Annotated in this window: 50 protein-coding genes (1 of these 50 only partly in view); 27 read left to right on the top strand and 23 right to left on the bottom strand. The window is 30.4% G+C overall.

Going from position 1 to position 57,671, the window contains the following annotated elements; genetic code table 11:
- Positions 1-103: 103 nt before the first annotated feature.
- The 8 genes from sucD to B0A57_RS03405 all read right to left on the bottom strand — a co-directional run bounded on the left by sucD (position 104) and on the right by B0A57_RS03405 (position 7,597).
- On the bottom strand, positions 104-976 hold the full coding sequence (gene sucD / locus B0A57_RS03370) for a succinate--CoA ligase subunit alpha (protein WP_011963119.1): 873 nt from the start codon (positions 974-976) through the stop codon (positions 104-106).
- A gap of 83 nt (positions 977-1,059) precedes the next feature.
- A complete protein-coding gene (locus tag B0A57_RS03375) occupies positions 1,060-1,422 on the bottom strand; it encodes a hypothetical protein (protein WP_011963120.1) in 363 nt (120 codons plus the stop codon).
- Positions 1,423-1,424: 2 nt separating this feature from the next.
- Positions 1,425-2,354, bottom strand: a complete 930-nt coding sequence (locus tag B0A57_RS03380) for a UDP-3-O-(3-hydroxymyristoyl)glucosamine N-acyltransferase (RefSeq protein ID WP_011963121.1) — start codon at positions 2,352-2,354, stop codon at positions 1,425-1,427.
- A 6-nt stretch (positions 2,355-2,360) separates the two neighbouring features.
- Complete coding sequence (gene efp, locus B0A57_RS03385; protein ID WP_011963122.1) at positions 2,361-2,924, bottom strand: elongation factor P; 564 nt, start codon at positions 2,922-2,924, stop codon at positions 2,361-2,363.
- A 67-nt stretch (positions 2,925-2,991) separates the two neighbouring features.
- Positions 2,992-3,774 carry an acyl-ACP--UDP-N-acetylglucosamine O-acyltransferase gene (gene lpxA / locus B0A57_RS03390; protein ID WP_011963123.1) on the bottom strand — a complete coding sequence of 261 codons (783 nt, stop codon included), beginning with the start codon at positions 3,772-3,774 and terminating at the stop codon, positions 2,992-2,994.
- Between the two features lie 54 nt (positions 3,775-3,828).
- Positions 3,829-5,217, bottom strand: coding sequence for a bifunctional UDP-3-O-[3-hydroxymyristoyl] N-acetylglucosamine deacetylase/3-hydroxyacyl-ACP dehydratase (locus tag B0A57_RS03395; RefSeq protein WP_034098211.1), 1,389 nt, complete (start codon positions 5,215-5,217; stop codon positions 3,829-3,831).
- Positions 5,218-5,219: 2 nt separating this feature from the next.
- Positions 5,220-6,239 carry a UDP-3-O-(3-hydroxymyristoyl)glucosamine N-acyltransferase gene (gene lpxD / locus B0A57_RS03400; protein ID WP_011963125.1) on the bottom strand — a complete coding sequence of 340 codons (1,020 nt, stop codon included), beginning with the start codon at positions 6,237-6,239 and terminating at the stop codon, positions 5,220-5,222.
- A gap of 122 nt (positions 6,240-6,361) precedes the next feature.
- The gene (locus B0A57_RS03405) at positions 6,362-7,597 is read right to left on the bottom strand and encodes an HD domain-containing protein (RefSeq protein ID WP_034098209.1); all 1,236 of its coding nucleotides are present in this window, start codon (positions 7,595-7,597) and stop codon (positions 6,362-6,364) included.
- A gap of 138 nt (positions 7,598-7,735) precedes the next feature.
- Between B0A57_RS03405 and B0A57_RS03410 the strand changes: the two genes are divergently transcribed.
- Positions 7,736-8,446: a potassium channel family protein gene (locus tag B0A57_RS03410; RefSeq protein ID WP_011963127.1), complete on the top strand. Its 711-nt coding sequence runs from the start codon at positions 7,736-7,738 to the stop codon at positions 8,444-8,446.
- 2 nt (positions 8,447-8,448) lie between these two features.
- Here B0A57_RS03410 and kdsB read toward each other — a convergent pair whose 3' ends face one another.
- The 4 genes from kdsB to B0A57_RS03430 all read right to left on the bottom strand — a co-directional run bounded on the left by kdsB (position 8,449) and on the right by B0A57_RS03430 (position 14,692).
- Positions 8,449-9,174: a 3-deoxy-manno-octulosonate cytidylyltransferase gene (gene kdsB / locus B0A57_RS03415; protein ID WP_011963128.1), complete on the bottom strand. Its 726-nt coding sequence runs from the start codon at positions 9,172-9,174 to the stop codon at positions 8,449-8,451.
- A gap of 205 nt (positions 9,175-9,379) precedes the next feature.
- Positions 9,380-10,804, bottom strand: a complete 1,425-nt coding sequence (locus B0A57_RS03420) for an ATP-dependent DNA helicase (protein WP_011963129.1) — start codon at positions 10,802-10,804, stop codon at positions 9,380-9,382.
- A 340-nt stretch (positions 10,805-11,144) separates the two neighbouring features.
- A complete protein-coding gene (locus tag B0A57_RS03425) occupies positions 11,145-13,568 on the bottom strand; it encodes an outer membrane beta-barrel protein (protein ID WP_034098206.1) in 2,424 nt (807 codons plus the stop codon).
- Between the two features lie 89 nt (positions 13,569-13,657).
- Entirely contained in the window at positions 13,658-14,692 is a 1,035-nt protein-coding gene (locus B0A57_RS03430; RefSeq protein ID WP_038466951.1) for a helix-turn-helix domain-containing protein, read from the bottom strand.
- Between the two features lie 324 nt (positions 14,693-15,016).
- On the opposite strand from B0A57_RS03430, the gene B0A57_RS03435 reads away from it, so the two are divergent.
- Positions 15,017-15,841, top strand: a complete 825-nt coding sequence (locus tag B0A57_RS03435; RefSeq protein ID WP_011963132.1) for a DUF3822 family protein — start codon at positions 15,017-15,019, stop codon at positions 15,839-15,841.
- A complete protein-coding gene (gene rsmD / locus B0A57_RS03440) occupies positions 15,832-16,419 on the top strand; it encodes a 16S rRNA (guanine(966)-N(2))-methyltransferase RsmD (RefSeq protein WP_038466955.1) in 588 nt (195 codons plus the stop codon). The genes B0A57_RS03435 and rsmD overlap by 10 nt, the downstream gene beginning before the upstream one ends.
- Before the next feature lie 106 nt (positions 16,420-16,525).
- Here rsmD and B0A57_RS03445 read toward each other — a convergent pair whose 3' ends face one another.
- Both B0A57_RS03445 and B0A57_RS03450 read right to left on the bottom strand, forming a co-directional pair.
- Entirely contained in the window at positions 16,526-18,622 is a 2,097-nt protein-coding gene (locus B0A57_RS03445) for an outer membrane beta-barrel family protein (RefSeq protein WP_038466958.1), read from the bottom strand.
- Positions 18,623-18,687: 65 nt separating this feature from the next.
- The gene (locus tag B0A57_RS03450) at positions 18,688-19,665 is read right to left on the bottom strand and encodes a dienelactone hydrolase family protein (RefSeq protein ID WP_052079126.1); all 978 of its coding nucleotides are present in this window, start codon (positions 19,663-19,665) and stop codon (positions 18,688-18,690) included.
- Positions 19,666-19,781: 116 nt separating this feature from the next.
- Here B0A57_RS03450 and B0A57_RS03455 point away from each other — a divergent pair, with 116 nt between their 5' ends.
- Positions 19,782-21,140, top strand: coding sequence for a sensor histidine kinase (locus B0A57_RS03455; protein ID WP_038466961.1), 1,359 nt, complete (start codon positions 19,782-19,784; stop codon positions 21,138-21,140).
- Between the two features lie 38 nt (positions 21,141-21,178).
- Here B0A57_RS03455 and B0A57_RS03460 read toward each other — a convergent pair whose 3' ends face one another.
- From B0A57_RS03460 to B0A57_RS03470, 3 genes are all read right to left on the bottom strand, one after another.
- Positions 21,179-21,739: a DUF6642 family protein gene (locus B0A57_RS03460; RefSeq protein WP_011963138.1), complete on the bottom strand. Its 561-nt coding sequence runs from the start codon at positions 21,737-21,739 to the stop codon at positions 21,179-21,181.
- A 208-nt stretch (positions 21,740-21,947) separates the two neighbouring features.
- Positions 21,948-22,526 (bottom strand): TetR/AcrR family transcriptional regulator, encoded by a 579-nt coding sequence (locus B0A57_RS03465; protein WP_034098193.1) that lies wholly within the window; start codon positions 22,524-22,526, stop codon positions 21,948-21,950.
- Position 22,527: 1 nt separating this feature from the next.
- Positions 22,528-22,917 carry a DoxX family protein gene (locus B0A57_RS03470; RefSeq protein WP_038466964.1) on the bottom strand — a complete coding sequence of 130 codons (390 nt, stop codon included), beginning with the start codon at positions 22,915-22,917 and terminating at the stop codon, positions 22,528-22,530.
- Positions 22,918-23,099: 182 nt separating this feature from the next.
- Between B0A57_RS03470 and B0A57_RS03475 the strand changes: the two genes are divergently transcribed.
- The 5 genes from B0A57_RS03475 (at position 23,100) to B0A57_RS03495 (ending at position 29,446) form a co-directional block, all read left to right on the top strand.
- Positions 23,100-23,966 carry a helix-turn-helix domain-containing protein gene (locus tag B0A57_RS03475; protein WP_011963141.1) on the top strand — a complete coding sequence of 289 codons (867 nt, stop codon included), beginning with the start codon at positions 23,100-23,102 and terminating at the stop codon, positions 23,964-23,966.
- A gap of 361 nt (positions 23,967-24,327) precedes the next feature.
- The gene (locus tag B0A57_RS03480) at positions 24,328-26,262 is read left to right on the top strand and encodes an oleate hydratase (RefSeq protein WP_034098180.1); all 1,935 of its coding nucleotides are present in this window, start codon (positions 24,328-24,330) and stop codon (positions 26,260-26,262) included.
- A gap of 115 nt (positions 26,263-26,377) precedes the next feature.
- Positions 26,378-27,274 carry a 3-hydroxyacyl-CoA dehydrogenase gene (locus B0A57_RS03485; RefSeq protein ID WP_034098178.1) on the top strand — a complete coding sequence of 299 codons (897 nt, stop codon included), beginning with the start codon at positions 26,378-26,380 and terminating at the stop codon, positions 27,272-27,274.
- Positions 27,275-27,313: 39 nt separating this feature from the next.
- Positions 27,314-28,900: an oleate hydratase gene (locus B0A57_RS03490; RefSeq protein WP_034098176.1), complete on the top strand. Its 1,587-nt coding sequence runs from the start codon at positions 27,314-27,316 to the stop codon at positions 28,898-28,900.
- Positions 28,901-28,918: 18 nt separating this feature from the next.
- Positions 28,919-29,446, top strand: a complete 528-nt coding sequence (locus B0A57_RS03495; RefSeq protein WP_011963144.1) for a DUF4833 domain-containing protein — start codon at positions 28,919-28,921, stop codon at positions 29,444-29,446.
- A 106-nt stretch (positions 29,447-29,552) separates the two neighbouring features.
- On the opposite strand, the gene B0A57_RS03500 is transcribed toward B0A57_RS03495, so the two are convergent.
- Positions 29,553-30,995, bottom strand: coding sequence for an inorganic phosphate transporter (locus tag B0A57_RS03500; protein WP_011963145.1), 1,443 nt, complete (start codon positions 30,993-30,995; stop codon positions 29,553-29,555).
- 24 nt (positions 30,996-31,019) lie between these two features.
- Positions 31,020-31,673 carry a DUF47 domain-containing protein gene (locus tag B0A57_RS03505; protein ID WP_011963146.1) on the bottom strand — a complete coding sequence of 218 codons (654 nt, stop codon included), beginning with the start codon at positions 31,671-31,673 and terminating at the stop codon, positions 31,020-31,022.
- Positions 31,674-31,843: 170 nt separating this feature from the next.
- Between B0A57_RS03505 and B0A57_RS03510 the strand changes: the two genes are divergently transcribed.
- The 6 genes from B0A57_RS03510 to B0A57_RS03535 all read left to right on the top strand — a co-directional run bounded on the left by B0A57_RS03510 (position 31,844) and on the right by B0A57_RS03535 (position 38,519).
- Positions 31,844-33,472: an acyl-CoA carboxylase subunit beta gene (locus B0A57_RS03510; RefSeq protein ID WP_011963147.1), complete on the top strand. Its 1,629-nt coding sequence runs from the start codon at positions 31,844-31,846 to the stop codon at positions 33,470-33,472.
- A gap of 44 nt (positions 33,473-33,516) precedes the next feature.
- Positions 33,517-35,094, top strand: coding sequence for a S41 family peptidase (locus B0A57_RS03515; protein ID WP_038466967.1), 1,578 nt, complete (start codon positions 33,517-33,519; stop codon positions 35,092-35,094).
- A 6-nt stretch (positions 35,095-35,100) separates the two neighbouring features.
- Positions 35,101-36,732: a M1 family metallopeptidase gene (locus tag B0A57_RS03520; RefSeq protein ID WP_034098174.1), complete on the top strand. Its 1,632-nt coding sequence runs from the start codon at positions 35,101-35,103 to the stop codon at positions 36,730-36,732.
- Positions 36,733-36,810: 78 nt separating this feature from the next.
- The gene (locus B0A57_RS03525) at positions 36,811-37,653 is read left to right on the top strand and encodes a helix-turn-helix domain-containing protein (protein WP_011963150.1); all 843 of its coding nucleotides are present in this window, start codon (positions 36,811-36,813) and stop codon (positions 37,651-37,653) included.
- A gap of 85 nt (positions 37,654-37,738) precedes the next feature.
- Positions 37,739-38,278: a YbhB/YbcL family Raf kinase inhibitor-like protein gene (locus tag B0A57_RS03530; RefSeq protein WP_011963151.1), complete on the top strand. Its 540-nt coding sequence runs from the start codon at positions 37,739-37,741 to the stop codon at positions 38,276-38,278.
- Positions 38,259-38,519, top strand: a complete 261-nt coding sequence (locus B0A57_RS03535; RefSeq protein ID WP_228463460.1) for a hexameric tyrosine-coordinated heme protein — start codon at positions 38,259-38,261, stop codon at positions 38,517-38,519. The genes B0A57_RS03530 and B0A57_RS03535 overlap by 20 nt, the downstream gene beginning before the upstream one ends.
- 163 nt (positions 38,520-38,682) lie before the next feature.
- Here B0A57_RS03535 and B0A57_RS03540 read toward each other — a convergent pair whose 3' ends face one another.
- On the bottom strand, positions 38,683-40,749 hold the full coding sequence (locus B0A57_RS03540; RefSeq protein ID WP_034098172.1) for a M1 family metallopeptidase: 2,067 nt from the start codon (positions 40,747-40,749) through the stop codon (positions 38,683-38,685).
- A gap of 74 nt (positions 40,750-40,823) precedes the next feature.
- On the opposite strand from B0A57_RS03540, the gene B0A57_RS03545 reads away from it, so the two are divergent.
- A complete protein-coding gene (locus B0A57_RS03545; protein ID WP_034098170.1) occupies positions 40,824-41,558 on the top strand; it encodes a Dph6-related ATP pyrophosphatase in 735 nt (244 codons plus the stop codon).
- 80 nt (positions 41,559-41,638) lie between these two features.
- Complete coding sequence (recG, locus tag B0A57_RS03550) at positions 41,639-43,744, top strand: ATP-dependent DNA helicase RecG (protein WP_034098169.1); 2,106 nt, start codon at positions 41,639-41,641, stop codon at positions 43,742-43,744.
- Between the two features lie 58 nt (positions 43,745-43,802).
- Here the strand turns inward: recG and B0A57_RS03555 are convergent, their stop codons facing one another.
- Positions 43,803-44,648, bottom strand: coding sequence for a DUF2911 domain-containing protein (locus B0A57_RS03555; protein WP_011963156.1), 846 nt, complete (start codon positions 44,646-44,648; stop codon positions 43,803-43,805).
- A 138-nt stretch (positions 44,649-44,786) separates the two neighbouring features.
- On the opposite strand from B0A57_RS03555, the gene B0A57_RS03560 reads away from it, so the two are divergent.
- From B0A57_RS03560 to B0A57_RS03605, 10 genes are all read left to right on the top strand, one after another.
- Positions 44,787-45,257, top strand: a complete 471-nt coding sequence (locus B0A57_RS03560; RefSeq protein ID WP_011963157.1) for an SRPBCC family protein — start codon at positions 44,787-44,789, stop codon at positions 45,255-45,257.
- Between the two features lie 2 nt (positions 45,258-45,259).
- Positions 45,260-45,958, top strand: coding sequence for an SDR family NAD(P)-dependent oxidoreductase (locus tag B0A57_RS03565; RefSeq protein ID WP_074460264.1), 699 nt, complete (start codon positions 45,260-45,262; stop codon positions 45,956-45,958).
- 162 nt (positions 45,959-46,120) lie between these two features.
- A complete protein-coding gene (locus B0A57_RS03570) occupies positions 46,121-47,407 on the top strand; it encodes a cryptochrome/photolyase family protein (protein WP_034098167.1) in 1,287 nt (428 codons plus the stop codon).
- 214 nt (positions 47,408-47,621) lie between these two features.
- Complete coding sequence (locus B0A57_RS03575; RefSeq protein WP_011963160.1) at positions 47,622-48,035, top strand: response regulator; 414 nt, start codon at positions 47,622-47,624, stop codon at positions 48,033-48,035.
- Between the two features lie 7 nt (positions 48,036-48,042).
- Positions 48,043-48,585, top strand: a complete 543-nt coding sequence (locus B0A57_RS03580; RefSeq protein WP_011963161.1) for a heme NO-binding domain-containing protein — start codon at positions 48,043-48,045, stop codon at positions 48,583-48,585.
- Between the two features lies 1 nt (position 48,586).
- Complete coding sequence (locus B0A57_RS03585; RefSeq protein WP_034098165.1) at positions 48,587-51,199, top strand: PAS domain S-box protein; 2,613 nt, start codon at positions 48,587-48,589, stop codon at positions 51,197-51,199.
- 2 nt (positions 51,200-51,201) lie between these two features.
- Positions 51,202-52,338 (top strand): FIST signal transduction protein, encoded by a 1,137-nt coding sequence (locus B0A57_RS03590; RefSeq protein WP_011963163.1) that lies wholly within the window; start codon positions 51,202-51,204, stop codon positions 52,336-52,338.
- On the top strand, positions 52,338-53,363 hold the full coding sequence (locus B0A57_RS03595; protein WP_034098164.1) for a sensor histidine kinase: 1,026 nt from the start codon (positions 52,338-52,340) through the stop codon (positions 53,361-53,363). The genes B0A57_RS03590 and B0A57_RS03595 overlap by 1 nt, the downstream gene beginning before the upstream one ends.
- On the top strand, positions 53,363-53,680 hold the full coding sequence (locus tag B0A57_RS03600) for an Hpt domain-containing protein (protein WP_011963165.1): 318 nt from the start codon (positions 53,363-53,365) through the stop codon (positions 53,678-53,680). The genes B0A57_RS03595 and B0A57_RS03600 overlap by 1 nt, the downstream gene beginning before the upstream one ends.
- Positions 53,681-53,692: 12 nt before the next feature.
- Entirely contained in the window at positions 53,693-54,418 is a 726-nt protein-coding gene (locus B0A57_RS03605; protein WP_011963166.1) for a LytR/AlgR family response regulator transcription factor, read from the top strand.
- Positions 54,419-54,458: 40 nt separating this feature from the next.
- Here B0A57_RS03605 and B0A57_RS03610 read toward each other — a convergent pair whose 3' ends face one another.
- Both B0A57_RS03610 and B0A57_RS03615 read right to left on the bottom strand, forming a co-directional pair.
- Positions 54,459-56,516 carry a tetratricopeptide repeat protein gene (locus B0A57_RS03610; protein ID WP_034098161.1) on the bottom strand — a complete coding sequence of 686 codons (2,058 nt, stop codon included), beginning with the start codon at positions 56,514-56,516 and terminating at the stop codon, positions 54,459-54,461.
- Between the two features lie 328 nt (positions 56,517-56,844).
- A protein-coding gene (locus B0A57_RS03615) for a PKD domain-containing protein (protein WP_034098159.1) crosses the window boundary here: on the bottom strand, positions 56,845-57,671 show its 3' end. It continues 2,830 nt past the right edge of the window; 827 of the gene's 3,657 nt are visible here — the last part of the coding sequence; its start codon lies off the right edge, out of view — the gene reads right to left on this strand; it ends in the stop codon at positions 56,845-56,847.

Consider the following 57,671-nt stretch of genomic DNA (forward strand, 5'->3'; position numbering starts at 1 on the left):
TTTATATTTATAAATGGTATAAAATTATATCATGACTTTTTATTTTTTTACAAAAAAAACTCCTCTAAATAGAGGAGTTTTATAATATATGTTTATGAGGAAATTATCCTAAAACTTCTTTTACTTTTTTACCAATTTCTGCTGGAGAATCTACTACATGAATTCCGTTTTCACGTAAAATGCGTTTTTTAGCTTCTGCGGTATCGTCTTCACCACCCACAATTGCACCTGCGTGCCCCATTGTTCTTCCTGCTGGAGCGGTAACTCCTGCAATAAAGCCAACTACTGGTTTGCGGTTTCCGTCTGCACGTACCCATTTAGCGGCATCAGCTTCTAGTTGTCCTCCAATTTCACCAATCATTACGATGCAATGAGTTTCTGGATCATTCATTAATAATTCAACGGCTTCTTTTGTTGTAGTTCCAATAATTGGATCTCCTCCAATTCCGATTGCGGTAGTTATTCCTAGACCTTGTTTTACTACTTGGTCAGCAGCTTCGTAGGTTAATGTTCCTGATTTAGAAACAATTCCTACATTTCCTTTTTTGAAGACAAAACCTGGCATGATACCAACTTTAGCTTCACCTGGGGTTATAATACCCGGACAGTTTGGTCCTATTAGTCGGCAGTTTTTGCCTTTGATATAATCATTTGCTTTTATCATATCTGCAACAGGAATACCTTCTGTAATTGCAATAATTACTTTGATACCTGCATCGGCAGCTTCCATAATAGCATCAGCAGCAAAAGCTGGTGGTACAAAAATAATGGTTGTATCTGCTCCTGCTTTTTCTACTGCATCTTTTACAGTATTAAAAACGGGACGGTCTAAGTGCATTGTTCCTCCTTTTCCTGGAGTTACGCCTCCTACAACGTTTGTACCGTATTCGATCATTTGCTCAGCATGGAAAGTTCCTTCGCTTCCCGTAAATCCTTGAACTATTATTTTTGAATCTTTATTAACTAAAACACTCATGATATATTTTTTATGTTATTTTTTTATTGTGTTACAAAAGTAATGTTTTGAAATATACTTTTTAATAATTTTATTAAAATAATTTAACTCAATTGACTCATTTGAAATCCGCGATATAATTTTTCGTCTTTTATTTCCCAAATAACCATAAAATTGGCTAAAATCATTTCTTCCCTTGGGTTCTCGATTGTTTTAACATAATGGTTATATCTTACTGTAATTTTATTATTATCTTCTAACAAATGGGTAATATAAATTCTTGACGAATGATATGCTTTGCTCATTTGGTCGATAATTTTTACCATTTCTTCTTTATTCATTTGAATAAAACCTTTGCTACTATTCCAATCTAGCGAAACATCAGCGTGCATATAAATATCTAACAATTTGCTGTCTAAGAAAGCATTCGATTTATAAAAATCTTTAACTAATTCTTTTGCGGTCATCTTTATTTTAGTTTATTTATGATTTCAGGGATTCGTTTTATATTGGCTAATTGTTTTAGCTTTTCGCGAGATTCTTGTACTGGAGTACCAAAATATGATTTTCCTCCTTCAATAGATTTTGTTACGCCTGTTTGTCCCATAACTACAGCTTTTGTACCAATGGTAATACCGCTAGTGGTACCTACTTGTCCCCAAAGTGTCACGTCGTCTTCAATTATGACACAGCCTGCAATTCCTGTTTGTGAAGCAATTAAACATTTTTTACCTATTATTGTGTCGTGTCCTACATGAACTTGATTATCAATTTTGGTTCCTTGACCAATAGTTGTGTCGCCTGTAACACCTTTATCGATAGTACAAAGTGCTCCAATTCCTACATTATCATGTATAACAACTCTGCCGCCAGAAATTAATTGGTCGAAACCATCGGGTCTTTTTTTATAATAAAAAGCATCAGCTCCTAAAATTGTTCCTGCATGAATGATAACATTGTTTCCAATAATGGTATTGTCATAAATGGAAACGTTAGAATGAATAAGACAATTTTCGCCAATTATCACATTGTTTCCTATGAAGGTATTGGGCTGAATTATAGTTCCTTTTCCTATTTTTGCAGAAGCCGAAATTGCTACATTTGATTTTTGAAATGGTCTGAAATGATTGGTTAATTTATTGAAATCTCGAAACGGATCATCTGAAATGAGTAGTGCTTTTCCTTGTGGGCAATGTACATTTTTATTTATTAAAACTATCGTTGCTGCCGATTGTAATGCTTTATCATAATATTTAGGATGATCTACAAACACAATATCTCCTGCCTCTACTACATGAATTTCATTCATACCCAAAACAGGAAAATTAGCATCTCCTACATACTGGCAGTTGATGATATTTGCAATTTCTTCAAGGGTTTGTGTTTGTATAAATTTCATAAAAAATTATTTTACACGTTCCATATAAGAACCTGAAGCAGTATCAATTTTTATTTTATCCCCTTCATTAATAAATAAAGGTACATTTATGGAGGCACCAGTTTCTACCGTTGCAGATTTTGTTGCGTTTGTAGCAGTATTTCCTTTTACACCTGGCTCAGCATACGTAACTTCTAATATTATTGAAGCTGGCATATCTACAGAAAGAGGCAAATCGGTTTCGGTATTTACTTGTACCATTACGTTTGTTCCTTCTTTAAGTAATCCTGGATTATCAAGGATTTTTTTGTCTAAAGTAATTTGTTCGAAAGATTCGATATTCATAAAATGAAATTGATCGCCTTCGGCGTATAAATACTGATAAGTATGTGTTTCTACACGAACTTCGTCTATTTTATGTCCTGCCGAAAAGGTATTGTCTAATACTTTTCCGTTAGATAAGCTTCGTAATTTTGTACGTACGAATGCTGGTCCTTTACCTGGTTTTACGTGAAGAAATTCGATTATTTTATAAATATCGTGGTTAAATTTGATACACAATCCGTTTCTTATATCTGATGTAGATGCCATTTTTTTGTATTTATTCGATTATTTGGTTATTCTCTATTTTTTTTATTTGTTAATCTGAAATCTAAAATTATACTCCCGTGTATCCTTTCATAATTCCTCTTGAAGAATTTCTTATAAAATCTAGGATTTCATCTCTTTCTGGAGTTGCTTCCATTTCTGCTTCAATGATTGCTAATGCTTGTGAGGTATTATAATTTTTTTGGTACAAGGTTCTATATATGCTTTGTATTTCGCTAATTTTTTCGGTGGTAAAACCTCTTCTTCTTAGTCCTACAGAATTTATGCCTACATAAGATAATGGTTCTTTTGCTGCTTTTGTAAAAGGAGGCACATCTTTTCTTAATAAAGATCCTCCAGAAATCATGGCATGATCTCCAACGCTTATAAATTGGTGTACTGCCGATAGCCCTCCTATTATTGCATATTTTCCTATTGTTACGTGTCCGCCTAAAAGTACGCCGTTTACAATAATTGCGTTATCGCCTACATGACAATCGTGTGCAACGTGTGCCGTTGCCATGATTAAACAGTTATTGCCTATTACGGTTTGTCCTGATGCTATTGTACCTCGATTGATGGTAACACATTCTCTTATCGTAGTATTGTCACCTATTATTACTAAAGAATCTTCACCGCCAAATTTTAAATCTTGTGGTACCGCAGAGATTACTGCGCCTGGAAAAATATTACAGTTTTTACCTATTCGTGCACCTTCCATAATGGTTACGTTAGAACCTATCCAAGTTCCGTCGCCAATAATTACATTATTATGTATGGTTGTAAATGGCTCTATAACAACATTTTTGGCAATCTTTGCTCCTGGATGAACGTATGCTAATGGTTGATTCATATATTATTTTTAATCGTTCTGTTGTTTAATTGATTTGATCAAATTAAGAAAAAGTTATTGTTTTTTGGCAATTTGCGCCATCAATTCGGCTTCAGCAACCAGTTTGCCATTTGCGTAAGCGTGAGCTTGCATGTGGCAAATACCTCTTCTTATAGGGGTTATTAAATCGCATTTGAATATTAGTGTATCACCTGGTAGTACTTTTTGTTTAAATTTAACATTATCTATTTTCATAAAAAAGGTTAAATAATTTTCTGGATCAGGGACTGAACTTAGAATTAAAATTCCTCCTGTTTGCGCCATGGCTTCTACAATAATGACCCCAGGCATAACTGGTGCGCCTGGAAAATGTCCTACAAAGAATGTTTCGTTCATTGTTACATTTTTTAATCCAACTACAGAGCAGTCTGTCATTTCGATAATTCTATCTACAAATAAAAATGGCGGACGGTGTGGCAAAATACTCATAATTTTGTGAATATCCATCAATGGTTCTTTGTTTAAATCATAAACTGGAACAAAATTTCTTTGCTCATTTTTTATTAATTTAGACATTTTTTTTGCAAATTGAGTATTTACAAAATGACCTGGTTTATTTGCTATTACTTTTCCTTTTATTCTTGTTCCTATTAAGGATAAATCGCCTATTACATCGAGTAATTTGTGTCTTGCTGCTTCGTTGGGATAGTGCAGGGTAAGATTGTCTAAAACACCATTTGGTGTAACCGAAATTTTATCTTTCCCGAAAGCTATTTTTAGCCTGTTCATGGTTTCTGCAGAAATTTCTTTATCTACATAAACAATGGCATTGTTTAAATCGCCTCCTTTTATTAATCCGTTTTCTAACAAAGTTTCTAGTTCGTGTAAAAAACTAAAGGTACGACAATCTGCTATTTCGTCTTTAAATTGGCTAATATTTTTGAGGCTTGCATTTTGAGTTCCTAATACTTTAGTACCAAAATCGACCATAGCGGTTACTTGATAATCATCGCAGGGCATTACAATTATTTCGCTTCCTGTAGATTCATCTAAATAGGAAATAACTTCTTTGACGACATACACATTTCTTTCGGCTTCTTGTTCTGCGATGCCTGCTTTTTCTATAGCTTGCACAAAATATTTTGAGGAACCGTCCATAATTGGGAGTTCAGAAGCATTCAATTCGATAATAACATTGTCTAAATCGCAACCTACTAAGGCGGCTAAGACATGTTCTGGTGTCTGAATTTTTACGCCTAATTTTTCTAGATTTGTGCCTCGTTGCGTGTTTACAACATAATTTACATCGGCTTCAATTATAGGCGAACCTTCTAAATCTACTCTAACAAAAGAAAAACCATTATTTATGGGGGCTGGTTTAAATGTTATTCTTACTTCATTTCCTGTATGAAGTCCAACTCCTGTAAGGGAAATTTCGTTATTGATGGTTTTTTGTTTGACCATAATTATTTTATTATTTTTTTTAATTCTTCTATTTCGGTAACAATTTTTGGAAGATTTTTAAAATGAACATATGATTTACTATATTCAGAATAGCCAAATGATGGACTTCCTTGCAAGGTTTCTTTGTCTTTTATATTTTTTCCCACTCCAGATTGTGCTTGTATTTTTACATTATTACCTATGGTTAAGTGTCCTGCAATACCTACTTGTCCGCCAATCATGCAATTTTTGCCAATTTTTGTAGAACCAGCAATTCCTGTTTGGGCTGCTATTACAGTATTTTCGCCAATTTCTACATTGTGAGCAATTTGAATTTGATTGTCTAATTTTACTCCTTTTCTAATAATTGTAGATCCTAATGTTGCTCTGTCTATTGTGGTACAAGCGCCAATATCTACATTGTCTTCGATCACTACATTTCCTATTTGGGGAATTTTACTAAAAGTTCCGTCGGGATTTGGTGCAAAACCAAAACCATCTGCTCCAATTGTAGTTCCAGAATATATGTTGCAATTATTGCCTATTACTGTTTCTGAAAGAATTTTAGCTCCTGCAAAAATAATGGTGTTGTTACCTATTTGTACATTATCGCCAATAAAACTATTGGGATATATTTTTACATGATCGCCAATAATTACGTTTTCGCCAATGTAGCTAAAACTTCCTAAATAAAAATCTGTTCCATACTTTGCGGATTGTGCTATCACACAAGGTGCTTCAATTCCTGTTTTATTATTTTTTACTTGATTGTAAAATTCTAATAGTTTCGCAAAAGATTTATAAGCATCTTCTACTTTTATTAATGTGGTTGAAATCTCATTATCAGGTACAAATGTTCTATTGACAATAACTATTGATGCTTTTGTGTCGTATATATAATTTGTATATTTAGAGTTTGCTAAAAATGTTAAGCATCCTTCTGTTCCTTCTTCAATTTTAGACAACTTAAAAACGGTAGCTTTCGGATTTCCGAAAATTTCTCCTTCTAATATTTCGGCTATTTGTTCGGCTGTAAATTTCATTTTATCTGATTATATTTTCTGCATAAAATAATGAACTTTATAAATTATTATTTATTTAAGTTGAAAATTTTTAGTTTTCTTAATTTTACGACGACAAAAATATAAAAATTTAAAAAGAATCTTTAGTTTTTATTGAGTTGTTTTGGAAAACAAAGAAAATATTTTGTAACTTGTTTAGATAATGCTTTTAATGACAATTGGTCTGACAATAATGCTACGTCTTCTATAGAGCCGTCTTTTTTGAGGATTCGTATAGGTTCTGCAGATTTGCTATAGGCCTGATTTCTTATTTTTCCTTTGAAAACAAAATATTTTGCTTCTTGTATTGCGATATTATTTGCTTTCGAAAATTGTTCTATTAATTCTTGTATTTCTTCTTTAGAAAAATTTTCTTCATTCATTTTAATTTTCAGCAAATCTCGATTTATTATCATTTTGCTTAATGAACTTAAGGTAAAATCTTGATGGTTTTGCCAATGTTTTATGGCACCAACAATGTCTGTATCATCTAATTGTGCAAATTTATTTAGAATTTGATCGTTAAAATCGGTTAAACTTATTTTGTTTTCTATAAAGAAAAGTAAATTTTCGCTGCAAGTAATTGCAATTCCTTTTTGGTACAATTCTTTGGCTCTTTTTAGTGTGTTTGTTAAGGTAAGTTCTGCAACTAAACTGGTTTTGTGTAAATATACTTGCCAATACATGAGTCTTCTTGCCATTAAGAATTTTTCGACCGAATAAATTCCTTTTTCTTCAATGACTAATACATCATCAACTACATTCATCATTTGGATTAATCTGTCGGAGTTTATTTTTCCTTCTTCTACTCCAGAATAAAAACTATCTCGTTTGAGATAATCCATCCTATCCATATCTAATTGGCTAGAAATAAGTTGTAGCATAAATTTTCTAGGATATTCTCCTTTGAAAATTTGAATGGCTAGGTTTAATTGTCCGTCGAATTCGATATTCAATTTATTCATAAATAACAAAGAAATTTCTTCGTGGTGCACTGCTTCTACAATACTGTGTTCCATAGCATGAGAAAACGGACCATGACCAATATCGTGTAATAAAATGGCAATATATAAGGCATTTTCTTCTTCGGCAGAAATGATAGTATTTTTAAATCGAAGGACTTGAATGGCTTTTTGCATTATGTGCAAGCAGCCCAAAGCGTGATGAAATCTGGTATGATTAGCGCCTGGATATACTAAAGATGATAGCCCCATTTGAGAAATTCTTCGCAATCGCTGAAAATACGGATGCTGTATTAAATCGTAAATTAACGGATTAGGAATCGTAATGAAACCATATATAGGATCGTTAAATATCTTTAGTTTATTAGTATTACTCACTTTTTTCGATTTTATACAAATATAGAAACGAATTTAAGAATTAATTGTACAATTTTTTGTTTTAATTTGGTAAAATAAAAATAAACACGAATTTCTAAATAATCTAGAATTTTATTCTAAACTAAATTTTTAAAAATAATGAAAGCATTTCTGAAAAAATTACTGGTTGGTAAGATTTCTAAAAAAGAAAAAATAAGATTTAATCCTATTGAAAAGAGGATTTTGAATATTCGCTCTATATGGAATAACGACCATCAGGAGGATAACGGAATCGAAAAAATATTCAGATTATTTCTTTCTATCTCTCAACTTTTGTTTCCTGGAATTTATATTAAGTATTTTGCCAATAAAAAAGGTTCTGAGTATCAGGATTTAGCTTTAGATGTTTATATTTTAGCAAAAGTTATGTTTCCGCTTATGATATTAATAAATGAATGGCAACATAATATCTATATAATATTTGTAATGACTTATGTTTTGCTAGAAACAGTTTTATATATTCCTACTTTGATTTTTGCTTCCGATTTGTTTTCTCGTCCACGTTCCTACAAACGTTCTATGCTTTTACTGTTTTTTAATTATATGGAAATTGTTTTGGCTTTTGCGGTTTTATATTCTTGTGGTAATTACTTAAATAAAGATTTTACGCATTGGTTTGATGCTCTGTATTTTAGCATTATTACCTCTTCTTCTATAGGTTATGGTGATTTTTATCCTGTAACTATTTTTGGAAAATTTTTAGTAAGCATGCAAGCTTTACTTTTTTTGTTTTTTGTGATTTTATTTCTTAATTTCTTTTCTACAAAGATTAAAAGTAAAGGCTATTTTGATCATGAAAATGAGGATTAATCTTATAACATGCTCCTCGCCTTCTCTAAATCCTCTAAAGTGTCAATTCCGATTCCTACATGAGTAGTTTCGATCATTTTGATGCGCTTGCCATATTCTAAATACCGGAGTTGTTCTAATTTTTCGGAGGCTTCGAGTGATAGCATAGGTAAATGATAAAAATCTAGCAAGGCTTGTTTTCTAAAAGCATATATACCAATGTGTTGCATGTATCTTACACCTACATTTTCTTCTCTTGGATACGGAATTACGGAGCGAGAGAAATAGAGCGCAAATCCTTTTTGGTCGACAATTACTTTTACATTATTTGGATTTTGAATATCATTTTTATGGGTAATATTTCTCATTAAGGAAGCTAAATCTACTTTTTTATGTGTATCATTTCTAAAAACTTGAATTACTTCTTCGAGTGGCTCTTTGTTTATAAAAGGTTCGTCTCCTTGTACGTTGACTACAATATCTACCTCTAGATTTTGGATGGCTTCAGCAATTCGGTCACTACCCGATTCGTGTTCTTTGATGCTCATTATGGCTTTGCCAGCATTGGTAATAATTTCATTGTAAATTAATTCTGAATCGGTTACAACAAAAACATCATCAAACAAATTGGTTTCTACCGCTGCTTGATAGGTTCTTAGAATAACTGTTTTTCCGCCCAAATCTTGCATGAGTTTTGCTGGGAATCTTGTTGAGGCGTAGCGTGCTGGAATTACTGCAATTATTTTCATTTTTTTAAGTTCTGAGTGACAAAGGTTTTTATATTTTTTGAATTGTTTTTATTTTTACACAAATTAAATAAATTATTGTTGTTTTGACTGGGTTGAATTTAATATCGAGCTGCGTTAGGGATAGTAGCGAAAATCCTTTTTAGAGGCTTTTCGCCGATAAAAAGATTGTAGCGAATAGCCCGACCCTTGTGGTAACGCCCTAATTTTAGTTTACAAAATTTTCGTCTTTAAAGCCTATTAAATATAACTTGTCTTTTGCTCTTGTCATGGCGGTATATAACCAGCGAATGTAATCTTTATCGATTCCGTTGGGCAAATATGGTTGCTCGATAAATACGGTATTCCATTGTCCGCCTTGCGATTTGTGGCAGGTTATGGCATACGAGAATTTGACTTGCAGGGCATTGAAATATTCATTTTCTTTTACTTTTTGGAACTTTTTGTATTTAGTGGTTTCATTTTCATAATCTTTGATGACTTCTTCGTACAATTTGTTTGATTCTTCGTAGGATAATGATGGTGATTCGCTGGTAATGGTGTCTAACAACAGAACGGTTTCATAGGGTTTTTGGTCAGGATAATCGACCATTCTAATTTTTACATTGGCAAATTTGAAACCATATAATTCTTTGATATTTCTTATATCTAATACTTCGATAATATCGCCATTGGCAATAAAACCTGCTTGGTCGGAATCTTTTAACCAAAAGTAATTGTTTTTTACAACCATTAGGAAATCTCCAGTAGAGAGTTCGCTTTCTTTGTCTAGAATTTTTGTTCTAATTTGCTGATTGTACTGGTTGGCTCGTTTGTTTGATCGGACTATAAATGCTGTATCTTCTATACTATAATTGCTATATGCTGTGTTAATGGCGTCTTGAATATCGTAACCATCTGATAAGCGAATGATGTCTTTGAATCCTTTGAGATTAAATTTGAAACTGTTAAAAAATACATCTTTTAATAATTCTCGAAGTTCTGTGGCATTGTACAAAATTCCTGAGTTTTCTTCCTGTCGCATGACTTCATCAAACTCGATAGAATACACGTCTTTATTGTAATGTAAACTCAAAGTATCTGTATCTAAAGCTGGCGATATATCTAACTGAACTGGTGGTAATTGTGCTGTGTCACCTAACAGAATCATTTTGCAGTTATCGCCCGAATATACATAGGAAATTAAATCATCTAAAAGGGATCCGTTTTCGTATAATTTAGATTCGGTATTCACATCAGAAATCATTGAAGATTCATCTATAAAAAAAATAGTGTTCTTATGTTTGTTGGGTTGTAAAGTAAAAGAAACCCCTCCGCCAGATGACTTTTTAGGAAAATATATTTTTTTGTGAATGGTAAAGGCTGGCTTGTTCGAATAATTAGCAATTACTTTTGCGGCACGACCTGTTGGGGCAAGTAAGACATACTTTTTATTAATCTCGATTAAGTTATTTACAATGGTAGATATGACGGTTGTTTTTCCCGTTCCCGCATACCCTTTTAGTACAAAAATTTGGTCTTTAGTATTGTTTGTAACAAATTCTGCTATTTGCTGAAAGAAAATATCTTGTTTTATTGTGGGGTTAAAAGGAAATTTTTTTTGTAAAACATTGTAAAACAAAGAAGCACTCATTTATTTTTGATAAAATATTATATTTCAAATATACGCATGAAAATTGACTTGCGGTATTTTTTTTACGGCAGATTCACATAATATTTTTTAATTTTTTAATTTGTGCTTTTTTGTAGTACAATTTTTTTAATTTGAAATCTATTATTTTTACACTGTTTTTTTTATACCTTTATTTGGGCGTTACCGTTTTGCGGATTTAAGAAGTTGGGGATTTGTAAACCCAAAACTTATGATTAAACCCCCAAAATAAAAAGTAGAAAACAAACTTTAAATGAAGCCCAAAAAACCTGTTTTTTTAACCAATCTTACCTGCTGCGTGTTTTCCGTACTACACTTTCCGTTAAAATTTATAACTATACCCAAGTCTTAATACTTGTGTTTCGTAATAGTCGTTGCTTGTATAATTAAACCCTTGTCCGTTTATTTCTTTTTTGATTATCATTGTGTTTAGCAAATTAGTTGCGTTAAAAAACAGTTCGCCTTTTCCTTTTTGAATTGCTTTTTTAAGTCCAAAGTCTAATGAAAATCTCGATTTTATTTTTCCTTGTGGAATAATATCTGGGGCTAAATAGATAGCTGTTAATTGTAAGTCAATGTTTTTAGGAAAATGAAAAGTATTATTTATTTTTAAATTTCCTGAAAATATTTCTTGTTTGTTTGCTGAAAATGTATGTGTACTAGGATATTTGTTTTCAACTGTAAACGCATCAATTTGATTTTTGTATGCGTTTAAATTAATATTAAATGCGTACAATTTAGAAATTTCTTGTGCTAAAACCATTTCTACTCCTGTATTGTAACTTTTATTTACGTTTTGAAATGTTGCATAAATTAAATGACTTGGTGGAACAGTACTAGAAATTCTTGTAATCGTTCCGTCAGCAAATTGGTGATAAATAGCATTATATAAACTTCCTTTTTCCCAACTTTTTTTATAACCCAACTCTATCGAATTGGTAAATTGTGAGCGCAATGCAGGATTCCCTACTTTAATTATTTCTGCGTCATCATATTTTGGAAAAATACGAATATCAACTTCGTTTGGTCGGTCAACTCTTCGGTTGTAGAAAATAGAAACTTTGTTATTGTCGCTAATTTTATATGCCAAACGTAAATTTGGAAATGGTTGTGTGTAATTATAACCATCGCTTTTATAAACTATATGATTAGGATTAACGTCATATTGAATTTTCACATATTCAATTCGCAAACCTAGTTCGCCTTCCCATTTTTTGTTTTCAAAAATGTAGTTTCCATAAACGGCAGGAATTAATTCTTTGTAAGTTGCCCAACCGCCTGCATTGGCATCTAATACAGAATTTGTTCCTGGTATAAATTGCATATTGGTTGGTATGTTTCTATTACGAAATTTGATACCTGTTTCAATTCGTCCGTATTTAAGTGGTTTTATGTAGTCAAAATTAAAATCATACACTTGTTCGTCTGACAATAATTTAAACGCATCGGTTCCTGTAGAAGTTGGCAAATAATTATTGTAAAAATATTTTTCGTCTTCTCTGTGAAAAGTGTAATTGAAACCAATATTTAGCAAATGTCCTGCTGCTGCAAATTTGTGCTGATAGCTGGCTGTTGCCATAATAGTTGTTTTTAATTCATCTTCTAAAAACTGCCAAAGCCTGTTTCGTTGTAAAAAACCGTTATTAAAAAAGGGTTGGTCTCCTCTGTCAATTATTTTTTCACTTCCAAAAAGTCCTGAAATAGTCAAAGAATTTTGGTCGTTAATTGCATAATCAAAACCACTTTTCAATGTCGTAAAATGTGTATTTCTGTTGCGTTTTAATTGCGAATTAATTACATCGCCATTGTCGTAATTTCTTGTTACAAATTCATTTTTGTTAAGCGTTTCTGTATATAAGTAATCGCCTTGAAAAAAGACATTGACTTTGTTTTTTCTATAATTGAGTGAAACGCTTGGGTTGATTTTTGGCGTAAAAGTATATTGTGGTCTTATGGTTGGTAAATTTTCCTTTTGCACCCAAAGTGAACCTACACCTGTTGTAAAGCCAAACTTTCCATTAAAGCCATCTTTTTTGTTTTTTTTGTAAATAATATTGATAATTCCTGCGTTTCCATTGGCATCATATTTGGCAGAAGGATTGTTGATAATTTCAATTTTTTCAATCGCAGATGCAGGAATATTATCTAATCCTGTTTGGTTGCCAAAACCTGTTAATGCTGTTTGTTTGCCGTCAATTAATATGGTTACTTTATCGTTTCCACGAAGTTGTACTTTTCCGTCGTGCACTGTTACACTTGGCATATTTTGCATGGCTTGTAAAACCGACCCCCCACTTTGACTAATATTGTCTTTCAAAGAGAATGTTTTTTTATCCATTTTCTCACTAATTTCGGCAGTTTTACCTGTTACAAGAACTTCTTGCAATGAAGTTAATTTTTCTTCTATTTCAATATTTTTAATGTCAAGATACTCTGTTAGAGTACCAACAAACAGCGATTTTTTTGATGTTTTGTAGCCAATATATGAAACTTCTAAATAGTAGTTTCCAGATTTTATTTTTGATAATGAAAATCGTCCTTCTTCGTTGGTAACAGTTCCACTCACAAAAGTGCTGTCCTTTTCGGTTTTCAAGACTACATTCACAAAAGATAAAACTGATTGGGTGTTTTTGTCTTTTATAAGTCCCGAAACCGTTACACTTGTTTGTGCATTTGAAATAGAGAAGAATGAAAGTTGTAAAATTAAAAAATACAGTACTTTTTTCGATGTTTCTTGTAGAGACATTTTTATCAATTTTAAATTATACTGCAAATAACGTGAGTAACAAAGAGTAAATAAAAAAAGACAAGTGCAGAATAATTTTTTTGTACAAATTACTTGTTTTCTGCAAGATTTTTTTTGAATTGATTTGGTGTTAAACCTTTGAATTTCTTGAATATAGCATTAAAAGAAGATTTAGCATTAAAACCTACCTCTGTGGCAATTCCTAAAAGTGTAAATTGATTATTTGGGTCGTTTTTTAGACGTTTTATAAATTCTTCTACTCTGTATTCATTAATGAAATCTTGAAAATTTGTTTCCATGTGTTCGTTTAAAACTTCCGAAATATACTGTTTTGGGATATTGAGTTCGTTTGAAACATCTTGAATGGATAATTTTCCGTTTAAGTATAATTTATCCATTTCCATTGAATGAATTAAATCCGACTTATACTGTTCAATCAGTTTTCTATTTAGATTAGAATTTTTGTATTTGCTTATTTCGTTTTTCGGCAAAATATCTTTCCCTTTGCTTAATAATTTAAAAGAAATAAAATAGAATAAAAATGCAACAATTAATAAAAGATAGGAGTCAAAGTTTTGATTGCTAAAAAATGACAATTCTTCTAATCCTATTATTTTTAGAATATCATTTATACAAGAAAATACTAATAAAATAACAATTGGAATAACAAAATATGTGACCCAAATTCTTCTTTTATCTGTAAAAACGGAATATAAGATTACGCCTAGATAAATCACAAAAGTTAATTTCAATAGTACTTCAAGAATTTCAATATTCAAGTTTTCTTTGGGTAATTGTATTTCAAAAACTTCAAGAATTAAATAAAAAATGTTGGGAAGAAAAAACAGATAATCAGATTTTATAAATATTTCTCTTTCCTTTTTGTGATACTTAAAAAACAAAAAAAGAAAGGTTACAAATAAGGTGTTGTCAAAAAGAAACCAGTCGGTATTTTTAACAAATAGATTGTTTTTGTCATCACCCAAGATGTAAAGCAAAACAGATAGTAAACTTCCAAAGAGCAACCAAAAAGTAGTTTTTTTGTAATCTTTTCTATTTGTAAACAGAATAATAAGAACAAAAATTCCTTGTATTAAACCAATGATTTGAATTGTTTGGAGCATTATTTTATTTAAGTTTTTTGAACAAATGTAGTAAAATTTTTGTTATTTTTTTCTGCTATTCGTGTTGCTCGAAACGCTTGCAGGTAACACAAGGGTTGGGTTTTATATACAAACCAAATTCATGAAACTAGGATAAAAATAAAAGCATAGTGAGGCATATTTTTTAAAAAAAAGTAGAAATGTTTTTGTTTTTTTGAAATGTTAAAATACTTTGTGCAAAAGCCCTGCCTCTTTCTTAAAACCTATGGTAAAATCATTATTGTACTAAATTAAGGATAATCATAAAAAAATTGTAGATTTGCTTTTTAATGATTTAAAGCCATTATGTCTTCAGGAAACGCTACAATTCTAGAAAAAAAATATAAAAATTTAGTACTTCAAGTGTCATTAACTGAGGTTTCTTTTTGCATAAAAGATACGTTGAAAGATACAATTGATACCATTAGAAGTTTTTCTTTTCATAAAATTTCTAATCCAACAGAAATCGAGCAATCTCTAATTAAATATTTTGAAGAAACACCAGAATTAAACACAAATTTTGATGAGATTACTGTTTTGCACAACAATAACTTACTCACTTTTGTGCCATCAGTTTTGTTTGATCCGCAATATTTAGGTAGCTATTTACAATATAATACAAAAGTTTTTGAGTCAGATTTTTTTGCTTATGATCTGGTATCTAATAATGATATGGTTACTGTATATATTCCGTATGTAAATATAAATAATTTTCTAATAGACCGTTTTGGAACTTTTAATTACAAACATTCCTTCACCATTTTAGTAAAAAAAGTATTAGATTTTTCTAAAAATATAGACGAACCACAATTATATGTTCATATACAATCCGATAATTTTCAGATAATAGCAGCAAAAAATCAGAAGTTATTGCTTTTTAATACATTCGATTATAAAACCGAAGCTGATTTTATTTATTACTTACTTTTTGCAACCGAACAACTAAATTTGAATCCAGAAACAATACAGGTAAAACTTTTTGGAACAGTTTCTAAAGAAAGTGATTTGTATCAAATTGCTTACAAATATATACGAAATGTGTCTTTATTTTTTGATTATAATAGGATAGAAAACAGCATTTCACAACAAGAATATTTACAAAATTTTATACCCATACACACGTGCGAATAATTTCAGGAAAATACAAAGGAAGAAGAATTTCTCCACCCAAAAACTTACCAGTTCGACCTACTACCGATATGTGTAAGGAAGCTTTATTTAATATTTTAAATAATAATTTCAACTTTACAGAACTTCGCATTCTAGATTTATTTGCAGGAACAGGAAGCATTAGTTACGAATTTGCCTCACGTGGTTGCAAACCCATTACCAGCGTAGATGGAGATATGGGTTGCGTAAATTTTATTAGAAAAACTACCAAGGAATTCGATTTTGATATTACTCCCATAAAAAGTGATGTTTTTGCTTTCCTAGAAAAAAATAAAGCTAGTTACGATATTATTTTTGCCGATCCGCCTTACGCAATGGAGCAAAAAGATTTTGAAAAAATTATTACATTGGTTTTTAAAAACCAACTGCTAGAAGATGACGGTATGATGGTTATCGAACACTCGAAATACACAAAACTTAACCACATAGAGAATTTTTCTTATGATAAAGGTTACGGTGGTTCAGTTTTTACTTTCTTCGAATTAGCACATGACGAGGAAGAAACAGGTCATGAAGATGACGATGAGATTGATGCGTAATTAGTTCTTATTTTAAAATGTTTAACCACAAATTAACACCAATTTTTAGATTATAAGAAATTTGTATAATTCGTGGTTTTTTCCTTTTTTAGACCCAAATGCTTTGTTAGCGTATTCTATTCTCATTAATACTTTTCTCTTTAAATTCCGAATCTTTTATTTTTCCAAAAGAATATCTAATTGCTAAAGAAATTTCATGCGTATCTGATAGATAGTGTGACTTCGAGCTCACTTTATTTACCGTGAAATTTTCTTTATAAACGAAATTTTTAAAAATATCATTAAAACTTAAAGTACAATCCCACTGCTTTAAAATTTTTTTCGAAATAGCCAAATCTATTAAAAAATTAGGTTGCTTTCTTTCAAAAACACCTTCATGTTGCGTTGTTAATCCCCAAACTGTGGTAGAAATCGTGTATTCTTTAGGTAATTTAAATACATGATTAGAGTAATAATACATATAAGGTTTAGATTCTTTTTGTAGGGCTAATTTGTCTTCAATTTTATTTAAAATAAAACTTAAACTATTGTTTACTGTCCAAAATTTATAAGTAAACGGAATCGTAAAATCTATTTCTAACCCCATTTCTTTATCAAAATTTTTCTCACTAAAAGTTAAAATATTTTGAAAGTTGTCATACTTAAAATCCCCATAAACAGGATTCGAATTTTTATAATAACGCAATCTAATCGATTTGTCATTGTACTGAAAATTAGCTGCAATTTCATCATTAATTGTAGGATCTAAATTAATGTTGCTTCCGTAAATAAAATAAGGATTGATATAAGTAGAACCCTGATTTGTAGCCGAATAATTAGGTCTGATTATACTTTTAGCATAATTTAAAGTAATCGTTTTCGAACTATCTAACGGAATATCTAATTGTACTTTCGGGAAAAAATTAGTGTACTCTTTTTTAATTAAAGGTAAAATTTCATTCGTGTATTTTCCAATAATATTGGTATTTTCTATTCTAAAGCCAGCTGAATATTGCACCTTTTTTATTTTACCTGAAACTTGCGAATAACCTGAAATATTTTGCTCTTTAAAATTATATTTCGAGGTCGCTAAAGTTAAATTAATTAAGTTTGAAATATCAGAATTTGTCTTGGCATTGGCACTAAGAAATAAACCACCAATCTCTAATTTTATTTCATTTTTAAACGTTTTTTCTAAATCTGTTCTACCAGAAATAACCGAAACATTAAATTGCTGATTCCTATTTTGTGCTTGTTCAAATGAAATATTATTATAACTGTTTTCAACTAAAGTAACCATTTTTTGATTAAAATTAGAAAACTGAAAACCTGAAAAAAATTGCGTATTTATCGACTTTATTTTCTTAGCATAATTTGCAAATAAATTTATATAAACTCGATTATTATCATTGCTACTTTGTGTTAAAATATTGTTTTCAATAGTATTTTGTTTGTTGAAAGTTTTTGTATTGATACCAAAAATATGTTTTTGAGCTCTGGCATTTCCACTGATAGAAAAATAATCATCGTCATTTATTTTGTAAAATAATCCACTTCCAAAAATGAATTGAGGTCTTTTAGTGTAAGCTTCTACATCATAATTTGAAATAATATTTTCCTCAGGAATCTCATATTTTATATCGTGTCCTTCCCAAATAGTTAACTGATTGTAATTGAAATTTGCTTTAATTTCTAATTTCTTTTTTTTGATGCTGGCATTAACTCCTACATAATTATTGAATCTTTTTTTGACGGAAGCTGTTTCTGTCAAATCGATTTTAAATCCTTCTTTTTTGCTCAATTTCCTTGTAATTAAAATGACAACTCGACCTTCCGCTTCGTATTTTGCTGATGGATTATTTATAATTTCAATGCTTTTAATTTCATCTACAGACAATGCATTTAAATCGTTTATACTTACTTTTTGATTGTCTATATAAAGCAAAGGATTCCCTTTTCCTATAATATTAATCGTTTCTTTATTCGCATCAATAATTACATTGGGCAGTTTTGATACTAAATCGATCGTATTTGGAACTGATTTTAATATAGAATTGGCTACATCAACTTTCAAATTTCCGTTTTTATTGGTAAAAACTTTCTTTTCCGTTTTTATGATTACTTCTTCTAATTTTTTAGAAATTGTATCTTGTTTGACTTCATTTTGTGCCAATGCCAAATTTGAAATCATCAGACCAAACAGTATTATGAGTGCTTTTTTCATTTTTAATTTAAGCTTTTGTGTGTGATTTTTATTTTTATAGTTTTTTAATAATGGTACCCAATGCGTTAATTTGTTGAATTATGTAACCAGTCTAACCAGTCTTTTGCCACTTTATCCCAATTCTCTTTCTCATAAATAGGTTCTAATTTTTCATTTACAGCGAAAAAATTATGTTCTAAATCAGGATAATTTATAAATTTGAAATTCTGTTTTCGGTCACGAATAATTTCTATTTGAAATAAATCGTTGTAGTTTGCTGCCACATCTTTTGAGCCATAAGTCACTAAAATTGGAATTTTAAGTTGTACTAAATTTTGCCTTTGTGGCAACGAAAAACTATAAGTAGCTTTATAAGTATCACCGCCATTATAATTGATAACAGCACTGTTTTCGACTACCGTTTTCCAATAATTTATGGTGTTTTCTTTATCCCTTTCTTCTGATAAAATATTTACAATTCGACCAAAAGGATTCCCTCCAGAATAAATGAGATGCGTTATTTTAGGATATAAAATCGCCATTTTTGAAGCAATAGAACTTCCTTCAGAATGCCCAGCAACAACAAGCTTTTTCTTACTAACCCATCGCTCTTTACTTAATTGTTTAAGAATGAAATTGTTCCTAAAAACATAATAATCTAGATAATTCCTATCGGTATACCCTTTGGGTGGAATTTCATTTTCTTTGTCTTTCAAATACATAAAATTTTTGCCCAAGATGTTAGCATTTGCAATAATTGGAATAGCTGGTTTTGCAATAATTATGATATGAAAATCATCTAAAAAAGGAGTTTCGTTAAAAGGCAAAGTACCATACAATCCTTTTTCGTCATAAATAACAACAGGTCTTGGCAAACTTCCTTGGCAAAAAAAGAACAATGGTTTGGCTATTTTTTCTTCTCCTTTTTTAGAAGTAACAATCAAATCTACTTTATCATCTTGAAATTTGAATGACATTTGTTTGTACCCAAAATCTTCTGGAGTTTTTTGAGCAATGGCGTAATTTTTTGAAATTAAGAGCATAATTATCAGTATTTTCTTCATTTAGTATTTAATTATCAATGCAAAATTGCTTTCAAAATTTGAATCTGAAAGTTAATAGAAGGTTAATGCTAGGTTAATGTCTTTTTTATTGAATAAAATCGATTATTTTTGAAGTGATGAAGAAGAAAATCAACTTATTAATTCTGTTTTCGGTTGTGGTGCTTATAGCACTTTCGGTTATGCAATTTTATTTGGTAAAAACTACTTATGATTATAAAGTAGCACAATTTAGAGCCGAAGTAAAAACCAAAATTGCCGATATTACAAACGATTATAGTGATATCGATTCGACCATTTTTAACAAAAAAGATTTGTTGTATCGCGAATTGGCGATGCGTTATATTTTAGATCCTAAAACCAGAAACAGAATTAAGAATGCCATTCTTCAAAACCAATTTAAAGAAGAATTAACGCATAAATTACAACTTAAATTCGAACAAGAAATCCCGGATTTGAAACTAGATTTTGCCATTGTACTCAACAAATTTGTATTGTATAACAATGCCAAGGCAGCTGATACCATTTTTGCTGAAAAACCAATCATTGGAAATAAACTATATGGTGATTTAGCATCACTAGACGATGCTTTTTTGGTCCGAAATTACGTAGGAACCACAAGCGGAAATACCTTGAATTCTGATTTCAAATTACTTACCGAAGATGCTTTGTATGTTTCGGTAGCCAATTGGGAAACTATAATCCTGAGACGAATGGCTATGATTTTAGGCTTTGCAATTTTGTCAATTTTAACCTTAATAAGCCTTTTTGTATTCGCCATCAAAGCATTAATAAAACAAAAAAAAGTAAGCGACATTAAAACAGATTTTATTAATAATATTACCCACGAATTAAAAACGCCATTGGCTACATTAGCTATTTCTACTAAAATATTAGAAAGAAAAGAGATTCGAGATAACCAGCAACATTTTGATAATTTAGTAGCCACTATATCTCGTCAAAATAATCGTTTGCAACAATTAATCGATCAGGTTTTAAATAATTCATTGGAAGACAGCGAAATAAAATTGAAAAAGGAAAAAATTAATTCCGAAGTTTTTTTAAATGTAATTACCAATGATTTTAAGATTTCTAATCCATCAATTGCAATTTCAACCGAATTTAAAACCGTGCAAACTTCCTTATTTCTAGACAAGTTTCATCTCACAACGGCTATTCAGAATGTGTTAGAAAATGCAGCAAAATATGGTTGTCATCATATTAATATCCGAACTTCATTAGTAAACAACCAATTTAATATTAGTATTGAAGACGATGGAATTGGAATTTCAAAAAATAAGCATTCCTTACTTTTTGATAAATTTTACCGAGTAGAACAAGGCAATTTACACAATGTTAAAGGGTTAGGGTTGGGTTTGTATTATGTAAATCAGATTATAAAAGCCCATAAAGGAACTATTATGGTGATTAGCGATTTGGGAAAAGGAGCTATTTTTAATATTAGTATTCCTTTTTGAAAATTGGTTATCTATACTAAATTAATTGGTTTTATGTTTTAATAATAAAGTCTAAAATCGAGTAATTTACAAAGCTCATTATTTTTTTGATACAATGTTTCTACAATTTTAACAATATTATCTTGTTCTTGGAGCAATTTAAAGAAAGCTATATCGATAGAAATACTGTTTATATTTTTGTATGATGTCCCATAACCTGAAACGGCAAGCGCTCCGGTAATGTCTAGAAAATATTGAGCTTCCTCTTGGCTTAATTCTAATGTTTTGGCATTGGAAAAATGCAAAATTTTACCCCTCATTTTTCCTTCAAAGAGTTCGGCTATTTCTTCTAAAGTATAGTAATATTGATTAAGACAAATATTATTTCCTTCGCCTAACATTACCAAATAAATGATTTCATAATCTTTAAAATTATGGTCGTCATAGAGTAAGTTATTCAAACTTTCTTCTAGCCCTTCAATAGAGTCGCAGGTTTTGTAAATACTTGTAATATTGTCTTCAATGGCTAATTTCTCTAAGTTTTTAACTACTTTTGTAATGGTATTCGTGTCTATGTTTAGAACGCCTTCTAAGCAGAAAATAAAAGTTTCATCATTCATAAATTGTACCTTAAAGTGCAAATATAATGATGTTTTTATAGCTACAAAATGAATAATGATTATGCTTGGTGTTTAGAAAGGGTAAAGTCTTAATTGCGTGTAAAATAAAAATTTTAATTGTAAGAATTGAAAAGTTATAGAAATAGATTTATACAGCTATACTTAATGTTTTTATAAATGAATATTCATTCTTTTTTTTGATAAAAAATTAGACTTTTATAGCATCCCAAGCTAACTGAAAAGTTTCATTTAATGTCTTTTTATTCAGTGTATATAGACTCCTCTCTTGCATAGACATTAGAAATGATAACGGATATATAGCGTAGGCATAAAGTACAAAATTTGAAATAGGTTTAATAATACCCTCCTCTTTTCCTTTTTCCCATAAATCAAGTAGAGGCTGTAAATGTTTTAATCCTTCTTTTTGCACCTCATCATCAATCATAGGTGTACTATCGCATTGTGATAAAAATTTAGCTTCTGTTATTTTATTTAATTTATAATCTGCAATATTGTACCAAATCATTTCAAAACCCTTTTTTACAGGTAAATTTTTATTATAACCTTCAAGAGCGCAATTGCTAAATGAAGTTTTTACCTCAAGATAAAGTGTATTAATTAAATCTTGTTTGCTATCAAAATAAAGATAGATTGTTGCTGTTGCTACACCAGCTAACTTTGCAATTTTAGACATTGGAGCATCATGAAACCCATGATTATTAACCAATGTTAAGGTAGCATTTAGTAAAGCATTTTTTTTATCTGTTATTTTTTCTTTTTTAATCATATTAATTTTCTTCTTTTTTGGATAATTTATTATAAATTTTCCAAGCAAATATAATTAATACAAATTGCATAGGAAGTCTTATTAATGCTGCATTATGACTCCCTATTGCAGGATTTTTAGAAAATACGTCCCAGATATGAATTGGCAAAAACAATAGCATTAAGAAAAATATACCCAAAGCTCCATATCTTGCATATTTTTTGTTTAATAGCAATAATATACCTAAAACTATTTCTATAATACCTGAAATATAGATTATTGCAGTTGTGTATGGTAAAAATAGAGGAACAAAGGGGATATAAAAACTTGGCTTTACAAAATGTTGTATCCCTCCAAATATTATAAAGATTGAAAGAATAAATTTTAATATGTTCCAAAAAAGCTTTTTCATTTTATATGTTTTAAGATTTCAAATATAAATAAAATAAATAAACGTTCGTTTATTTATTGTGTGATTAACTAAATTTTAAGATATTTACAAAAAAATACTTACTGTAAGTGTTTTAATTAATTAGATTTTTTGCGACCACAAATATCGAATACTTTTTTTTGTAAAAATATATTATTGTATAAATGGAGAATTACAAAAATTTGCAGGATACACTTTCTTTCTTTAATATTGATTGTAATAACTCTTATTATATTTCTACTGGTAAATCTATTTTTGAATTTCCAAATGAACCTTTCCGGATGGATTACTATACTTTTTGTATTTGTACCAAAGGCGAAATTGATTTAGAAATAAACGGCATTAAATATAAAATAAGCCTTGGTAGTATAATTTGTTCTGCACCCTCAACGATAGTACATTTTCTTAATGCAACAAATGATTTTCAGATGCAATTGGTTTTTTTTGATAAAATCTTTTTGTTAACAAATATTTCTGATCCATATATTATTGAAAAAATGGGACTGTTCCAGAATGACTCATATTCTATTGTGAATACTTCTAAAAAAAATATAAAAAACGTATTAAATATTGTAGGAAAACTAAAGAATGAAGAAAAAAATACTAGCGATTTTATAATTCCAAAAATCCGAACTCTAATTTTTCTGCTACTTATAGAAATTGCCGAAATATATATTAAAGTTGCACCAGAAACCATTGCAGATAAAGATCCGCAAACAAACTTATTTTTTAGATTTAATAAACTTATACAAGAAAATATTTTATTGCATAAAGAAGTTACTTTCTATGCAAATCAATTATGCGTTTCTAATAAATATTTAATAGAAATTACAAAAAAGACCACTGGTAAAACACCTCACGAAATAATAAATGAAGCTTTATTTAAAGAATCAGTAGTTTTATTAGGAAATCCTAATTTATCGATATCAGAAATTGCTTATAAACTACAATTTAACTCTATTTCGGCTTTTGGCAGATTCTTTAAGCACCAAAATAACTGCTCACCATCTGATTACAAAAGAGGAAGGTAATATTTTTTTAAACAATATCTAAATTTAGGGATGCCCTACAAAATTTTTATGGCAAAAATTAGCGCAAATTACTTTACTAAGTTCTAATAAGAATCATGTAAAGTAATCTCTAATAAATAAATGCAGCTACAAATAGAATATAGTACTAAATACAGCCCTTTATACCCCTTACTGCAAAAAATATAAACAAATATTAATTTTAAATTTAGGGATTTATAAAAAAAATATCTTACGAAAGACAATACTAATGCTATTAAACACAATTGGAAATTTAAGTACACAATTTCTGAATTTCGGGATACATTAGTTTTTAATATTAGTGATAAATTTGTAGGTAAGTAATTTAAAAAAACAATTTAAAATGAATAAAGAAACCTCAAAATTTGACAAAGTATTAAACGTTTCTCCTTTTTTAGGCAACGTAAATCACACACCTGATGCAAGTAAAGATGTGGTTCGCAATTCAAAAGATATTTCAATGCCCTTTGCAGATTTAACAGGAAATTATCAGCGTAATAAAGGCATTCCTTCAAAATCATTTAAAGATAGTAAAGTTTATATTGTAGGTAGCGGAATAGCAGGTTTATCGGCAGCATATTATTTTATTAGAGATGGTCATGTTTTAGGCAAAAATATTATTTTTTTAGATAAACTTTCGATAGCAGGTGGTTCGCTAGATGGAGCTGGAAATGCCAATGATGGTTATATTATTAGAGGTGGTAGAGAAATGGAGATGACTTATGAGAATCTTTGGGATATTTTTCAGGATATTCCTGCCTTAGAGCTACCTGCTCCCTATAGCGTTTTAGATGAATATCGTTTGCTAAATGATAACGATCCTAATTACTCCAAAGCTCGATTAATTCACAATAAAGGTGTTGTTAAAGATTTTAGTAAATTTGGTTTAGAGAAAAAAGATCAATTAGCCATTGTAAAACTTTTATTAAAAAAGAAAGAAGATTTAGATGATTTAACCATTGAAGATTATTTTAGTAAATCCTTTTTACAAAGTAATTTTTGGTTTTTATGGCGTACTATGTTTGCTTTCGAGAACTGGCATAGTTTACTAGAGTGCAAATTATACATGCACCGTTTTTTGCACACCATCGATGGGATGAAAGATTTATCTTGCTTAATTTTCCCAAAATACAATCAGTATGATACATTTGTAAAACCATTAACGGAGCATCTAAAATCTAAAGGCGTAAAAATTCAGTTTGACACACTGGTTAAAGATTTAGACATTCAAATTAATTCTGAAGGAAAAATTGTAAAAGGTATAATTACCAAACAAAACAATAAAGAAGTAGTAATTCCTATTACAAAAAATGATTATGTAATAGTAACCACAGGTTCTATGACCGAAGATACTTCGTATGGAACCAATACAAAACCAGCCATTGCAGGACTCGATAATAATGAAAGCGGAGAAAGTGCGGGCTGGGAATTATGGAAAAATTTAGCCGCTAAGTCGTCTGTCTTTGGAATACCTGAAAAATTTTGCAGTTCGATAGAAAAATCGGCTTGGCAATCTGCAACTTTAACCTGTCGCCCCTCAGATTTAACAGAGAAATTTAAAGAGTATTGTGTAAATGATCCTTATTCAGGAAAAACTGCAACAGGCGGTATTGTAACCATTACCGATTCAAATTGGTTAATGAGTTTTACCATCAACCGTCAGCCACATTATCCTACGCAACCAGATGATATTTTAGTAGTTTGGGTTTATGCCTTATACATAGACAAACCAGGAAATTATGTGCAAAAAACAATGACTCAATGTACTGGTAACGAAATTTTATCAGAATTATGTTATCACCTTGGTTTGGAAAATCAATTAGAAAACGTAATAGAAAACACCATTGTTCGTACTGCTTTTATGCCATATATTACATCTATGTTTTTGCCTAGAGCCACCGGCGATAGACCAGAAATAGTACCAGAAGGATGTAAAAATTTAGGACTTGTGGGGCAGTTTGTAGAGACAAAAAATGATGTTGTATTTACCGTAGAATCATCGGTAAGAACTGCTAGAACAGCCGTTTATAAATTATTAAACTCTAATAAACAAGTACCAGATATTGCAGGAACACAATACGATATTCGCCAGTTATTAAAAGCTACAAAAGCATTAAATGACAACATGCCTTTTCCTGGTGAAAGTATTTTAAGAAAGGTATTGAAGAACACCTACTTCGAACATATTTTACCTAACAATGATCAGACCGAAGAACACCACGAATCATTTATTAGTGAGCAATTTGGAAAACTTCAAGAATGGGCAAAAAGTCTTTAATATAAAAAAAGATTTTATGTATAAACCATTTTTTTAATTAAAGAGATATAGTAAAATACTTACTTTAAAAATCACCTTTTTAGAGCAAATAAAATATAATATAAAAAAATATAAAATGAATTATAAAAATATTACCGTAGCAGGAAGTGGCGTTTTGGGATATCAGATAGCTTTTCAAGCAGCTTTTCATAATTTTAACGTAACCGTTTATGATATTAATGATGAAATATTAGCAAAAGCAAAACTCAAATTTTCAAGTATGAGTGATGCTTTTAAAAGAGATTTACATGCTTCAGAAGCAGATTTAGCAGTTGCTTTTAGAAATTTAAAGTACAGTTCAAATTTAGCTGATGCCGTAAAAGATGCCGATTTATTAATTGAAGCAGTTCCAGAAAACCCAATTATAAAAATAGATTTTTACAAAAAACTAGCACAAGTTGCTGTTGCAAAAACGGTGTTTGCTACCAATTCGTCAACCCTTTTGCCAAGTCAGTTTGCTCAGGTTACTGGGCGTCCTTCTCAATTTTTGGCACTGCATTTTGCTAATGATATTTGGAGAAATAATACAGCAGAAATTATGGGACATACAGGCACAAATCCCGAAATATTTAATGATGTTGTTGCTTTTGCAAAAGCCATCGGAATGTTAGCTTTACCTTTACAAAAAGAACAACCAGGCTATATTTTAAACTCGCTACTAGTACCATTTTTAACAGCTGCAACGAGCCTTTTAGTTAAGGAAGTTGCTGATCCTAAAACTATCGATAAAACTTGGATGAAAGCCACAGGTGCTCCCATAGGTCCTTTTGCGATTTTAGATATTGTAGGAATTAATACCGTGTATAATATCAATAAAATGGCTTCTGAAAAATCACAAGATCCTTTTGAAATTAAAACAACTGCATATTTAAAAGAGCACTTTGTAGATACTAATAAATTAGGGGTCTCAACCGGAGAGGGGTTTTATACCTATCCCAATCCTGCCTATAAAGAGAAAGATTTTTTACGTTAAAAATTAAACTACAATAAAAAAATAATACATAATTTAAGGATGAATACAAATCAAGAAAATAGAAAAGCCTATTTTATAGGTGGCGGAATTGGTTCGTTAGCAGGGGCTGTTTTTTTAATTAGAGATGCAGGAATATCAGGAAAGAATATCACAATTTTCGAAAGTTTACCACATTTAGGAGGCAGTTTAGATGCTTTTGGAAATCCAGAAAATGGCTATATTATGCGTGGCGCTCGTATGCTTACTATGAATATTTATGAATGCACATGGGCATTATTTAAGACAATCCCCTCCCTTACCGATCCTACTAAAACAGTATATGAAGAAACAATAGCATTTAATGAGCGTGTAAAATCTAATGCAAAAGCACGTCTTATAGATAAAAATAGAGCCATTATTGATGCTTCAAAATTAGGTTTTTCGATAACAGATAGAATAGAATTATTAAAATTAAGTGAAGCCTCCGAAGATAAATTAGACAATACAACTATTTCAGATTGGCTATCTCCATCTTTTTTTGAAACTAATTTTTGGTTTATGTGGCGTACTACTTTTGCTTTTTCACCTTGGCATAGTGCCATAGAATTTAAGCGTTATTTGCACAGATTTATGCAAGAGTTTGCCGAAGTTGAAACAATGACAGGCGTACGACGCACGGTTTATAACCAATATGATTCGATGGTTCGCCCTTTAGAAGTTTGGTTGGAATTGCAGGGCGTTAATTTTAGAAATAATTGCACAGTAACTGATTTACACACTGAACTTAATGATAATCAAGAGATACTAGCAAGCAGCATTGAATATCAAGAAGCAGAAAAAAGCCATCAAATTACTGTTCATAAAAATGATTTGGTATTTTATCAAAACGGATCTATGACTGATGCCTATAGCTTTGGATCTATGAAAAACGCACCAAAACCGCTAACCAAAAAAACAAGTAAAGGCTGGGAAATTTGGGAAAAATTAGCTAAAAAACATTCTGGCTTTGGAAATCCAGCAGTCTTTAATTCAAGTATTCCAGAAACTGCCTGGGAATCATTTACTGTTACTTTAAAGGATACTGCTTTTTTTGATAAAATGGAAGCTTTTTCTGGAAATAAATCAGGAACAGGAAGTCAAGTTACACTTAAAGATTCTAATTGGTTTCTAAGTTTTGCGTTAAATAGCCAGCCACATTATAGCAATCAACCTTCTAATGTGCAGGTTTTTTGGGCCTATGGACTCCATCCAGATCGTGTTGGCAATTTTGTAGGAAAACCTATGACAGAATGTTCAGGCGAAGAAATTCTTCAAGAACTTTGTGGTCATTTAAAATTTGATTATGACACCGTATTTGGCAATGCAATTTGCATTCCGTGCCGTATGCCATATATCACTAGCATGTTTATGCCTAGAAAAAAAGACGATAGACCGCTTCCTGTGCCAAAAAAATCTAAAAATTTAGCCTTTATAAGTCAATTTGTCGAAATTCCTGATGATGTGGTTTTTACAGTTGAATACTCTATTCGTGCTGCACAAATGGCGGTATATGAGCTTTTAAATATAGATCTTAAAATTCCACCCATAGCACCTCATGACAAAACATTAAAGGTAAAAATGGAAACAATTATTAAAGCGTTTGAATAGTTTTTTAATATCGATACTATGAAATTTGTATGTCCTATTTTTCTTTTCTTTTTTAATATTGGTCTAGTTACTGCACAAGAAAATTATCCCAAACCTATTAAAACAAAAACATTACTATTTTACATACAACATAGTAATAATTACAACACATATTTATATGATATAAATATGAATGGACAAACCATTAATAGTATCGATCCTATTAAAGAATACCGTATTCTTTATGCTACAGACAGTAGTAAAAGACCACTAACTAAGATGCAAAAAAAATTAGCTTATGGTATTGTTTTAAAATCATCTAGAGATAATTTATATAAATTTAACCTTGCTGCTACCGATGAATTATTATTCTACTTAAATTTTGATAAAAAACAGCCCTCCAAAATTTATGTCACAGTAAACAATCAAAAAATGTATTTAAATAAGATGTTTATTCAGCTAGAAAAGGCTGTTTTATTAGAAAATATCAACATAGCTTATATACTATTTTATGGTAATGATTATAATTCAAATAAGGCTGTTGTAGAGAAGTTTATATTAAAATAACTAAACTTTTAGCTAACTGTATTGTATTAGTTAGTTATAAATTTTTTAATAACAAAAAAGGGAGAAATTTAAATTTCTCCCTTTTTTGTTATTAAAAAATAATCTATTAAATAAATATTGTCGTGATATAATATACAATGGCTGCTATAGTTGCCGAAACAGGTATTGTTAAAATCCAAGCCCATAATAAACTTATTGTAACTCCCCAACGTACTGCGCTGAGTCGTTTTGTGGCGCCAACTCCAATTATAGATCCAGTAATAGTATGTGTAGTAGAAACAGGAATCCCCATATTAGAGACCGTAAATAAGGTTAATGCACCTGCAGTTTCTGCACAAACACCTTCTAGCGGTGTTACTTTTGTTATTTTTGTTCCCATTGTTTTTACAATTTTCCAACCTCCCATTAATGTTCCTAGACCAATCATGAGATAACATCCAAAAGCAATCCACCAAGGCATCGAGTCTGAATGTACTTTGGTTTTTACTTTGTAGCCTTCTTTTAGTTTTCCAGCAACTACATAGTCTGTAAATTGTGCTGACTCTGCATAGGCTGTGTTTAGTTTTTTATCTTCAAAAATAACTTGATTTGTTATTACATCTATGATGTCTTTTCCTTTTGTATAAACAAATATTTTATCTCCATTTTTATGCTCTGGCTTAAATTTTTCTTTTTTACCATCAGGGGTTTCGTACTCAATTTGCATTAATTCAGTAACCTGAAAATTTTTATCTATAAACTTATCGGTTCCTTTTTCTCTAGCAATATTAGCGTAAACCATACAAGCGGCACAAATAATACCCATTACTTTTTGCGAATCTGCGCCACCATGACCTAAGGAAAATGCTGCAGATGATAATAATTGTAGTTTTTTGTACATGTTAGATTCTTTTAGAACTGTTTGGCTTTTTCCGTGAACTACATAGTACCAAACATAAAAAAGAATCATAATCCCTAACATGCCACCTACAATCCACATCATAACAGGTTTAACATCCATATAATTTACCATATAATTCATTAAATACATAACTCCTATTGAAAGTACTGTAAATGAACCTATCTTTTTATAAGGATTTCTTTGTATTGTGATGATGGTAATGATATATGAAATGACTCCCCCAATAACTGGTGCTAGAAATATAAAAGCAACTACTTTTAGTATTTCTGAAGAGTTTACAACGTCAAAACCTGCGTGAGCAACAGCTGCACCTGCAAATCCTCCAATAAGGGTATGTGATGAAGATGAGGGTATTCCTAGTTTCCAAGTGGCTAAATTCCAGATAGTTGCAGCTATTAATCCGGAAAATATTACCCAAAGGTTTATGGCTCCATTGTCTACGGTTTTTGCAACTGTATTTCCAACACTCATGTCAAATATCCAAAAGGCAAGTACATTAAAAAAGGCAGCCCAAACAACGGCTTGTCCTGGGGTTAAAACCTTAGTAGAAACAACTGTTGCGATAGAATTTGCTGCATCGTGAAAACCGTTAACCAAATCAAATAATAGTGCAATTATAATAATTACAATAAGTAGCGTAAATTCCATATTTAGAATTTTATAAATTAAATATTAAGCGTGTTTTACCGAAATTGCTTCTAATGTTCTGGCAACACTTCTACATTTGTCGGTAGCATTATGCAATGCAGATAAAACTTCTTTGTATTTTATTATATTAATGGCATCGCTTTCATTTTCGAACAAATCAGCCACAGCTTTATCAAAAACAACATCAGCTTTGCTTTCTAATTTATATATATTTTTTACAGCATTATTTATTTTATCAAGATTTTTTAAATCTTTTAATTGCGCTACTGCATTATTTATATGATTACAAGATTCAACATTAATCTCTGTTAATTTTCGTATAGATTTATTAATCTTTCCAACATTATATAATCGCATTCTGTTTGAAGCAGAATAAATGTTATTTGCCACTTCGTTTATTGATGTGATTAATGAATGAATGTCTTCTCTGTCAAAAGGAGTAATAAAATTTTTACTCAATTCTAAATTCATTTTATGTGTCGTTTCTTCTATACTAACAACTAATATTTCTACTTGTTTGTAATAATCAATACGATTCTCTTTTTCGTCTTTACTAATATTTACTGCTTCATGAAGGTTTTCTGATAAAGCATATAAATCATTAGAAGCCTTTATGAATAAAGGAAAGAAAGTTTTGTCTTTTGGTACAAAAAATTGAAAGATATCTTTTAAAGCCATTTTTGTTTGTTTATTTATTAGGGTGCAAATGTAATAATGTAATGTTAAGTAAACATTAATTTTTTAAAAAAAATATTCAGCTATAAAATAAATTGATTGATTAAAATCACAATTGATTTTGTATTTTAGCCACATAAAAATTATTAGTATTTAAACTTATACGCTATAAAATGGACATTAACTTCAACAAAAACGAAGACCACAATAAGCTTTTATTATCAGATTTAAGACAACGTTTTGCCAAAGTAAAATTAGGAGGAGGAGAAAAACGAATTCAAAAACTACACGCAGAGGGCAAAATGACTGCTCGAGAACGAATAGATTACCTACTTGATAATAAAGAAAATAGTATCGAAATTGGTGCTTTTGTTGGAGACGAAATGTACAAAGAACACGGTGGTTGCCCATCAGGTGGTGTAGTAGTAAAAATAGGATACATTTCAGGAAAACAATGTATCGTTGTGGCAAACGACGCTACTGTAAAAGCTGGTGCTTGGTTTCCTATAACCGCAAAAAAAAATCTTAGAGCGCAAGAAATCTCGATCGAAAATCGTTTGCCAATTATATATTTAGTAGATTCGGCAGGGGTTTATTTGCCATTACAAGACGAAATTTTTCCAGACAAAGAACATTTCGGACGTATTTTTAGAAATAATGCCATTATGAGCAGTATGGGAATTACTCAAATTGCCGCCGTTATGGGAAGTTGCGTGGCCGGTGGTGCTTACTTGCCTATTATGAGTGACGAAGCCATGATTGTAGATAAAACAGGAAGTATTTTCCTCGCTGGAAGCTATTTAGTAAAAGCAGCTATTGGAGAAACAATAGATAATGAAACATTAGGTGGCGCAACAACACACTGCGAAATTTCGGGCGTGACAGACTATAAAGCCAAAGATGACAAAGACGCTTTAAACAGAATAAAAAGTATTGTAGGGAAAATTGGCGATTTCGATAAAGCAGGCTATAACCGAGTTAAATCAGAAAAACCAGCACTTGACCCAAATGATATCTACGGAATTATTCCAAAATCTCGTGCCGACCAATATGATATGTACGAAATTATAAAACGAATAGTAGATAATTCTGAATTTGATGAATATAAAGGCGATTACGGAAAAACATTAATCACTGCTTATGCCCGTATAGATGGTTGGGCTGTAGGAATTGTAGCTAACCAACGAAAAGTGGTAAAAAATGCCAAAGGCGAAATGCAATTTGGTGGCGCCATTTATTCAGATTCTGCCGATAAAGCAACCCGCTTTATTGCAAATTGCAATCAGAAAAAAATTCCATTAGTTTTTGTACAAGATGTTACAGGATTTATGGTTGGAAGCAAATCAGAACACGGAGGAATCATAAAAGATGGTGCTAAAATGGTTAATGCAGTCTCTAATTCGGTAGTGCCAAAGTTTACTATAATTGTAGGAAACTCCTACGGAGCAGGAAATTATGCCATGTGTGGCAAAGCGTATGATCCAAGATTAATATTTGCTTGGCCAAGTGCAGAACTCGCTGTTATGGGCGGAACTCAAGCGGCAAAAGTACTCGCACAAATAGAAGCCTCTTCGCTCAAAGCTAAAGGAGAAGTAATTGATCAAGCCAAAGAAAAAGAACTATTTGATAAAATAAAAGCACGCTACGACGAGCAAGTTTCCCCATATTATGCAGCTTCCAGATTATGGACAGATGCCATAATAGATCCTCTAGATACAAGAAAATGGATTTCGATGGGAATAGAAGCAGCAAATCACGCTCCAATCGAGAAAAAATTTAATTTAGGCGTAATTCAGGTTTAATTTGTTGTCGCCACGCAACTATTAGAGATTTTATCTAGCCTATTATGAAAACAAAATTCATCAAAAAAATAACATGCGTTATTATAATTGTACAATCAATTATAAGTTGCTCATCAATAAAAAAATATAATGCACATCTAAATGATTTAATTTCTGAACAAGATTTAAAATCCGATGCCCATTTTATATACAAAAAACTACAAAATTTACACCCAAAATTATATTGGTATATAAATAAAGAAACGTTAGATTTTAAATTCGATAGTTTAAAGGCAACCATAAACAAACCAATGACTAGTTACGATTTTTATAAAAAAATAACTCCTATTATTTGCGAAGTAAGACAAGGTCATATCTTTGTAATCCCTCTAACAAAGAAGTACTCTAAAAAAGAAACCGCAAGCATGAAAAAACGTGGCGAGGGACCATTGTCACAATTTGATTTTGAAATTTTTGATAAAAAATTATATGTTACAAAAAACAAATCGAACAACAAATCGATATCAGTAGGAACCGAAGTTGTTGCTATTGACGGAAAAAATGTTTCAACATTATTAGATGATTATAAAAATAATTTTACCTCTGATGGTTTTAATACAACTCTAAAAAACAATTTCTTAGGACAACGATTTTCAAGCCTATATTATTTAAATAATGATATTAAAGATTCATTACAATATAATTTTAAAATTAAAAATGAATTAAAATCTATTATCATAAAAAGACAAATAGTAGATTCGACCGAAATAAAAAAAATAAAAACAGTTCTCACTAAAGAACAAAAAAAAGCAATAGCAAAAAAGAAAGATATTTTTGGTTTTGATACTAAAAGCAAAAAATACATGCGTAATCTTAAATTTATCGAAAAAGATAGCAGTATTGCAGTCATGAAAATAAATGGTTTCCGAGAAGGTGATGCTGAGACATTTTACAAAGAAAGTTTCCTGAAAATTAAAAAATTTAACACAAAAACTTTAATTATTGACTTACGAAATAACGGAGGAGGACGACTTAATGAAATAGCAAAATTATACACTTATCTAACAGATAAAGACTTTTATTTTATTGAAAAATCATTGGTTACCAAAAAAACAAGCTTATTATATGCCAATTATTATAAAGGAGGAGGCATTGGAACTAAAATCATCAAAACAATATTTGCCCCATTTTATTATCCAATAATGTATTTTTCGGTACACAAAAACGGAACTAATTACTATAATTACACAAATTCTAAAATTAAGAAACCAGACACAAATAATTTTAAAGGAAAATTGTATGTACTCATAAATGGAGGCAGTTTTTCTGCATCTAGCATTATTTCATCTAATCTAAAAGGAGCAAAAAGAGCCCTATTTGTAGGCGAAGAAACAGGCGGAGCTTATAACGGAACTGTAGCAGGAAGAATGCCAGTACTAAAAATGCCACACTCTAAATTAAATGTCAGAATGGGACTTATGGCTTGCGTACCAATATATAAAACCCAAGTAGAAGGAAGAGGAATTTTTCCTGATAAAGAAATAATTCCAACACTTGATGACAGAATAAACAATACAGATCCTGAAATGAATTGGATTTTGCAAGATATAAACACAAATAAATTTGACCTTTCTAAAAATTAATTTTATATGAAAAATACCCTGTTTTTTTTATTATTTACAAATATCCTCACAGCACAACTAACTGTTCCCAAAGAAAAATTTACACATCGTGATAGCCTTCAAGGCGGTTTTAGAGCAGAAAGAACTTGTTTCGATGTGCAACGCTATGATTTGAATATTAAAGTTAATCCAACAGAAAAATTTATAATTGGTTATAACGACATTACATTCAAAGTTGTTGAAAATACAAATAAAATACAAATCGATTTATTCGAAAACATGCAAGTAGATAGTATTATTTTTAATCACAAAAAACTCAATTATAAGCGGGATAATTTAGCCGTTTTTATTACTTTCAACGAAAGTTTAAAAACAGGAAATCAAGAAAAAATTCGATTTTATTATTCAGGAAATCCTACTATCGCAAAACGTGCTCCTTGGGACGGCGGTTTTGTATTTACAAATGACAAACAAGGAAAAACTTGGATAGGAGTTGCTTGTCAAGGTTTTGGTGCAAGTTGTTGGTATCCCGTAAAAGATTCTCAAAGCGACGAACCAAACTTGGGAGCAACTATAAAAGTGGCTGTTCCTAACGGATTAATGAATGTTTCTAACGGAAGATTATTAGGTTCTGAAGATCTAAAAAATGGTTATACACGCTGGGATTGGGAAGTAAAAAATCCTATTAACACTTATGATATTACCCTAAATATTGGAGATTATATACACTTTGGAGAAAAATACAAAGGACTAGATTTAGATTATTATGTTTTGAGAGAAAATGAAGAAAAAGCTCGCAAACAGTTTGAAGAAGTAAAACCAATGATGGATTGTTTTCAGTCTAAATTTGGAGAATATCCTTTTACTACCGATGGATATAAGCTTGTTGAAACCCCTTATTTAGGAATGGAACACCAAAGTGCTGTTGCCTACGGAAATCATTATAATAATGGGTATTTGGGTAAAGATTTATCCAGAACAGGAATGGGAATGCTCTTCGATTTTATTATCATTCACGAATCAGGTCACGAATGGTTTGGCAACAGTATAACCGCTAGAGATATTGCTGATATGTGGATTCATGAAGGATTTACTTGCTATACCGAAACAGTATTTTTAGAGTGCCAGTATGGCTATGAAAAATCACAAATTTATATTAATGGATTAAAAGATAACGTAAATAATGACCAACCAATAATTGGACATTACGGCGTAAATAAAGAAGGTTCTGGCGATATGTATTACAAAGGGGCATTAATGCTAAATACCATAAGAAGTATTATAAATGATGATTCAAAATGGTGGGCACTCTTGCTAAAATATTCCAAGACATATCGCCATCAAATTATTGATACTAAAACAGTAATAGATTTTTTTAATCAAGAAGCAGGACTCAATCTTACGCCAGTTTTTAATCAATACCTTAGGTATGTTTCTATTCCTAGATTAGAATTTAGACATAGCGGAACAAAAAACCAGTTCGAATACGCTTGGAAAACTAATGAACCCAATTTCGAAATGCCAATAGACCTTATTTTTAAAAATAAAAAAACAAGACTAATAGGTACTAACAAATGGCAAAAAGTACCATTTAAAATGAAAAATGTTTTAGAAATTGAAGTGGTAAAGAATAAATTTTATATTACAACTAATTTATAAAACACTGCTTAATTTTGTAATAAAAAGCATTTTAATATTGTGCATTTTACAAGAAACACTTCGAGATTCTATTTTTAAATGAAAGAAGAAATATATAGCTTGCCTGATGATTTTTTTAACGGAAATATTACCGATATAAATTATTATTTTTACACAACCGACCAATCTACACAAAATAACAAAGTACAATTTAACCAAAATGTATTGTGTTTTATGCAAGAAGGCCACAAAGAAGTCATAAATAGAGTAACAAAAACGTATATAAATAATGACTCTGTTTTTTTACTTAAAGCAGGAAATGTTTTAATGACAGAAAAAATTACAATTGAAAAAAAGTACCAAAGCACACTACTTTTTTTCTCCGATAATTATTTAATTCGGTTTTTAGCAAAAAATTTAATAATATTACCAAAAAATCCTGTTGAAAATAATATAATTTATTTCCTTAAAGATGATTATGTTTTAAATTATGAAAAATCATTATCTTTATTAAAAGGAAGTTTATCTAAAAATAAAAATTTGCTCGATGCTAAAATAGAAGAAATTTTATTATACCTTTTTCAAAAAAATCCAATTTTATTAAGTGATTTTTTTCGAACCATATTAAACCAAAATAAAGACATTCCTTTTCTAAAAATAATTCAAGAGCAATCAGACAAACATTTAACTATAGATGAACTTTCATTTTTATGTAATATGAGTAAATCTACTTTTAAACGTAAATTTTTCGAACTATTTCACACAACTCCAAAACAATATTTTATAGAACAACGAATGCTAAAAGCAGCTTCGCTTCTTCAAGAAAATAATCGTCCAACAGAGATTTACAATGATTTGGGCTACGAAAATTTATCTGCATTTAGTACAGAATTTAAAAAATATTTTGGTGTTTCGCCAAAAAACTATAACACAAAAAGTTGAACTCTTAGCATAACTTTTTGAACTAACAACTCTAACAACTCTAATTCGTTTTATATTAATTTTGCCTTATTAAAATCTATACAATATGAAAAATATTTTTTTATCGTTATCAATGCTCTTTTGCATTTATACTAACGCACAAACTTTTACATTAAAAAGTAACGACATTGGTGGTCAAGCGACTAACAAACAAGTTTTTAGTGGTTTTGGCTGTACAGGAGGAAATACTTCTCCAGAATTATCATGGTCAAACGCACCCGTAGGAACAAAAAGTTTTGCGGTAACTATGTATGATCCAGATGCTCCTACAGGAAGCGGATGGTGGCATTGGGTTGTTTTTGATATTCCAGAAAACGAAATGCAATTAAAACAAAATGCAGGAAATTTAACTTTAGATCTTGCCCCAAAAGGGAGTGTACAAAGCCTTACCGATTTTGGAAAAGCTGGCTATGGTGGCCCTTGTCCTCCAGAAGGTCACGGTTTTCATCAATACATAATTACTGTTTACGCCTTAAAAACTAAAATGCTTGGTCTAGACAAAAATGCAAATCCTGCACTAGTTGGCTATTATTTAAATGGCAATACGATAGAAAAAGCTTCGATAGTTGCTTATTACAAACGATAAACTAATAAAATGGAAGCAATTAGTTCCCAACAATTCATTAATTACCGCAACTCCTGAAGAAGGAAGGCAATTAGCCGTAAAACTTTCAAGACTTATAATTAAAGCTACTCAACCAGATGCTAGTATAAGAGAAAAATTGCGTCCTATTTATTCTGAAGATGCTACAATGCTAATTCTTATTGGGCAAACTGTTGCCACAGAATTTGCTACAATAGCCGCAGCAAATAATTATTGGAAATAAAAAAAGAATAAAAACCTTTATTTACAATAAGTTAAACGCTTTATTTTAAATACTAAAAGTTTCCAAATTTGATAAATTTTTACCGCACATTTTCAGATTATTAAAAAAAATCTGAAAACATGCGGTAATTTTTTATTTTTTTATACAAATGCAACAAGGAAAATTATTCCTCTAGTAATTTTTCTAAATTAAGCCTCTCTTTATCTATAAGTTTTGGTAATAATTCTTCAAATAATTTTCTGAATCCTTCTTTTTTAATCATTCCTCGAATGGTTTCTTTTGCAAATTTTACAAATTGCCATTTATGATGAGTTGTTGCATTTGCTAACGATTGTAAAACTATTTCGTCTGACGGATTTATTTTAATTAAAACTTCTAAAGCATTTTGCCTAATCGAACTGTCAAAATTTGTACCCGCATAATTTACAATTTCGTTATAAAATTTAGTTTTTTTAGTTGGTTCATACTCTTTTGTTGCTAAAGCTAATGTGAGCCAAATTATGCGAAGATTTCTGTCATTATTTCCTTCCCAAATTTTTGCTTTTTCTAATAATATTGTACGGTTTTCAGGAAATTGTATCCACAAATTCTGTAAGGCTATTTCTCGTGTTGCATAAGATTTATCATCTAGCAAACTTTCGTATTCTGGTTTAAATTCTAAAGGAATTTTTGGCATTGTTTGCGCAATAGCTTGGCGAATATTTACATCGCCAGTTTTCATTGCAATTTGTATTAATTCCTTTTTTTCTTCAAAAGGAGTAGCGGCTAATTGATAAATTACTTCTTCCTTTATTGGATAAAACAAATCTGATTTCAAAATAGCTTCAAACTGATTTTTCTTTTCTGCAAATGAAATATTTTCGTTTTTCTGTAAATCTAAATATTGCTTTATAAATTTATTTTTACTTATAATAGCCATTGCTTCGGTAGTATTGAAACCTGATTTTTCTAACCAATTTTTCTTAAAATTAGCAGTATCATAATTGGATATTTTTTTTATTTCAGCCAAAAAATCATCGGTAATTACATTCTTAAATTTGTAGTTATTTAAATAATTTTTTAGTGCTTTTTTGAAGTTTTTTTCTCCAATTCCTTCTCTTAAAATATGCAAAGCCCATGCTCCTTTTTTGTAGAAAGAAAGCGAACTGGCTTTTGCATTTAAGACTGGAATGGTATCGGTTTTACTAGCTTTTTTTAGTTCTTTAGCCATTTTTAGCAATTCGTAATTAAAATAATCCTTGCCAAAAATTTTCTTTTCTGCCAAAAGTGCATAATAGCTTGCAAAACCTTCTTGCAACCAATGATCTTTGCCAGATTTTGCTGTAATCATATTACCAAACCATTGGTGCGCTAGTTCATGTGCATTAATATTAATATAATTTCTATCATTAAAACCTATGGCATCAACTACAAAATCTTGCGAGAAAATAGTTGCCGATGTGTTTTCCATTCCGGCATATAAAAAATCATTTACAGGAACTTGTTTGTATATTTGCCAAGGGTACTTCACTCCTATTTCGGTTTCAAAAAAATCGAATATTTCCTTTGAATATTTGTAGGTTGGCTCGAATTTTTTTTTGTCTTCTAACTTTAAATATTGTGCCAAAGGAATTCTTGTTTTTGATTGTAAAACTTGTTTTTCAAATTTTCCAATAGCCAGCATTACAAGATAAGAAGACATTGGTTTTTGCATAGAATAATTCCAGGTTTTAATGTTTCCCTTATTATTTGTAGTGGTATTAACCAGTTTTCCGTTAGAAAGTACTTCAAAATCATTTCTAAAATCGATACTTAAATTAAATATCAATTTTTCATTAACATCATCAAAACTTGGCAACCAATTGCTGGTATATTTTCCTTGTCCTTGTGTCCAGATTTGCAAATTTTCGTCTTGTCCTATAAAATATAAGGTTTGTTTTGGTGTTGCTTTATAATTAAAAGTTAAGATATTTTTTCCTATTTTAAAGCCTTCAAACAATTGTAATTCTTTGACTGTATTTTTAAATTTAACTTCATTTCCATTTATTTTTACCGATGAAAATTCTATTCGCTGGGCATCAATTTTTATAGTATCTATTGAAGATATTACAGTAAAATCATATTTTATGCTACCAGAAATAGACTTTTGTATAGCATTTGGATAAACCGAACCATTCATCGAAATAAAATCGACCTTTTGCGTTTGTTGGGCAAAAGAAAATACAGAAAATAAAAGGATAATATATTTCATAAAATTAAATCTAAAACCCAAAAATACAAAGTAATTTCTGACTTTTTAGTAAGTTTACACTCAAATAAAAAATTGTGAAAAAGAAAGCCATTTTTAATTGGAGTAGCGGAAAAGATTCTGCTCTAGCATTATATAAAACCTTGCAAGATACAGAAATAGAAATTGTTTCGTTGCTTACAAGCGTTAATAAAAAACACAATCGCATCTCGATGCATGGTGTGCGTACCCAATTGTTAGTACAACAAGCCAAAAGTATTGGTTTACCGCTTCATATCATGGAAATTCCAGAAATGCCAAGCATGAACGATTATGAAGAGGTAATGCAAAAAACTCTAAAAAACTTTAAAGAAAAAGGAATATCACATTCTATTTTTGGGGATATTTTTCTAGAAGATTTGCGAAAATATAGAGAAAATAAATTAGCCGAAATGCAATTAGAAGCTATTTTTCCGTTATGGAAAATTCCTACCAAAGCGTTAATTCTGGAGTTTTTAGCTCTAGGTTTCAAAACCATTGTGGTTTGTGTTAATGAACGAAATCTTGATAAAAGTTTTGTGGGTCGAGTCATAGATGCTCAGTTTATTGCCGATTTGCCAGATGATGTAGATCTTTGTGGCGAGAACGGAGAGTTTCATACTTTTACTTTCGATGGTCCCATTTTTAAAAAACCAATCGATTTTGAAATAGGCGAAATTGTGTATAGAAAGTACGAAAAACCAAAACAAGAATCTTCTAATACCGCTTGCGATACAAGTAGTTCCGATGCTTTCGATTTTGGGTTTTGGTATTGTGATTTGATTCCGAAATAGAATATTAAACTGTTTTTTTTGCCACAAATTTTGACAGATTAAAATAAATAAAATTTATCTTCGCATTATTGAAATTGAATATGAATAACCTCTTCGAAACCCCAATAGAATACCTAAAAGGCGTGGGTCCACAACGCGGGGATTTGTTGCGCAAAGAACTGGGGGTTTATAAATACGGCGATTTAATAAACTTTTATCCAAATAGGTATTTAGACCGAACCAAATATTATAAAATAAGTGAACTGCAAAATTCTAGTGCCGAAGTTCAAATTATTGGTAAAGTAATTCATATAAAATTAGTCGAATTTGCCAAAGGAAAAAGCCGATTGGTAGCCACTTTTATCGATGATACTGGCCAAATGGAATTGGTTTGGTTTCAAGGTCAAAAATGGGTTAAAGAAAGTTTAAAACTTAATGTGGTTTATGTTATTTTTGGAAAAACGACTTCCTTCAACAATACCTTCAACATGGCACATCCAGAAATGGAATTGCTAAGCGAACATGAGCAAAGCATCCGTTTGGCGATGCAACCCGTGTATCCAAGTACCGAAAAACTGACCAATAGAGGCATTTCGAACAAGGTTGTAAATAAAATGATGCAACAATTATTCTCGGAAACACATACTTTGTTTTCAGAAACATTACCCATTTATTTAATCGAAGAATTAAAGCTAATTTCTAAAAAAGAGGCTTTAATAAATATTCATTTTCCAAAAAATGCAGAAGCTTTGGCGAAAGCCCAATTTCGATTAAAATTTGAAGAATTGTTCTTTATTCAATTACAATTAATCACTAAAAATTTAATTAGAAAACACAAAATAAAAGGTTTTCCTTTCGATAAAGTAGGAAACTATTTTACTGAATTTTTCAATAATCATTTACCTTTCAATTTAACAAATGCTCAAAAAAGAGTACTCAAAGAGATTAGAAATGACATGGGAAATCCTGCTCAAATGAACCGATTATTGCAAGGCGACGTAGGGTCAGGAAAAACAATTGTTGCTTTTATGAGCATGCTTTTGGCTTTAGACAATGGTTTTCAAGCTTGTTTAATGGCACCTACAGAAATTTTAGCAAACCAACATTTTATTGGGTTATTAGAATTATCTAAACCACTTAATATCAATATAAAAATACTAACTGGCTCTAGTAATACTAAAGCTAGAAAAATAATTCATGAAGAACTCGAAAACGGAAGTTTACACATTCTAATTGGTACACATGCTTTATTAGAAGATAAAGTACAATTTAAAAATTTAGGCCTGGCAATTATCGATGAGCAACATCGTTTTGGTGTAGAACAACGCTCTAAATTATGGAAAAAAAACACCATTCCTCCGCACGTTTTAGTCATGACTGCTACGCCAATTCCTAGAACTTTAGCCATGAGTTTGTATGGCGATTTAGATATTTCGGTAATTGATGAGTTACCACCAGGCAGAAAGCCTATTAAAACAGTACATCGGTTTGATTCCAACCGATTAAAAGTTTGGCATTTTATTCGTGAAGAAATCGAAAAAGGGCGCCAGATATACATCGTTTATCCATTAATACAAGAATCTGAAAAAATGGATTTTAAAGATTTGATGGATGGTTATGAAAGTCTTTCTCGTGATTTTCCACTTCCAAAATATGCTATTTCTATCCTTCACGGAAAAATGAAACCAGCCGATAAGGAAGCCGAAATGAAACGCTTTTCCGATGGAAAAACTAACATTATGGTGGCTACAACAGTTATAGAAGTAGGTGTAAATGTGCCTAATGCCAGCGTAATGATTATAGAAAGTGCCGAACGTTTTGGGCTCTCGCAATTGCATCAGTTGCGTGGTCGTGTAGGCCGTGGTGCCGACCAAAGTTATTGCATCTTAATGACTTCACACAAAATAGGTGAAGATTCTAAAACCAGAATGGAAACCATGGTGGCAACCAATGATGGTTTCGAAATTGCCGAAGTAGATCTAAAACTTCGTGGTCCCGGAGATATTATGGGCAAGCAACAAAGTGGCGTTTTAAATCTTCAAATTGCCGACTTAGTGCGTGATAAAGACATATTATTACTCGCTCGAAATTATGCCCTAAAACTATTAAAAGATGATGCTCCTATGGAAAAACCAGAACATCAAACCCTAAGGAAGGTATTTATAGAAATTTCTAAGAAAAAGAATATTTGGAATTACATTAGCTAAAAAAAAACTGCTCCATTTTAATTAATGGAGCAGTTTTTTTTAACCAATTTTAATATTCTTATTTCTTAGACCAATCAGCAATACTATCCTGATTCATTTTTACATAATCTTCATTTTTTGCGGCTTGTGCTCCTGCCAATGATGATTTTGCTGTTTCAATAGCCCCTTTTTTATCCCCTAATTTTGCTTGTATTTGAGATTTTAAACGTGTGTACCAATATGGTTTTTTGTCATTCAAATCGTATGCTTTGTTTACATAACTCAGTGCTTTATTCAAATCTCCATTAGATTGAAAAAAGTATTGTGCAGATGAGTAATAATCCGCTGCCGAAGGACCTGAAAGTGTTTTATCTATGCTAGACATGGTTAGTTTTTGTGTAGGAACTTCTATTTTTAGAGGTACAATTGTTTTTTCCCAAGAAATTTCAAGATTTGCAAAATTACTATCGGTATTGTTTATTCCAATTGTAAATGTTTCTACATTTCTGGCTAAAATTTCTGGCTTTGCATTTACTTTTAGTACAATTTTAGATTCGTCCCAAACTTCTGGATTTCCCCAATTATTAGTATCTGAATAAAAAATAACTTCCCAAATATCAGGTTTTGGAATCGTATAAATTGCATATTTTCCTTGTTTTAGTGGCGATCCATTTATAACAACATCATCTGTAAAAGTAATTGTTGTGTTTTCATTTGCTCCAGTTCTCCAAACTTTATCAAAAGGAACCAATCCTCCAAAAACAACCCTACCTTTTGCACTTGGTCTGTGGTATTCTATATCAATATCAGTTAATCCAACCGTTTGTATTAGTGTCGATTTCGGACTCATTTGCGGCAGTTTTACCTGAGCTTCAATCGTGTATGAAGCAATCATAAAAATTAAGGCAACAATTATTTTATACATTTTTTAAAATTTTATTTATTCAAAGATAAAGCATCAAATACAAATCAAGTGTTAACAAAAAGATAAAAACAAAATATTTTGTTTAACTTTATACGTGTATAGTTAAACATTTTGTACATTTACACAAAAACAGCTAAAATGAAAATTTATACTTTACAGTCAAAACAAAACTTACCAATAACCTTGCAACAAGCATGGGATTTTCTTTCAGACCCTAAAAACCTAAAAGCAATAACACCAGAATATATGGGTTTTATCATAAAATCTGGCGCAAATAAACCCATGTTTGCAGGACAAATCATACAATATATTGTAACCCCCATTTTAGGAATAAAAACAAAATGGGTGACCGAAATTACCCATGTTGAAGACAAAAAATATTTTGTCGACGAACAGCGTTTTGGGCCATACGCACTCTGGCATCACAAACATTTCTTACGAGAAATTCCTGGTGGTGTCGAAATGGAAGATATTGTAGACTATAAAATACCCATGGGAATATTAGGACAATTAGTTCACCCGTTTTTAGTAAAACCAAAATTGAAAGAAATATTCGAATACCGAGAGAAAAAATTAATTGAACTTTTTGGCGAATTTAAACCACAATAATCATGAAAAACATATTACTAATAGGAGGTTCCTACGGAATTGGTTTGGCTATTGCAAAAGAATTAGAGTCTGGAAACAAAGTATTTGTAGCTTCGAGAACAAACGAAGGTTTAACCAATTTGAATGTCACACATATTCCTTTCGATGTCATTACTGATACTTTAGACACCACAAAATTACCCGCCATAATAGACGGCTTAATATATTGTCCAGGAAGCATCAACCTACGCCCCTTTAAAGCCCTAAAAATAGAAGCTTTCGAAAATGATTTGCAAATTAATTTCATAGGCGCTGTCAAGGTAATTCAAACCGTTTTACCCAATTTAACTGCCTCACAACAATCAAGTATTGTCTTATTTAGTAGTGTTGCGGCAAGCATGGGAATGCCTTTTCATACCAGTGTCGCCGCTGCAAAAAGTGCCATCGAAGGTTTTGCAAAAGCACTAGCTGCCGAGTACGCACCAAAAATTAGGGTAAACGTCATTGCACCATCACTAACAAATACCCCACTGGCTGATAAATTCCTAAATAACGACGAGAAAAAAGAAAAATCTGCCTTGCGTCACCCACTAAAACGCTTCGGAACTGCAAACGATATTGCACAAATGGCAAGCTTCCTAATTAGCAACAATAGCAGTTGGATTTCTGGTCAAATTTTCCATGTCGATGGCGGAATGTCAACCCTTTTAGTCAACAATTAAAATCTTTAGGAGCACAACATTTCGTTCCTTTACAGCCATAATCCCGCTTTTCGCAGTATCTTTTGGCTCAAGAAAAATGAGCCAAAAGGATACAAGCTTCAATCGGGGCTAAATTGTAACTTTACGATTTTTTACAACATTCCTAAAAACAAAACCTTACAAATGAATATATTCTGGTTCCGCCGTGATTTGCGATTAGATGATAATGTAGGATTATTTCATGCTCTAAATAGTGACCAAACTATTTTGCCCATCTTCATTTTCGATTATAACATACTCTCGCAACTATCTAAAGATGATGCTCGTGTTACTTTTATTCACGAATTATTATCTAAAATGCAAAAAAAATTACAAGAAAAAGGAAAATCGTTAGCTGTTTTTTACGGAAAACCATCAGAAATTTTCGAAAAACTAATTTCCGAAAATAAAGTAACAACAATTTACACAAACCACGATTACGAACCCTACGCTCGCAAACGAGATAAAGAACTAAACCAGCTATTTGCAAACCATAACATACAATTCCTAACCAGCAAAGACCAAGTTATTTTCGAAAAAAGTGAAGTCACAAAAGATGACGGAAAACCCTATATAGTTTACACACCATATACTAACAAATGGAAAGAAAAATTTAAGCAAACAACCCTAAAAAATTATAATTCCGAAAATTATTTAGACAAAATCGTTACACACCCCTACCCTTTTCTAAGCCTAGAATCGATAGGATTCGAAACATCAAAAATAACCGTCGCATCCTATGATATATCAGAAAATTTAATAGATAATTACGAAGCTACAAGAAATTTCCCCTCACTAAATAAAACTTCATTTCTAGGTATTTATCTTCGTTTCGGAGCCGTTTCTGTCAGAAAAATGATGCAGGAAGCCATCAAAAGTAAAAACGAAACTTTTTTTAAAGAACTTATTTGGAGAGAATTTTTTATGCAAATATTATGGCATTTCCCACACACCATAAATAAAAGTTTTAAAGAAAAATATGATGCCATTATTTGGGAAAATAAAGAAGATTTATTCCAGAAATGGTGCCAAGGAAAAACGGGTTATCCCTTTGTAGATGCAGGAATGAGAGAACTTAATGCAACTGGACACATGCACAATAGAGTACGCATGATAGTGGCCAGTTTTTTATGCAAACATTTACTAATAGATTGGCGCTGGGGAGAAACTTATTTTGCCACAAAACTTTTAGATTACGAACAATCAAGTAATGTAGGCAACTGGCAATGGGCGGCTGGTTCTGGTGTAGATGCAGCACCCTATTTTAGAATTTTTAATCCCACAGAACAAATAAAAAAATTCGACAAAGACTTAAAATACATCAAAAAATGGATTCCTGAATTGCAAACCTCTCATTATCCAGAACCAATCGTAGAACACAAATTTGCAAGAGAACGCTGCTTAAAAGTTTATAAAGAAGCCGTAGGATAGCACAAAAAACTTCATGACAAAGACAAAAATTAGTTGTTATAACCTCTTCTAATTTGCAACAGTTTTGGTTTGCTTTTTTATAAAACACACTAAATTAAAAATCCATTTATCGACACTTTTTTGCCATTGGTCGATACTTAATCTAATTTCATCGAAAATAAATCGCCCTTTACAATTTATAAAATACATTAGCTTACAAAACAAAACTTACTAAATGGCAAAATCATTAAACATACTCCTGATAGAAGACGATACAATTGAAATAATGAAATTCAATAGAGTTTTAAAAACTATCGAATCAAATCATAAAATAATTGAAGCTAACAATGGTGAAGAAGCTTTAGAAATTTTGAAAGAAAAAGAAAACACACCAGATATTATCATCCTTGACTTAAACATGCCTAGAATAAACGGCATAGAATTTCTAGGTATTTTAAAACAAGATCCAGTATTAAAATATATTCCAGCCATAATTTTAACAACTTCTAACAACCATACAGATATTTTAGAATGCTATAAAATTGGTATTGCAGGGTATGTTTTAAAACCCTTAAAATATGACGACTATGTAGATAGAATTAAGAAAATGCTAGATTATTGGAGTATAAACGAACTCATATCACAATAACAATACCATGTACGGAATAGTAAACAAGGCTATAGAAGATTTAGTAATTGCTAACTTTGGTGAAGCAAAATGGAATGCCATCAAAGACAGAACAGGTATAGATATAGATTTTTTTATAAGCAATGAACCCTATGACGACGAGATAACATTTAAACTTGCTCTTGCCGTTTCCCAGGAAATGAATATGACTATTAATCAGGTACTTATTACTTTTGGCGAGTGGTGGGTTATAAAAACAACATCAGAAAAATATCCAGGACTCATGAACTCCGGAGGCAACAATTTAAGAGATTTTTTAGTAAATTTACCTAACTTTCATAACAGAGTAATGCTAATTTATCCAAAATTAACACCACCAGAATTTAAAATAAGTAATATTACAGAAAATGGCTTAAATTTACATTACTTTTCTAAAAGACAAGGCTTACAAGAATTTGTTCGTGGCTTAATTCAAGGATTAGGAAAAATGTTTAATACGCAGGTTACAATAGCCTTAATTCAAACTCGCAATCAAGGTAGCACTCACGAAATTTTTAAAATAAATTGGTAATATGAATACATTAGAATTTAATTTTAACGAAGATAGTTTTAACAAATTATTCCCATTTTATATTCTAATTGATACCAACTTAAAAATAAAAAGTTTTGGTAAAAGTTTAGCTAAAATTTGTCCTAATATTAAAAAATCACTTTCCTTTAAAAACAATTTTGAGGTTGTTAGGCCCCACCTAGACAACCTCAATTTCAACGAATTGGCTTCAAACTGTAATCAATTAATTATAATAAAATATATAAATAGTAATACCCCAATTCGTGGACAATTCGAATTAATTAACAATTCGCTTTTATTTGTAGGTTCTCCCTGGTTTGGTTCTATGAGTGATGTTATCGAAAAAAAACTAACATTACATGATTTTGCAATTCATGACCCATTGTTAGATTTACTACATATTCTTAATAATCAGGAGAATACCGCTAATGAATTAAAAGAATTGTTAACAACAATAAACGATCAAAAAAACAAATTAAAACAAGCCAATAAAGAAATTCATGATATTGCGCTTTTCCCAACACAAAATCCTGATCCAATAATTCGAATTGATACCAAAGGAAATTTACTAAAAAGAAATCCAGCAGCCGAAAAATTATCTTCATTTATTTATGATGAAATTAATTATAAAATAGAAGATTTTTTCAAATTTATTATTACAAAAATAGACCCCGAGAAAGAGCGTTGGATTTTTGAAATACAAAACGACCAAAAATATTATTCCTTTGTTTGTATAAGCCTAAAAGAAGATAATTATATTAATATTTACGGCCGAGATATCACACAACAAAAAAAAACAGAAGAAGAATCAAATCGTCTATCATTAGTAGCAAGCGCTAACCAAAATGGTGTCGTTTTTACAAACCCCAACGGAATAATATTTTGGTGTAACAATGCCTATTTAAAACTTACAGGATTTTCTCGAGAAGAAGTTATTGGAAAAACCCCAATAGAAATAGGAAAAACAAATCATACCAATAAAAGTGATTTAAAAAAAATGATCGAACCGTTTTATAAAGGAATCCCTTTTGATATCGATTTAATACATGCCCGCAAAGACGGTAGTAGCTTTTGGTCTAAAAACAAAGGACAACCAATTTTAAATTCAAAAGGAGAAGTAATTCAGTATTTTGCCATGATTGAAGACATTTCGCTAAAAAAACGATACGACGAAAGTTTGCAAAACGAGAAAGAAAAATATCGAAGCATTATTGCCAACATGAATCTTGGTCTTTTAGAAGTTGATCTAAATGACGTTATCACCCTTGCTAATAATAGTTTCTTAACCATTAGTGGTTATTCTTCTGAAGAATTAATAGGAAAAAAAGCTGCCGAATTATTACTAACACAAGAAAGCAAAAAGTTAGTAAAAAGTAAAAATGAAATTCGAAAAAAAGGAAAAACAGATTCGTATGAAGTTAAAGTAATCGATAAGTTTGGAAAAAACAGACATTGGCTAATTAGTGGTGCACCCAATTATAATGCAATGGGAGAATTAATAGGCACCATAGGAATACATCTTGACATTACCCTACAAAAAGAGCAGGAAGAAAAACTATACTTATTATCATTAATTGCCGAAAAAAATATAAATTCTGTTATCATTGCTAATCCAGAAGGCAAAATTGAATGGGCAAACAAAAGCTTTATCGAAATTTCTGGATACACAATAGAAGAACTCATTGGCAAAAGACCAGGAAATTTACTACAAGGCAAAGAAACAAACCCCGAAACAATTATTTATTTACGAGACCAAATAAAAAAAGGATTACCCTTTAACTGCGAAATCATTAATTATTCTAAACAAGGAAAAAAATATTGGATAAACATACAAGGTCAGGCATTATACAATAAAAAAGGTCAAATTGTTAAATTTTTTGCAATTGAAGAAAATATAACTAAAAAGAAAGAACTCGAGGAAAAACAAGATTTTTTAGTAAAAAGTTTAGCAAAAAGTAATAAAGAATTAGAAGATTATGCCTCGATTGTATCGCACGATTTAAAATCACCATTAAGAAGTATTCATTCTTTAATATCTTGGATTAAAGAAGATAACGACAAACAATTAAACGATCAAACATTACAATATCTATCATTAATTGAAGGAAAAGTAGAAAAAATGGACTATTTAATTGAAGGAATTTTAACCTATGCTAAAATAGATAAAATAAATTTGGCTTCAGAAAAAGTAAATACACATGAAATAATAGAAAATATTATCAATATAATTCATATTCCCAATCATATTAATGTATCAATTATAGGAAAATTACCAATTATAAATGCCGATAAATTTAGAATACAACAACTTTTTCAAAATATTATAAGCAATGCCGTAAATTATATAGACAAACCAATTGGTACTGTCAATGTAAGTTGCATCGAAAAAGACGGCAAATATATATTTTCTATTCAAGATAACGGACCAGGTATTGCTAAAGAAAACCAAGAAAAAATATTTAAAATTTTTCAATCACTCCAAAAATCAGACAAATCAACAGGCTTAGGCCTTTCAATAGTAAAAAAAATTATAGAAACCTATAACGGTAAAATATGGCTAGAAAGCCAAATTAATCATGGAACAACATTTTTTATATCGCTAAACGATCAATAATCATGAAAATAGTTCAAGCTACAAAAACAGAAAATCAAGATTGGAAATTTTTGCAAGAAAAAATAATTTTAAAAAATCCGTTAGTGCTAGTTTTTGCCAACAGATTTTTATTAGATGACGAAAAAGTAATTAACGATATTCGAGTACAATTCCCTTACGAACATATAGTTTTTGGCTCTACATCTGGAGAAATATCAAATATAAATGTAAACGAAAATTCTATTTCTGTAGTGGCAATAGAATTTGAAAAAAGCTCTTTTATCGTAAAAAGCGATAACATTATTAACTATAATAAAAATGCCAAAATACTAGGAAAAATCTTGTACAATAAAATGCCAAAAGAAAATTTGAAGCATTTGTTTGTACTATCGGAAGGAAGTTTCGTAAACGGAAGCGACCTCATTGACGGATTAGAACAAGACATGAACCCTAACATATCTATCACTGGCGGCATGTGTGGCGATGATGCACGATTTGAAAAAACACTCGCATCATACAAAGAAAACCCAAAAATTGGCGAAGTCGTTTTAATAGGTTTTTATGGCGACACATTAGAGATCTCTTTTGCTAGTTTTGGAGGATGGACACCGTTTGGACCAGAAAGAACAATAACATCATCAGAAGGAAATATATTATTTGAAATAGATGCAAAACCAGCCTTAGATTTATACAAATATTACCTTGGTGATAAAGCAAGCCAATTGCCGCAAGCCTCATTATTATACCCCCTAAATGTAATCCCAGAAGGAAAAACAGAAGCCGTCGTGAGAACCATTTTGAGTATTAATGAAAATAACAATTCGATGGTTTTAGCTGGCGATGTACCCCTAAATTCACGAGTTCAATTAATGATGGCTTCGATAGATGCAATAGCCTCTGGTGCCCAACATGCGGCAGAAATAGCCAACGAAAACCGTAAAAAACCAGCAGAACTAGCATTAATCATTAGTTGTATTGGAAGAAAACTAATTATGAATCAACGAGTTGAAGAAGAAATAGAACAAGTTCAAGAAATTATTGGAAATCAAGTTGCCATAGCTGGATTTTATTCTTACGGAGAAATTGCACCATTTAATGGCAAAAATAATTCTTGCGAATTACACAATCAAACCATGACATTAACATTAATTAGTGAATAATGAATTCATTATTAAAAAGACAAATAGATAAAAAATTAAAAAACGGACTCGATGATATAGCCCCGTTTATTAATGCCGTAAATGATTCCTATAACAATTTTGAAGATCAAATTTCAATGCTTCAACGAGCAATGAAAATTAGTTCAGACGAATTGTTTCTTGCCAATCAAAAACTACGAGACGAAGCAAAAGGATTGAAAGAAATTAACAAAAATCTTCAAAATGTTTTAAATTCAATGAATTTAGAAAACAACAATATAGATAATGATGATCATTTAAATTCAGCCGATTATGTAAAACAACAATCAGATGAAATAATTAGAATAAACAAACAACGAGAAGAATTATTAAAAAATTTAGAAAAACAAAACCAAGCATTAAACCAGTATGCACATGTAGTTTCCCACGACCTAAAAGCACCATTACGAAGTATAGATACCCTAATAAATTGGTTTAAAGAAGACAATGCTGCAATATTAGATGATAATAATAATAAATCACTAGATTTAGTTTTGTCTAATGTTGAAAAAATGGACTTATTAATCAAAGGAATTTTAGATTATTCGGCTATCGATAAATTAGAAGTAAAAGACCGAACTATTGATTTGAATATTTTAATTCACAAAATTATTAGAACAATTACTATTCCAAATCATATCGAAATAATTTTGAAAAACAAAATGCCAAAAATCGTTGGAAATGATATTACACTAAAACAATTGTTCCAGAATTTAATTCAAAATGCTATAAAATATAACGATAAAGAAATGGGATTTGTCGAAATAGGAAGCAAAGAAAATGACAATGAAATAGAATTTTATATAAAAGATAACGGTATTGGAATTAAAGAGCGCTATCAAGACAAAATATTTAATTTATTTTCTAAATTAGAAAACACAGATCAATCATCAGGAATTGGGCTTTCAATTGTAAAAAAAATAATAGATATATACCAAGGAAAAATTTGGTTAGAAAGCCAAGAAACAATAGGAACTACCTTTTATTTTACTATACCAAAGCAATAATGGAAAAACCTAATTCTAACTACATCAATCAATTATCAGGAGATAATGAAGATTTTAAAACCAAAGTTATCGGGATATTAAAAAAAGAATTACCCGAGGAAATAACGATTTATGAACATCTAATTCAAACCAAGAAATACAAATTAGCATCAGAAAGCGTTCATAAACTGAAACATAAAATTTCTATCCTTGGTCTTGAAAAAAGTTACTATATTGCCGAAGAATTTGAAAATAATTTGAAAGAAAATTCTACAAAATTGCAACCTGATTTTGAAACCATTTTAAAATCTATGCAGGATTTTGTAAATACATTATAAAGTATTTAGCACATGAATTGTATTATTATAGATGACGAAGAAATGGCAAGAGCAATTATTAATCAAATGATTGCAAACCATAACACATTAAATTTAGTACAAGAATTTTCAAACGCCATACAAGCCATAAAATATCTAAATCAAAACAATATTGATCTAATATTTTTAGACATTCATATGCCCGATTTTACAGGATTTGATTTTATGCAAACCATAAAAAATCCTCCAAAAATAATACTAATTACTTCAGACAAAAACTTTGCCATCGAAGCTTTCGAATACGAATGCGTTGTCGATTATTTAGTAAAACCAATTACTAAAGAACGTTTTGAAAAAGCCATTGCAAAAGCCCTTGCAAAAACTAATGCCGCACAAATAAGTAATCGAAATTCTACCATCGAAATTAAATCATTAACAGAAGATAATAACAAAGAATTTTATGTAAATATTGACCGCCGTTTGATAAAAATAGAATTCGATTTGGTTACTATTGTCCAAGCAAAAGGAGATTACATTCATATTAAAACCGAAGGCAAAAATTACGTAGTACATTCTACTCTAAAAAAAATAGAACAAAAACTACCCAAAGATACATTTCTAAAAGTGCATCGGTCGTACATCATCAATACTAAAAAAATTATTGATATTGAAGACAATAGCGTACTAATTGCTAAAGATGTTATACCTGTAAGTCGTGCCAATCGTCCTGAATTAATGAAATTTCTAAATTTACTCTAAAAATCATCTATACTTTAAAGTACGCACCTCTTGGATTTTTTTATAATTTAAAAACGGGTTTACTACGCAAATCCCATTTCAAACGAAGACCAAATTCTGTAAATGTAAATCCCGAGGCTGCCGCCGATGCAATGTTACTTTTTAGTCCATAAATATTAACCAGCAATCGGTTCGAAAATTTGTAACCCAATTTGGCTTGAACTCTATAAGTTGCTTGTTTGTCTAATTTTTCGATATATTGAAATCCAGTTGCTGCATTCAAATTGTAAAACCACGAATGTGTTTCGGTAATTTTTTCGTCTTTCAACAATTCGACAAATACTTCATAAGCATTAAATTCGCTTGGGCTAAAATAAACAGTTGGCAGTTGGTTTTTAAACGAAATATATTGGTAATTAAATCCAGCTTTTAAAATAGGTTTTGATAAAAAGCTGTAATACAATGAAGTAAATAATAAATTTCGGGTATTATTATCGGATTGCGTCGTGTAAAAATATTGTGTAAACCAACCCAATTTAAAATTAGAACCAATGTTGTAATTAAAATAATAGTTATTTGCAGCAATTTGTTTGCCAATTAAATCTGTATTAAAATTTTGCAAATCCCGCTTATAACCCACTTCTAAATCTTGCAATTTAAGGGGTTTAATTTTAAAATACGAGTTCAACAGCAATGAAGTATAACTTGCTGTTGTTAAATTAGCTGAAGTAATTCCGCTATCGAGATTAAAACTTATTTTGGGATGAAATTTATATGAAGCTCCAATTAAAAAATCGTTGGTATTTGCACTTACATTGGTTACTGTATTTTCTGTTTTTCGGTATTGATAGGCTGTGTTTACAGACCATTTTGTCGAAACAGGAAAAGTAATTTGTGTTCTAGAACTGATGGCATTATTATTTCCATTATCGAACGAATAGCTTAATTTTTCTTCTATACTTGGTGTATGTTCTTCGTTTAATTTCTTCAAAAAAATCATAGCATCGTTCTGATTTTTAAAAATTTCTAAGGTTTGATAAACTGCTTTTATCGATTTTTTAATTTCTCCCGAAGCATAAAAAGCATTTGCAATTCCTAAATTTCCATCAAATGATTGGGCATCGTTGGCTAAAATACTTTCATAATATTTTATACTTTCTTCAAAATTACTTTTATAAATTGCTAATGTTGCAGATAAAGCTAATACCCAATTTTCGTTAGGATATTGTTTATTAAGTTCATTAATTTTAGTTATTGCTAAATTGTATTTTTTATTCCAAATTAAGGCTTGAACATTACGTTCTTTAGTCTGTTTTATCAAAACGCTGTCTGAAGTTTCATTAATTTTAGCCATTGCTTTATCAGAAATTACCAAAGCTTTTTTTTCTTTTCCAGCAATATGTTCTACTAATGACAAGCCGTTTAATGCTAAAATAGGATCTAAACTGGATAACAAATCATACGATTCTCGTCCTTTTTTGCTGTTTTTTGTAATCAAATACAAATTTGCTTTATTAAGAAGTGTTTCTTTATCATTCGGAAAATCGACTAAAATCTCATCGTAAAAGCTTTCAGCATTAGCATATTTTTTTTCCGAAATCATTTGGTTAGCATACCCTAATTTAATGTATTTTCTTGAAACCAAAGCGCCAATATTTCCAGAAGAAATCCCTAATGCTTTGTTTACATTAAATAATGCTTGTTCAAATTCTTTTAAATTAGATAGCGTATTGGCAAACCCAAGATGTGCGACAAAGTTTGTTGCATTCTCATCGACTAATTTTGTATAATACAGTTTAGCACTATCAAAATTTTTGTTCCACAATAACGATTCTGCATAATTTAATTTAATTTCTAAATCATCTGGAAATTCGCTTTTTAATGTTGTAAATAAAGCCAAGGCTTTTTGGGGTTGCTTATTTAAACCAATAGCTCTTGCGTAGCAAAGCCGAGCCGTTTTATTTTGGGGATAATCTTTTAATATGGTTGTAAAAAAAATTTCGGCTTTATCAAACTCGCCTTTTTCTAAATTAGAAAAGCCTTCATTCATATTTTGAGCATTTCCAATAAAGCCTATAAAAATAAACAGAATAGTAATTGTCTTTTGAAATGATTTCATTAGTCGAAAATTTTATTAATATTCTTTGCAAGTTAGTCATTAAACATTTATCATTCGACAGTAGCAACGTGTTATTCATCGAAAAATAAGCATATTTATTTATAATTTTGAGGGTTTTTAGCTAGAAGTTATAATTTAAATGAGAAAATTGATTTTAAAAAATACATTTTTACTAAATGATCCCTGTGGTTTTTATTTTAAAATTAAATCAGACTATTATACATATCTAAATGGTATTATTAGTACATGAAATGTATATTGATAAAAAAATAGCAAAAAAAAATGTCAGGTCTTTTGAACCTGACATTTAAACTTTAAAAAGAAATGATTATATTTTTATTATTTTTTTAATAATAATTTTTTTGCTTTTAGACTCTACTTTTACATAATAAATACCTTTTTCTTTCCCAGATAAATTAATTATATTTTGATTGGTGTTAGATCCTGAAAAGGAGTCTTTTAGGACTAACTGACCTAAAATATTGTAAATGGTAATGCTATATTCCTCATTTGAAAAAGGTAAAGAGATATTAAATATATCTTTTGAAGGATTTGGGTATATAGAAACTGTATCAAATGAATTTTCTTCGGTATTTAATACAGCATTGCTATTAATCTTAATATTATCAAACCAAACTCTAGTTCCGTATCCTGAAGTATTTTTAATTTTAATTAAAACACTTGATTGATTTGCAACAGTACTAAGATTTACTATTTCGTGTCTCCAATCAGAATCTACTGTTGGTTTCCAATCATTAGTTTCATTTTGAGTTGTTGTGGTTGGATTATCTTGTATAGCAGGTAAAACAGTTTGCAATTGTATTTGATTTTTAGAATATACATTAGTCCATGTTGTACCACAATCTGAAGATGCAAATATGTCTATTTGGTCTGGAGCAGGAGTAGGATCTGTAGCACTAAAATACTGAGTGTAGGCAAGATCAAAATGAAGATATGGTGTTGCTGTGGTAGCAAAATTTATAGGTTTTAAAATAATTTCGTCTGTTAAATTTGTTGGATTATCAGCATTATTAATTACTAAACAAGATAAATCACCTTTTCCAACATCTGAACGTTTTTCCCACGTTATAGCATCGTTATCTATATTAATTGTTTCCCAATCTTGAATAGGAAATACACCAGCAAAATTTTCTG

The sequence above is a fragment of the Flavobacterium psychrophilum DSM 3660 = ATCC 49418 genome (assembly GCF_002217405.1).
In the GTDB taxonomy this organism is placed as follows: domain Bacteria; phylum Bacteroidota; class Bacteroidia; order Flavobacteriales; family Flavobacteriaceae; genus Flavobacterium; species Flavobacterium psychrophilum.

Excerpts from the sequence above, each read along its gene's own strand:
- sucD (WP_011963119.1), bottom strand. The coding sequence starts at position 976 with ATGAGTGTTTTAGTTAATAAAGATTCAAAAATAATAGTTCAAGGATTT.
- B0A57_RS03375 (WP_011963120.1), bottom strand. The coding sequence starts at position 1,422 with ATGACCGCAAAAGAATTAGTTAAAGATTTTTATAAATCGAATGCTTTC.
- B0A57_RS03380 (WP_011963121.1), bottom strand. The coding sequence starts at position 2,354 with ATGAAATTTATACAAACACAAACCCTTGAAGAAATTGCAAATATCATC.
- efp (WP_011963122.1), bottom strand. The coding sequence starts at position 2,924 with ATGGCATCTACATCAGATATAAGAAACGGATTGTGTATCAAATTTAAC.
- lpxA (WP_011963123.1), bottom strand. The coding sequence starts at position 3,774 with ATGAATCAACCATTAGCATACGTTCATCCAGGAGCAAAGATTGCCAAA.
- B0A57_RS03395 (WP_034098211.1), bottom strand. The coding sequence starts at position 5,217 with ATGGTCAAACAAAAAACCATCAATAACGAAATTTCCCTTACAGGAGTT.
- lpxD (WP_011963125.1), bottom strand. The coding sequence starts at position 6,239 with ATGAAATTTACAGCCGAACAAATAGCCGAAATATTAGAAGGAGAAATT.
- B0A57_RS03410 (WP_011963127.1), top strand. The coding sequence starts at position 7,736 with ATGAAAGCATTTCTGAAAAAATTACTGGTTGGTAAGATTTCTAAAAAA.
- kdsB (WP_011963128.1), bottom strand. The coding sequence starts at position 9,174 with ATGAAAATAATTGCAGTAATTCCAGCACGCTACGCCTCAACAAGATTC.
- B0A57_RS03420 (WP_011963129.1), bottom strand. The coding sequence starts at position 10,804 with ATGAGTGCTTCTTTGTTTTACAATGTTTTACAAAAAAAATTTCCTTTT.
- B0A57_RS03425 (WP_034098206.1), bottom strand. The coding sequence starts at position 13,568 with ATGTCTCTACAAGAAACATCGAAAAAAGTACTGTATTTTTTAATTTTA.
- B0A57_RS03430 (WP_038466951.1), bottom strand. The coding sequence starts at position 14,692 with ATGCTCCAAACAATTCAAATCATTGGTTTAATACAAGGAATTTTTGTT.
- B0A57_RS03435 (WP_011963132.1), top strand. The coding sequence starts at position 15,017 with ATGTCTTCAGGAAACGCTACAATTCTAGAAAAAAAATATAAAAATTTA.
- B0A57_RS03445 (WP_038466958.1), bottom strand. The coding sequence starts at position 18,622 with ATGAAAAAAGCACTCATAATACTGTTTGGTCTGATGATTTCAAATTTG.
- B0A57_RS03450 (WP_052079126.1), bottom strand. The coding sequence starts at position 19,665 with ATGAAGAAAATACTGATAATTATGCTCTTAATTTCAAAAAATTACGCC.
- B0A57_RS03455 (WP_038466961.1), top strand. The coding sequence starts at position 19,782 with ATGAAGAAGAAAATCAACTTATTAATTCTGTTTTCGGTTGTGGTGCTT.
- B0A57_RS03460 (WP_011963138.1), bottom strand. The coding sequence starts at position 21,739 with ATGAATGATGAAACTTTTATTTTCTGCTTAGAAGGCGTTCTAAACATA.
- B0A57_RS03465 (WP_034098193.1), bottom strand. The coding sequence starts at position 22,526 with ATGATTAAAAAAGAAAAAATAACAGATAAAAAAAATGCTTTACTAAAT.
- B0A57_RS03470 (WP_038466964.1), bottom strand. The coding sequence starts at position 22,917 with ATGAAAAAGCTTTTTTGGAACATATTAAAATTTATTCTTTCAATCTTT.
- B0A57_RS03475 (WP_011963141.1), top strand. The coding sequence starts at position 23,100 with ATGGAGAATTACAAAAATTTGCAGGATACACTTTCTTTCTTTAATATT.
- B0A57_RS03480 (WP_034098180.1), top strand. The coding sequence starts at position 24,328 with ATGAATAAAGAAACCTCAAAATTTGACAAAGTATTAAACGTTTCTCCT.
- B0A57_RS03485 (WP_034098178.1), top strand. The coding sequence starts at position 26,378 with ATGAATTATAAAAATATTACCGTAGCAGGAAGTGGCGTTTTGGGATAT.
- B0A57_RS03490 (WP_034098176.1), top strand. The coding sequence starts at position 27,314 with ATGAATACAAATCAAGAAAATAGAAAAGCCTATTTTATAGGTGGCGGA.
- B0A57_RS03495 (WP_011963144.1), top strand. The coding sequence starts at position 28,919 with ATGAAATTTGTATGTCCTATTTTTCTTTTCTTTTTTAATATTGGTCTA.
- B0A57_RS03500 (WP_011963145.1), bottom strand. The coding sequence starts at position 30,995 with ATGGAATTTACGCTACTTATTGTAATTATTATAATTGCACTATTATTT.
- B0A57_RS03505 (WP_011963146.1), bottom strand. The coding sequence starts at position 31,673 with ATGGCTTTAAAAGATATCTTTCAATTTTTTGTACCAAAAGACAAAACT.
- B0A57_RS03510 (WP_011963147.1), top strand. The coding sequence starts at position 31,844 with ATGGACATTAACTTCAACAAAAACGAAGACCACAATAAGCTTTTATTA.
- B0A57_RS03515 (WP_038466967.1), top strand. The coding sequence starts at position 33,517 with ATGAAAACAAAATTCATCAAAAAAATAACATGCGTTATTATAATTGTA.
- B0A57_RS03520 (WP_034098174.1), top strand. The coding sequence starts at position 35,101 with ATGAAAAATACCCTGTTTTTTTTATTATTTACAAATATCCTCACAGCA.
- B0A57_RS03525 (WP_011963150.1), top strand. The coding sequence starts at position 36,811 with ATGAAAGAAGAAATATATAGCTTGCCTGATGATTTTTTTAACGGAAAT.
- B0A57_RS03530 (WP_011963151.1), top strand. The coding sequence starts at position 37,739 with ATGAAAAATATTTTTTTATCGTTATCAATGCTCTTTTGCATTTATACT.
- B0A57_RS03540 (WP_034098172.1), bottom strand. The coding sequence starts at position 40,749 with ATGAAATATATTATCCTTTTATTTTCTGTATTTTCTTTTGCCCAACAA.
- recG (WP_034098169.1), top strand. The coding sequence starts at position 41,639 with ATGAATAACCTCTTCGAAACCCCAATAGAATACCTAAAAGGCGTGGGT.
- B0A57_RS03555 (WP_011963156.1), bottom strand. The coding sequence starts at position 44,648 with ATGTATAAAATAATTGTTGCCTTAATTTTTATGATTGCTTCATACACG.
- B0A57_RS03560 (WP_011963157.1), top strand. The coding sequence starts at position 44,787 with ATGAAAATTTATACTTTACAGTCAAAACAAAACTTACCAATAACCTTG.
- B0A57_RS03565 (WP_074460264.1), top strand. The coding sequence starts at position 45,260 with ATGAAAAACATATTACTAATAGGAGGTTCCTACGGAATTGGTTTGGCT.
- B0A57_RS03570 (WP_034098167.1), top strand. The coding sequence starts at position 46,121 with ATGAATATATTCTGGTTCCGCCGTGATTTGCGATTAGATGATAATGTA.
- B0A57_RS03575 (WP_011963160.1), top strand. The coding sequence starts at position 47,622 with ATGGCAAAATCATTAAACATACTCCTGATAGAAGACGATACAATTGAA.
- B0A57_RS03580 (WP_011963161.1), top strand. The coding sequence starts at position 48,043 with ATGTACGGAATAGTAAACAAGGCTATAGAAGATTTAGTAATTGCTAAC.
- B0A57_RS03585 (WP_034098165.1), top strand. The coding sequence starts at position 48,587 with ATGAATACATTAGAATTTAATTTTAACGAAGATAGTTTTAACAAATTA.
- B0A57_RS03590 (WP_011963163.1), top strand. The coding sequence starts at position 51,202 with ATGAAAATAGTTCAAGCTACAAAAACAGAAAATCAAGATTGGAAATTT.
- B0A57_RS03595 (WP_034098164.1), top strand. The coding sequence starts at position 52,338 with ATGAATTCATTATTAAAAAGACAAATAGATAAAAAATTAAAAAACGGA.
- B0A57_RS03600 (WP_011963165.1), top strand. The coding sequence starts at position 53,363 with ATGGAAAAACCTAATTCTAACTACATCAATCAATTATCAGGAGATAAT.
- B0A57_RS03605 (WP_011963166.1), top strand. The coding sequence starts at position 53,693 with ATGAATTGTATTATTATAGATGACGAAGAAATGGCAAGAGCAATTATT.
- B0A57_RS03610 (WP_034098161.1), bottom strand. The coding sequence starts at position 56,516 with ATGAAATCATTTCAAAAGACAATTACTATTCTGTTTATTTTTATAGGC.